Annotated in this window: 40 protein-coding genes, 1 tRNA gene and 1 pseudogene (2 of these 42 running past the window's edge); 15 read left to right on the top strand and 27 right to left on the bottom strand. The window is 70.7% G+C overall.

Features of this window, described 5'->3' with window-relative positions; translation table 11 throughout:
- Positions 1 to 32 carry the start of a LysR family transcriptional regulator gene (locus AB0A69_RS10300; RefSeq protein WP_361417930.1) on the bottom strand. 874 nt of this gene lie to the left of the window's left edge, so 32 of the gene's 906 nt are visible here — the first part of the coding sequence; it begins with the start codon at positions 30 to 32; its stop codon lies off the left edge, out of view.
- Between the two features lie 211 nt (positions 33 to 243).
- On the opposite strand from AB0A69_RS10300, the gene AB0A69_RS10295 reads away from it, so the two are divergent.
- Positions 244 to 1542: a M6 family metalloprotease domain-containing protein gene (locus AB0A69_RS10295; protein WP_361417927.1), complete on the top strand. Its 1299-nt coding sequence runs from the start codon at positions 244 to 246 to the stop codon at positions 1540 to 1542.
- Here the strand turns inward: AB0A69_RS10295 and AB0A69_RS10290 are convergent.
- Positions 1517 to 3190, bottom strand: a complete 1674-nt coding sequence (locus AB0A69_RS10290; RefSeq protein ID WP_361417924.1) for a class I adenylate-forming enzyme family protein — start codon at positions 3188 to 3190, stop codon at positions 1517 to 1519. The genes AB0A69_RS10295 and AB0A69_RS10290 overlap by 26 nt on opposite strands.
- A 311-nt stretch (positions 3191 to 3501) precedes the next feature.
- On the opposite strand from AB0A69_RS10290, the gene AB0A69_RS10285 reads away from it, so the two are divergent.
- Complete coding sequence (locus AB0A69_RS10285; protein ID WP_361417921.1) at positions 3502 to 4866, top strand: transposase; 1365 nt, start codon at positions 3502 to 3504, stop codon at positions 4864 to 4866.
- On the opposite strand, the gene AB0A69_RS10280 is transcribed toward AB0A69_RS10285, so the two are convergent.
- From AB0A69_RS10280 to AB0A69_RS10265, 4 genes are all read right to left on the bottom strand, one after another.
- On the bottom strand, positions 4842 to 6818 hold the full coding sequence (locus AB0A69_RS10280; protein WP_361417918.1) for a helix-turn-helix domain-containing protein: 1977 nt from the start codon (positions 6816 to 6818) through the stop codon (positions 4842 to 4844). The two genes, AB0A69_RS10285 and AB0A69_RS10280, sit on opposite strands and share 25 nt — an antisense overlap.
- A 69-nt stretch (positions 6819 to 6887) precedes the next feature.
- Positions 6888 to 7820, bottom strand: a complete 933-nt coding sequence (locus AB0A69_RS10275) for a transaldolase family protein (RefSeq protein ID WP_361417915.1) — start codon at positions 7818 to 7820, stop codon at positions 6888 to 6890.
- Positions 7821 to 7874: 54 nt separating this feature from the next.
- Positions 7875 to 8006 carry a hypothetical protein gene (locus tag AB0A69_RS10270; RefSeq protein ID WP_361417912.1) on the bottom strand — a complete coding sequence of 44 codons (132 nt, stop codon included), beginning with the start codon at positions 8004 to 8006 and terminating at the stop codon, positions 7875 to 7877.
- A gap of 55 nt (positions 8007 to 8061) precedes the next feature.
- Positions 8062 to 8538, bottom strand: a complete 477-nt coding sequence (locus AB0A69_RS10265; RefSeq protein WP_361417909.1) for a YbaK/EbsC family protein — start codon at positions 8536 to 8538, stop codon at positions 8062 to 8064.
- Positions 8539 to 8803: 265 nt separating this feature from the next.
- Here AB0A69_RS10265 and AB0A69_RS10260 point away from each other — a divergent pair, with 265 nt between their 5' ends.
- From AB0A69_RS10260 to AB0A69_RS10250, 3 genes are all read left to right on the top strand, one after another.
- A complete protein-coding gene (locus AB0A69_RS10260; RefSeq protein ID WP_361417906.1) occupies positions 8804 to 10291 on the top strand; it encodes an aminopeptidase P family protein in 1488 nt (495 codons plus the stop codon).
- A 201-nt stretch (positions 10292 to 10492) separates the two neighbouring features.
- Positions 10493 to 11050, top strand: a complete 558-nt coding sequence (locus AB0A69_RS10255; protein WP_361417903.1) for an XRE family transcriptional regulator — start codon at positions 10493 to 10495, stop codon at positions 11048 to 11050.
- A gap of 8 nt (positions 11051 to 11058) precedes the next feature.
- On the top strand, positions 11059 to 11595 hold the full coding sequence (locus tag AB0A69_RS10250; protein WP_361417900.1) for a helix-turn-helix domain-containing protein: 537 nt from the start codon (positions 11059 to 11061) through the stop codon (positions 11593 to 11595).
- 288 nt (positions 11596 to 11883) lie between these two features.
- Here AB0A69_RS10250 and AB0A69_RS10245 read toward each other — a convergent pair whose 3' ends face one another.
- The 6 genes from AB0A69_RS10245 to AB0A69_RS10220 form a co-directional block, all read right to left on the bottom strand.
- Positions 11884 to 12615 carry an MFS transporter gene (locus AB0A69_RS10245; protein ID WP_361417897.1) on the bottom strand — a complete coding sequence of 244 codons (732 nt, stop codon included), beginning with the start codon at positions 12613 to 12615 and terminating at the stop codon, positions 11884 to 11886.
- Positions 12591 to 13172 carry an MFS transporter gene (locus AB0A69_RS10240; protein WP_361417894.1) on the bottom strand — a complete coding sequence of 194 codons (582 nt, stop codon included), beginning with the start codon at positions 13170 to 13172 and terminating at the stop codon, positions 12591 to 12593. Before AB0A69_RS10240 ends, AB0A69_RS10245 begins: the two co-directional genes overlap by 25 nt.
- A gap of 19 nt (positions 13173 to 13191) precedes the next feature.
- Positions 13192 to 13611 carry a hypothetical protein gene (locus tag AB0A69_RS10235; RefSeq protein ID WP_361417891.1) on the bottom strand — a complete coding sequence of 140 codons (420 nt, stop codon included), beginning with the start codon at positions 13609 to 13611 and terminating at the stop codon, positions 13192 to 13194.
- Positions 13612 to 13788: 177 nt separating this feature from the next.
- Positions 13789 to 13974: a hypothetical protein gene (locus AB0A69_RS10230; RefSeq protein ID WP_361417889.1), complete on the bottom strand. Its 186-nt coding sequence runs from the start codon at positions 13972 to 13974 to the stop codon at positions 13789 to 13791.
- 19 nt (positions 13975 to 13993) lie between these two features.
- A complete protein-coding gene (locus tag AB0A69_RS10225) occupies positions 13994 to 15208 on the bottom strand; it encodes an EcsC family protein (RefSeq protein ID WP_361417886.1) in 1215 nt (404 codons plus the stop codon).
- A 34-nt stretch (positions 15209 to 15242) separates the two neighbouring features.
- The gene (locus tag AB0A69_RS10220) at positions 15243 to 18647 is read right to left on the bottom strand and encodes an ATP-dependent DNA helicase (protein ID WP_361417883.1); all 3405 of its coding nucleotides are present in this window, start codon (positions 18645 to 18647) and stop codon (positions 15243 to 15245) included.
- Between the two features lie 745 nt (positions 18648 to 19392).
- Between AB0A69_RS10220 and AB0A69_RS10215 the strand changes: the two genes are divergently transcribed.
- Positions 19393 to 19465: transfer RNA gene (locus AB0A69_RS10215), tRNA-Arg, on the top strand.
- 558 nt (positions 19466 to 20023) lie between these two features.
- On the opposite strand, the gene AB0A69_RS10210 is transcribed toward AB0A69_RS10215, so the two are convergent.
- Positions 20024 to 21313: a DNA cytosine methyltransferase gene (locus tag AB0A69_RS10210; RefSeq protein WP_361417880.1), complete on the bottom strand. Its 1290-nt coding sequence runs from the start codon at positions 21311 to 21313 to the stop codon at positions 20024 to 20026.
- 233 nt (positions 21314 to 21546) lie between these two features.
- Here AB0A69_RS10210 and AB0A69_RS10205 point away from each other — a divergent pair, with 233 nt between their 5' ends.
- On the top strand, positions 21547 to 22275 hold the full coding sequence (locus AB0A69_RS10205) for a very short patch repair endonuclease (RefSeq protein WP_361417877.1): 729 nt from the start codon (positions 21547 to 21549) through the stop codon (positions 22273 to 22275).
- A 250-nt stretch (positions 22276 to 22525) separates the two neighbouring features.
- On the opposite strand, the gene AB0A69_RS10200 is transcribed toward AB0A69_RS10205, so the two are convergent.
- Genes AB0A69_RS10200 through AB0A69_RS10185 form a run of 4 tightly spaced genes read right to left on the bottom strand, consistent with a single transcriptional unit; the run spans position 22526 to position 33720 of the window.
- Positions 22526 to 24328 (bottom strand): DUF1998 domain-containing protein, encoded by a 1803-nt coding sequence (locus AB0A69_RS10200; RefSeq protein WP_361417874.1) that lies wholly within the window; start codon positions 24326 to 24328, stop codon positions 22526 to 22528.
- A complete protein-coding gene (locus AB0A69_RS10195) occupies positions 24309 to 27485 on the bottom strand; it encodes a helicase-related protein (RefSeq protein ID WP_361417871.1) in 3177 nt (1058 codons plus the stop codon). Before AB0A69_RS10195 ends, AB0A69_RS10200 begins: the two co-directional genes overlap by 20 nt.
- Positions 27482 to 28999 (bottom strand): NERD domain-containing protein, encoded by a 1518-nt coding sequence (locus AB0A69_RS10190; protein WP_361417868.1) that lies wholly within the window; start codon positions 28997 to 28999, stop codon positions 27482 to 27484. The genes AB0A69_RS10195 and AB0A69_RS10190 overlap by 4 nt, the downstream gene beginning before the upstream one ends.
- The gene (locus AB0A69_RS10185) at positions 28996 to 33720 is read right to left on the bottom strand and encodes a DEAD/DEAH box helicase family protein (protein WP_361418435.1); all 4725 of its coding nucleotides are present in this window, start codon (positions 33718 to 33720) and stop codon (positions 28996 to 28998) included. The genes AB0A69_RS10190 and AB0A69_RS10185 overlap by 4 nt, the downstream gene beginning before the upstream one ends.
- 460 nt (positions 33721 to 34180) lie before the next feature.
- On the opposite strand from AB0A69_RS10185, the gene AB0A69_RS10180 reads away from it, so the two are divergent.
- A complete protein-coding gene (locus AB0A69_RS10180; protein WP_361417865.1) occupies positions 34181 to 34678 on the top strand; it encodes a hypothetical protein in 498 nt (165 codons plus the stop codon).
- 345 nt (positions 34679 to 35023) lie between these two features.
- Here AB0A69_RS10180 and AB0A69_RS10175 read toward each other — a convergent pair whose 3' ends face one another.
- The 3 genes from AB0A69_RS10175 to AB0A69_RS10165 form a co-directional block, all read right to left on the bottom strand.
- Positions 35024 to 35695, bottom strand: a complete 672-nt coding sequence (locus tag AB0A69_RS10175; protein ID WP_361417862.1) for an adhesin — start codon at positions 35693 to 35695, stop codon at positions 35024 to 35026.
- Positions 35696 to 35735: 40 nt separating this feature from the next.
- The gene (locus AB0A69_RS10170) at positions 35736 to 37580 is read right to left on the bottom strand and encodes an MFS transporter (RefSeq protein ID WP_361417859.1); all 1845 of its coding nucleotides are present in this window, start codon (positions 37578 to 37580) and stop codon (positions 35736 to 35738) included.
- A 122-nt stretch (positions 37581 to 37702) separates the two neighbouring features.
- Complete coding sequence (locus AB0A69_RS10165) at positions 37703 to 39955, bottom strand: D-alanyl-D-alanine carboxypeptidase (protein ID WP_361417856.1); 2253 nt, start codon at positions 39953 to 39955, stop codon at positions 37703 to 37705.
- A 178-nt stretch (positions 39956 to 40133) separates the two neighbouring features.
- On the opposite strand from AB0A69_RS10165, the gene AB0A69_RS10160 reads away from it, so the two are divergent.
- The 4 genes from AB0A69_RS10160 (at position 40134) to AB0A69_RS10145 (ending at position 44345) form a co-directional block, all read left to right on the top strand.
- Entirely contained in the window at positions 40134 to 40883 is a 750-nt protein-coding gene (locus AB0A69_RS10160; RefSeq protein ID WP_361417853.1) for a GPP34 family phosphoprotein, read from the top strand.
- 231 nt (positions 40884 to 41114) lie between these two features.
- Entirely contained in the window at positions 41115 to 41972 is an 858-nt protein-coding gene (locus AB0A69_RS10155; protein WP_361417849.1) for a helix-turn-helix transcriptional regulator, read from the top strand.
- Positions 41973 to 42158: 186 nt separating this feature from the next.
- A complete protein-coding gene (locus AB0A69_RS10150; RefSeq protein WP_361417846.1) occupies positions 42159 to 42359 on the top strand; it encodes a DUF397 domain-containing protein in 201 nt (66 codons plus the stop codon).
- Between the two features lie 465 nt (positions 42360 to 42824).
- The gene (locus AB0A69_RS10145; RefSeq protein WP_361417843.1) at positions 42825 to 44345 is read left to right on the top strand and encodes a sodium:solute symporter family protein; all 1521 of its coding nucleotides are present in this window, start codon (positions 42825 to 42827) and stop codon (positions 44343 to 44345) included.
- On the opposite strand, the gene AB0A69_RS10140 is transcribed toward AB0A69_RS10145, so the two are convergent.
- The 5 genes from AB0A69_RS10140 to AB0A69_RS10120 form a co-directional block, all read right to left on the bottom strand.
- On the bottom strand, positions 44330 to 45451 hold the full coding sequence (locus tag AB0A69_RS10140) for an ADP-ribosylglycohydrolase family protein (RefSeq protein WP_361417840.1): 1122 nt from the start codon (positions 45449 to 45451) through the stop codon (positions 44330 to 44332). The two genes, AB0A69_RS10145 and AB0A69_RS10140, sit on opposite strands and share 16 nt — an antisense overlap.
- A 95-nt stretch (positions 45452 to 45546) precedes the next feature.
- Positions 45547 to 47340 carry a tetratricopeptide repeat protein gene (locus AB0A69_RS10135; RefSeq protein WP_361417837.1) on the bottom strand — a complete coding sequence of 598 codons (1794 nt, stop codon included), beginning with the start codon at positions 47338 to 47340 and terminating at the stop codon, positions 45547 to 45549.
- A gap of 42 nt (positions 47341 to 47382) precedes the next feature.
- On the bottom strand, positions 47383 to 47955 hold the full coding sequence (locus AB0A69_RS10130) for an ATP-binding protein (protein ID WP_361417834.1): 573 nt from the start codon (positions 47953 to 47955) through the stop codon (positions 47383 to 47385).
- Between the two features lie 4 nt (positions 47956 to 47959).
- The gene (locus AB0A69_RS10125; protein ID WP_361417831.1) at positions 47960 to 50578 is read right to left on the bottom strand and encodes a bifunctional FO biosynthesis protein CofGH; all 2619 of its coding nucleotides are present in this window, start codon (positions 50576 to 50578) and stop codon (positions 47960 to 47962) included.
- Positions 50579 to 50660: 82 nt separating this feature from the next.
- Positions 50661 to 51488, bottom strand: a complete 828-nt coding sequence (locus tag AB0A69_RS10120) for an LLM class F420-dependent oxidoreductase (RefSeq protein ID WP_361417829.1) — start codon at positions 51486 to 51488, stop codon at positions 50661 to 50663.
- Between the two features lie 161 nt (positions 51489 to 51649).
- Between AB0A69_RS10120 and AB0A69_RS10115 the strand changes: the two are divergent.
- Positions 51650 to 51853 (top strand): annotated as a pseudogene (locus tag AB0A69_RS10115) (hypothetical protein); the annotation flags it as partial.
- A 4-nt stretch (positions 51854 to 51857) separates the two neighbouring features.
- On the opposite strand, the gene AB0A69_RS10110 reads toward AB0A69_RS10115, so the two are convergent.
- Both AB0A69_RS10110 and AB0A69_RS10105 read right to left on the bottom strand, forming a co-directional pair.
- Entirely contained in the window at positions 51858 to 52175 is a 318-nt protein-coding gene (locus AB0A69_RS10110; protein WP_361418432.1) for a cupin, read from the bottom strand.
- Between the two features lie 119 nt (positions 52176 to 52294).
- On the bottom strand, positions 52295 to 53848 hold the full coding sequence (locus AB0A69_RS10105) for an APC family permease (protein WP_361417826.1): 1554 nt from the start codon (positions 53846 to 53848) through the stop codon (positions 52295 to 52297).
- Positions 53849 to 54192: 344 nt separating this feature from the next.
- Here AB0A69_RS10105 and AB0A69_RS10100 point away from each other — a divergent pair, with 344 nt between their 5' ends.
- Complete coding sequence (locus AB0A69_RS10100; RefSeq protein ID WP_361417822.1) at positions 54193 to 54834, top strand: helix-turn-helix domain-containing protein; 642 nt, start codon at positions 54193 to 54195, stop codon at positions 54832 to 54834.
- Positions 54835 to 55008: 174 nt separating this feature from the next.
- Positions 55009 to 57671: the 5' portion of a BTAD domain-containing putative transcriptional regulator gene (locus AB0A69_RS10095; RefSeq protein ID WP_361417819.1), read on the top strand. The gene runs 295 nt beyond the window's last position; only the first 2663 of its 2958 coding nucleotides appear in the window; its start codon is at positions 55009 to 55011; the stop codon falls past the right edge of the window.

Here is a 57671-nt window from a genome sequence, read left to right as displayed (position 1 = left end):
TGGAAGGTCTTGATGTACCGGGAATCGAACACGGTCGAAAGCATAAGGAGAAATTGGGGGCGGGAAAGGACCGTTCCCGGCCGTTTCCGCAACCCGTACAGCCCCCCGCCCCTCACCCGTCCGCGGAAAAACCCACGATCGGGCCACCCGGCGCGCGCCCGCGCCCCGTCCGGCCCAGGCTGATCGGACAAGAGCGCAGCGCGGAACCGGCCGCCTGCCGCGGACCGAAGGCGATCAGCACCTATGGAGCGGACGCGCCGGCGGATACGCAGACCGGTCGCCCTCGGGGCGGCCACCACGCTCGCCCTCGCCACGCTGGCCACGGCGAGCTCGACCCTCCCGGACCCCTCCCGCGCCTCCGCGGGCCCCGTCGCCGCCGAGAACGCCACCGACGAGCTCGCCGCCCTCGGCCCGTGCCGCATCTCGGCCACCGTGGGCGTACAGATGTCGGAGGGCATCCCCACCCCGTCCGGTTACGCCCGCTCCACCGGCGAGGTACGCGCCCTCAACCTGATGATCGACTTCCCGGACGCGCCCGGCGAGGGCCCGGCGATGGAGCGGTACGCCGAGTTCTTCCCGCAGACCTCCGACTGGTTCCGCGTCAGCTCGTACGGGCGGCTCGTCTACCGGCCCGAGGCGCCCCTCCCCGACTGGCTGCGGATGCCGATGCCGTTCGCCGAGTACGGCATAGAGCGCGGTTCGCCGTACGAGCCGGGCTACCGCAAGCTCGTCGAGGACATCGTGGCGGCCGCCGATCCGAAGGTCGACTTCAGCGCGTACGACCTGGTCAACATCCTGGTCACGCCCAACGCCGGGCCCTCCGCGCTCGACACCGTCCTGTCCGTCACCTTCTCCGGCAACACCGAGGCCCCGCACGCGGACGGCACCCCGCTCGCCCACACGTCCTTCGTCTACAGCCGCCAGGACGACGGCTCCGGCACGTACCACGAGACGGGCTACCGCGTCCTGCCGCACGAGAACGGCCACGTCTTCGGCCTGCCCGACCTCTACACGGCCGAGGGCGGCGGCGCGGTCGGGCACTGGGACATCATGTCCGAGGACTGGGGTGCCAACAACGACCTGCTGGGCTGGCACAAGTGGAAGCTCGGCTGGCTCGACAACGACCAGGTGCGGTGCGCCGCCGCCCCCGGCAGCCGGGTCTACGACCTCGCCCCGCTCCCCCTCCGCGGCGACGGCACCAAGCTCGCGGTCATACCTCTGACGGAGGAGACGGGGTACGCGGTCGAGGTCCGCACCCGGGACGGCAACGACGAGGCGGTCTGCGAGCCGGGCGTCCTCATCTACCACGTACGGTCGGACGTGAACACCGGCGAGGGCCCGGTCACCGTCCTGGACAGCGACCGCGACAGCGGCGGCTGCACGCGCCGCCCCAACGTGCACGCGGAGCTCTCGGACGCGCCCTTCCGGCCGGGCGAGTCCTTCGTCGACCGGGAGAACGGCATACGCATCACGGTGCTGGCCGAGAACCGCCGCTCCGGCACCTACCGCATCCGCGTCACCCGCTCGGGAACCACGTCCTGAGCTCCCGCTTGAGCACCTTCCCCGTGGCGTTGCGGGGCAGCGGCCCGTCCTGCACGAGGACGTGGGCGGGCACCTTGAAGGCGGCCAGGCTCCGCGCCGCGTGCGCCCGCAGCTCCTCGGCGCCCGCCCCGGCCCCCGCCCGGAGCCGGACCACGGCGGCGACCTCCTCGCCGAGCACGGGGTGCGGGACGCCGAGCACCGCCGCCTCCAGCACGTCGGGGTGGGCGTGCAGCGCGGCCTCGACCTCGACGCAGTACACGTTCTCGCCGCCGCGGATGACCATGTCCTTGAGCCGGTCGACGACGCTGACCCGCCCGTCGTGGACCGTCGCCAGATCGCCGGTGCGCAGCCAGCCGTCGGCCGTGAACGCCCCGGCCGTCGCCTTGTCGTCGCCCCAGTAGCCGCGCACCAGGGTCTGGCCGCGCAGCCAGAGCTCGCCGACCTCGCCGTCGGGCAGCGGCCGCCCGTCCGGGCCCGCGACCCGCACCTCGGTCACGGGCGTCGGCCGGCCCGCGGCGCCGGGGAAGCGGCGGTACTCGTCCCCGTACGTGGCGAGCACGCCGCCGCTGGTCTCGGTGAGGCCGTAGCCGTTGCGGGGCTCGACGCCGGCGGGGCAGCGGGCGACCAGGCTGGGCGGGGCGGCGGAGCCACCGGTGTTGAGATGCGTGAGGGGGCCGAGGCCCCGCCCGCTCTCCTCCGCCGCGTCGAGGAGCTGCAGGGCGGTCGCCGGGACCCCGGCGTAGTGCGTGACCCCGTGCGCGTGGATCAGCTCCAGGGCCTTGGCCGCGTCCCACTTGCGCAGGAGCACCAGCGTGCCGCCGGTCGCCATGGCGGAGTAGAACGCCGTGAACGCCGCGACGTGGAAGAAGGGGAAGGTCATCAGCGTCACGGGCGCCGGCCCCAGCCCCGGCACCTCGCCGCGCCGCAGCGCGGCGTCCGCCGCCTGGTAGCGCGGGTTCATCGCGGCCCCGGCCTGCGCGAGGTGCGTGGCGACCGCCCCCCTGGGGCGGCCGGTGGTGCCGGAGGTGTAGATGATGGTGGCGTCGTCCTCCGGCCGGACCTCCACGTCCGGCGGGCCGAGCGCCGGATCGGGCGCGGGCAGGTCCTCGTACCGCTCGAACCCGTCCGCCGCGTCGCCGGGGCCGGAACCGCCGTGGAAGACCACCCCGGGCACGCCCGCGCCCCGCGCCCACTCGCGTACGCGCGCGACCCGCTCCCCGTCGACCAGCAGCACGCCCGGCCGGCAGTCGTCGAGGGCGTACGCGAACTCCTCCTCGGTCCACCAGGCGTTCAGCGGTACGGCGACGAGACCGGCCAGCTGCGCCGCCCAGAAGGCGATCTGCCACTCGGGGTGGTTGCGCATCGCGACGACGGCCCGGTCGCCGCGGCGCAGCCCGTACACCCCGGTCAGCCGCCGGGCGAGCGCGCAGGCGGCCGCGAAGAACTCCGCGTACGTGTAGCTCCGGCTCTCGGCGACGAGGAACGGCCGCTCCCCGTGGGCCCAGGTGACCTCGACGACCTCGCGCAGGGTGCGCGGCCCGGCGGCGTACACGAGCCGGCCGTCCTCGCCCGCCGTGACGGCGAAGGGCGCGCCGGGCGCGGTCAACGCGGCGGCCGGGTCGTCCGTGGACCGTTCGGGGTGTGACACCCTCGCCCTCCTAAGCGCTTGCTCAGCCTCTGTCGGCGACGCTATGCGTGACTGCACCACCCCGTCAAGCAAGTGCATGTAGATGCCACTCATTTTCGGCCGCTCCGTCGCGGACCCATGGTGGTGGTCCCACCACACCCCGGTCGCCGGCCCCGACCCGTACCGGCCGGCCGTGGGCCCCTCCCGTGGTGGTCCGGCCACCGCTGCGGGCGGCGATCGGGTCCCCGTGCCACCTCCTCGGCGCGGGCGCCCGGCGACCAGGCTGGCTCCCGGTTCGGTGACGCCACGGAGGCGGAACAGGGGGCGTGGTGATGAGAGCTGTCCACGGATACGGATACGAGGACGGACGCGGATACGGGCACGGGCACGGGCACGGGTACGGGTACGAGCCCGGGTACGGGCGGGCCGGGGCGGGGCCGGAGCGCGTGGTGGCGGAGCTGGCCGGCGCCCTGTTCCCCCCGGTCCTGCGCAGGAAGGACCAGCGCCGCAGGGCGGAGCAGTACGTGCGCGGGCTGCTCGCGGTCGACGGCCGCAAGTCCATGCGCAACATCGCCCGTGTCGTCGGCGGCTCCGCCGCCGAACAGGGCTTGCACCACTTCATCACGGACTCCACGTGGGACTGGGCGGCGATGCGCGCGGCCCTCGCCCGCCACCTGCAGCACGTCATGCCGCCGCAGGCGTGGGTCGTCCAGCCGATGTCCATCCCCAAGGTCGGCGAGCACTCGGTGGGCGTGGACCGCGGGTGCACGCCGCGGCCCGGCCAGTCGGCCGGCGGCCAGCGGGCCTTCGGGGTGTGGTTCGCCTCCGAGGAGATGAGCGCCCCGGTCAACTGGCGGCTGCACCTGCCGCCGCACTGGCTGCGCGAGACGGAGCGCCGCCGCCGGGCGGACATCCCCGAGGAGGCGGTGGAGGAGACGCTGGAGGAGGGCGCCGCCGCGGCGGTCCTGGACTCCATGCCGTCGTGGGGCCTGCCGCGCACGCCGGTGGTCCTCGGCAGCGCGGCCGCGGAGGACCGCGCGGCCACGGAGGTGCGGGCGGCCACGGAGGTGCGGGCGGCCGCGGAGGTGCGGGCGGCCGTGCTGCGGTTCGCAGCCGCCGACGTGCCGCTGCTGATGCGGATCCCCGCGACCACGGGCCTCACCGTGGCCGATCCGTCGATGCCCGGCTTCGGCGCGAGCCGGCTGACCGCCCACCAGATCCTCGACTCCGTCAAGGCGCTGCGCCGGCCGGTGCGGTGGGCGTCGCCCGAGGGGGGTGCGGCCACCGTGCGCGGTTCCCTGGTGGTGGCCGCGCGCGTGGCGCTGCCCGATGCCGCCGGACCGGTACGACCGCGGCCCGGTCGCCCCGGCGGGGCGGCGCGGTCCCGGGGGCTGCTGCTGCTCGGGGAGTGGCACGACCCGCGTCGCCCGCCGGCGGAGTTCTGGCTGACCGGCATGGACCGCACGCCCGTGCCCGCGCTGCTGCGGCTGACGAAGCTGTGCCGGCGGGTGGCGGCGGACGGTCTGGCGGTGGGCGGGCAGGTGGGCCTGCGGGACTTCGAGGGCCGTTCGTTCCACGGCTGGCACCGGCACATCACGCTCGCCTCGGTGGCGCACGCGGCACGGATCCTGGCCGACGGAAGCCGGTCGGCGTACCCGGGCGCCTTGGATGCCTACGCCACGGGGGTGCCCGCCTGATGCCGGCTCCGCCCACCGCCGGGGCCGTCCGGTCCGCCGGGGACCAGTGTGTGCCGGGCCCGCTGGAGCCGCAGCGCCAGCTGCACCTCCAGCGCCCGTGCGGGCTCCTGCCAGTCCGCGCCGAGCAGTTCGGTGATCCGCTCCAGCCGCCGGGAGACGGTGTTCGGGTGGACGTGCAGCAGCTCGGCCGCCCGGGTGGGGCTGCTGCCGGAGGTGAAGTAGCACTCCAGCGTGCGCAGGAGCTCGGTGGACTGCTGGCCGTCGTAGTGCAGTACGGGGCCGATGGCGGTGCGGACGAACCCGTCGACGTCGTGCTGGTCGGACAACAGGAGGCCCAGGAAGCCGAGTTCACGCGGTGACGCCGTACCGCCGGTGCCGCCGAGCGCCGTGAGCGCGTCGAGGCAGCGCTGCGCCTCCCGGTGGGTGCGCCGGACGGCCTCGGGTCCGGTGACCGGGCCCGCCGCGCCGGCCGTCACCGGGTGGCCCAGCACCGAGGACAACTCGCGGGACACCGCCTCGGCGGCGGCACCGGGGTCGCGCCCCGGCAGCAGCAGCGCGATGCGGCCGCCGTCCGCGTACTTCAGCCCCGCCATCCGGTGCGCGTACGACGACGCCCACACCACCGCCCGGCCCTGCGACCCGCCCTCGGGCCGGGCCACCACCACGACGTGCGGCTCGGCGAGGTCGACCGCGAGCCGCCGGGCCTGCGCGGCCAGGTGTCCCGGCGACAGCGGGGAGGCGTGGAGCAGGGCGTGGAACAGCTCGTCGCGGACCTGGCCCTCGGCCACCGCCGTACTGCGCTGCATCAGCAGCAGGACGGCGACGGTCTGGGCGACCAGCGCGAGCAACCGCACCTGCGTGTCGGGGGCTGCCGGGGCCGTGCGGTGCAGGACGAGCGTGCCGAGGTTCTCCGTGCCGCCGGTGACCGGGCACGCCCACAGGTCGTCCGCGCACCGCACGGGGCCCCGCTCGGCGTGCGCGTCGAAGCACGCCCGGTCGAGCCGCTCCTCGGCCGTCCCGGCCGGGAAGCCGGCGCTGCGGGCGAGGGGCTCGCCGACGGTGTCCCGCACCAGCAGGGCGCCGTCCAGTTCGGCCGCGGCCCGGTCCAGCAGGGCGGGCAGGCCGGCGCCGCCCAGCACCAGGTCGATGAGGCCGCTGTGGGTGCCGTGCAGCCTGGCCGCGTCGGCGGAGGAGTTCCGGGCCCGGGTCGTGTCCCGCTCCAGCTCGGTGACCTCCGTCCGGACCCGCTCCAGCAGCCGGGTCCGCTCGATGGCGACGGCCGCGAGGTCGGCCAGCGACGTCATCAGGGAGATCTCGTCGGGCGCGAAGTGCCGGACGGCGCGGTCCGCGACGTACAGCACGCCGAACGTGGCCCGTTCGTGCTGCAGGGGCACGGCGAGGATGGCGTGCAGCCCTTCGGTGCGCACCACCCCGTCGATCGTCTCGTTGTGCGTGAACCCGTCGTCGTTCAGGTAGTCGGGGGTCCAGAACGGCGCGGACCGCTGCTGCGCGTGCGCGCCGACGCCGCCTCCCGCCGGGACCGTGAACCCCACGGTGATCGCCGAGGCGTGGCCGTCCGCGGCCCGTACGTGCGACAGACCGTCCTCGGCGTCGTGGAGGCTCACCCAGGACATGTCGAGGCCGAGCAGGAGCCGGGCCCGCCGGGTGATGACCTTGAGCAGGGTGTCCACGCTGTACGGGAGGGTGAGGTCGCGCGCGGTGTCGACCAGTGCGGAGAGGCCCGCCTCGCGCTGCCGGCGCCGGCTGAACAGCCGCCGCACGGACAGCGCCCGGTCCTTCGCCGCGGCCACCCGGGCCAGTTCGTCATCGGTGGCACCGGCCGCGCGGGCCTGCCGTACGACGTCCTCGAGGCGCTCGGCGGGCGCTTCCGCGGCCAGCAGGTCGAGCATGGCGAACGCGTACCCGTCGAGCGGCCTGCCCCCCGGCAGCATGTCCCGGACCCTCCCCCGGGCCGGGAAGATCCCGGCCGATGGGCAACGTAGACCGCCCCCGGGGATTGGTCAACAAGCGTCCGGACAGCCGGACGCCGCCCGAACCCCCAGGTCCGCGAGGTCCCGCAGGACGCGCTCGGCGTCCCGGTGGCGGCCGAGGAGGGTGTCGCCGCCCAGGCCGCCCCGCTCGGCCGCCGCTTCCAGGGTGTCGAGGGTCAGGGCGTGCACGGTGTTCCAGCCGACCAGGGCGGGCACGTGCGCGGGCCCGGTCCCCGTCCAGACCAGCATCGGCGGCCGGGCCCCCGCCGCCCGCAGCGCCCGCCACCGCGCGCCGCAGAGCCGCTCCTCGCGCGTGCGGTGCAGCAGGCGGGCGGTGGCCTGGCCCGCGGTGTCCCGCAGCGCGCGCCCGGCGCCGCCCGGCAGCCGGTCGAGCCGGGCGTTGACCGCCGCGTCCAGCGGCCCCACGGGGCAGGAGGCCGCCGTCGCGACGCCGGCCACGTCCACCCCGCGGGCCAACGCCCGCTCCAGGCCCGCGAGGTGCGCGTCCAGGACCGCCGCGTAGTGCTCCGCCGAGTGGACCCCCGTGGACTGCACCCCGATGCCCTCCGCGAGGCACGCCGCCGCGGCCGCCCGGCCGGCCCGCGTGGCCGGCAGGCGCACCAGCAGGTTGGGCCGGTCGACCCCGGCGCACACCATGCGCGCGGCGGCGACCAGCGGCCCCGACTCCGGTCCCGGCCGTGGCCCCGACGCCGACGGCGGCTCCACCGCGACCGCGACCGCCACGAACCCCCACTGCGGGCCCGGCGCCCCGGGCACGTCGAGAAGCCCGTCGCACGCCGCCCGCACCGCGTCGAGCGGAACACCGCGCGGAAGGCTGAGCCCGCCGAACCGGCGCCGTACCGCAGCGATGTCCGGCGTCCGCGACGACGCCGGCACCAGCCATGGCTGGACCCCCTCGGCGGCCAGCTCCCTGAGGCACCGTTCGGCCCGCGCACTGATCACCGCACGACGGTAGGCGGGCGGCCGCGCCGCGCGGGCGGATGTCCGGGGACTCCGTCAGGTCGCGGGCGGCTCGATGTCCGCGTCCAGCCGCACCCACCCCCGTACCTGCGCGGCGGAGTAGTCCGAGCGGCGCCACAGGTAGCGCACGGACTCGGCGATCCAGCGGCGCACTTTGTGCCGGAGCATATAAAAGAGAGTGCCGCTCCGCTCGCGCAAGCGCATCGCGTACGCGACCGCCGCCTCACCCCTCGGAGACCACCACGGCCTCGCCGCCGGTGAGCTTCAGCAGCTCGGTGAACGTCGTACGGAAAACGGTGTGCGGCATGCCGGCACCGGCCCAAACATGGTGGTACGCGTCGAGAGCGACATCCACCAGCGTGCGCAGGCGCCGCGGATGGCCGACGGGCGCCACGCCGCCGACCTCCTGCCCCGTCGCGGCGAGGACGGCGTCGGGGTCGGCGCGCTTGATCCTGCTGCGGGCGACACCCAGGACGGGGGCGATCAGCCGGGTGTCGACGCGGTGGTCCCCGCCGGCCAGCACGAGCACCGGGGCGCCGTCGGCCAGGAAGACGAGGCTGTTGGCGATCGCGCCCACGGGGCAGCCGAGTTGGGCCGCGGCCGCCGCGGCGGTGGGGGCGGGGGCCGGAAGCTCGACGATCTCGGCGGAACCGCCGTTCTCGCGCAGGACCGCGCTGACGCGACGTACTCGTTCGTGCACAGCAGACTCCATCCGTACGGGCCAGGCCCACAACCGGCCGGTCAGAGCGGCCGGTTGACGTCGGGCCGCCCCGCGTCCGCCCCCTGTCCGCCCGGTGTCCTGACGGCCTGTGAACACCTTGACACGCTCGAAGCGACGTCGCTAGTTTCCTGGCCACCGATAAGAGTTATTTCTCTACAGGAAATGTGCGGGCCGCGCCCACGGCGGTGCCCGCCTGTTGAGTTGCGCGCAGCGTCAGACCCCGACAGCGGAAGAGGGACACACCATGGGCAACATCGGGCGGGAAGAGACGTCGGGAACGCACGACCGGGCCATCCCCGGGAAGTTTCTGGACCTGATGACGACCGGCTGGAGCGAGGACGAGGCCGACGTCGCCCCGGTCCCCCACGTCAAGCAGCTGACCCGGCGCCGGGCGCTGCTCTCCGCGGCCTTCCCGGGCGACACCCTGGTGATCCCCACGGGGAACATCCGCTCCCGCACCTTCGGCGCGCCGTACGAGTTCCGCGCGGGCAGCGACTTCCTCTGGCTGACCGGCGACCAGGAGCCCAACTCGGTGCTCGTGCTGCACCCGACGGCCACCGGGCACGACGCCGTGCTGTACGCGCAGCCGCGTTCGGACGCCTCGACCAGTGCCCAGTACCTCGACCGGATGGACGGTGAGATCTGGCACGGCCGGCGCTACTCGCCGCGCGAGAAGTCCGTCCTCTTCGAGATCGAGACGCGCCCGCTGGGCGAACTGCCTCGGGTCCTCGCCTCGGTGGCGTCCTCGGAGCGGCTGCGGGTGCTGCGCGGGTACGACACCGGCATCGACGGCGGCATGGAGCGCGGCGCGCTGCCCGTCACGCCCGACAACAAGGAGCGGGACGCGCTGCTCGCGAGCGTGCTGTCCGAACTGCGCCTGGAGAAGGACGAGTGGGAGATCGCGCAGATCCAGGACGCGGTCGACGCCACCGTGCTCGGCTTCGAGGACGTCGCCCGGCGGCTGCGGCCCGACGCCCCGACGTCCGAACGGTACATCGAGGGCGTCTTCTCCTGGCGTGCGCGGGTCGCCGGCAACGGCGTCGGCTACAGCTCCATCGTCGGCGGCGGCCCCCACTCCACGATCCTGCACTGGACGCGCAACGACGCGGCGGTGGAGCCGGGGCAGATCCTGCTCCTCGACATGGGCGTGGAGAACGTCCACTGCTACACGGCCGACGTGACGCGCGTCCTGCCGGTCTCCGGCACCTTCAGCCGGGCGCAGCGCGACGTGTACGACATCGTGTACGCGTCGCGGACCGCGGGCCTGGAGGCCATCGCGCCGGGCGTGGAGTTCGCCGAGGTCCAGACCGTCTGCAACCGGGTCCTCGCCGAGGGCCTGCGCGGGCTCGGCCTGCTCAAGGGGAGCCTGGAGGAGGTGCTGGACCCGGAGACGATGGCGTACCGCAGGTGGTCGCTGCACGGCTTCGGGCACATGCTGGGCCTCGACGTCCACGACTGCGGGCACGCCCGGCCCGAGCACTACGGCACCGGCAGGCTGCTCGAGAACCACGTGCTGACCATGGAGCCGGGCCTCTACCTCCAGCCCCACGACGAGCTGGTACCGGAGGAGCTGCGCGGCATCGGCGTACGCATCGAGGACGACGTCCTGGTCACCGCCGGCGGCTCCCGGCTGCTGACGGAGGCGCTGCCGACGGCGTCGCACGAGGTGGAGGCGTGGCTCGCCGCCCAGCGGGAGGCGGGCCCGCGGGAGCCGGGCGTCGACGGCGCCTGAGAGCGGGAAGGTCCGCACGGCCGACCGGAGCGCGCGGCGGGCGGGGTGAGGTGTGCCGGCGTCACGGGGGTGCGGCGGCACACCGCGCCCCGCCTTCCGCGCTTCCCGCACGGGCAGAGGCCGAGGCCCCGGTCCCCGGCGCCACGCCTATTCTTGGCAGCACGGCAGGGCGGGAGCGGAACGACGATTCGGGGACGGCGCATGGACGAGCTCGTGGAACAGGTGGGCGGCAGGCTCCGCCGGCTGCGCCGCGCCCGCGGCATGACGCTCGCCGACCTCGCCGACCGCGCCAACCTCACCGGCGGCTACCTCGCCAACGTGGAGAACGGGGTCACCACCCCGAGCCTCAGCGCGCTGTCGACCCTCGCGGCCGTCCTGGGCACCGACATGTCGGCGTTCTTCCCCCCGGTGGCCCGCGAGACCGTGCACGTCCACCGGGCCGCCGACACCAACCACATGCGGGTGGTGACCGGCCTGAAGCGGACCTACACCGTCCTGTCCGCGCGCTCGGTCGCCCCCGCCTTCACCGGCCTGCTCGACCGGATCGAACCACCGGACACCACCGCGCCCTACTCCTGTTTCGGCGAAAGGCTCCTGCTCGTGCTCGAGGGGGAGATCGAGACCCGCATCGGGGCCACGGTCCTCCGGCTGGGGCCCGGCGAGACGCTGCACTACTCCTCCCACCCCGAGCACACGCTCACGGTCACCTCCGACGACCCCGCGGTGATCCTGTGGGCCGTCACCCCGGCGATCCTGTGAAGAGAGACGTGGACGACCAGAACACCCTCGCCGCCCGCGTCGGCGGACAGCTGCGCCGCATGCGCAAGGAGCGCGGGCTCACGCTCGCGGCGCTCTCCCAGGTCTGCGGCGTCTCCGTGTCGTACCTCTCCGCGGTCGAGAAGGGTGTCAACCACCCGTCGCTGCACACCCTGGCCGCCATCACCGAGGCCCTGGGCGTGACCATCCCGGAGGTGCTCGCCCAGGAGGGCCAGGAGACCCTCCGCCGCGCCAAGATCCCCGACGGGCCGCGGGGCCTCGCCGAGATCTCGCACCCCCTGCTCTCGCTGCGCGGCTGCGTCGTCTCCGCGCTCCCCGGCGACCACGGCGCCTGCCCGGTCGCCCTCGACGACCGGGGCCTGTTCGTCTACGTCATCAGCGGCACCGTCGTCGTCCGCGTGGACTCCACCGACTACACCCTCGACGCGGGCGACGCCCTCGACGTGACGGAACCGGGCGAGGTGTCCTGGCAGGCCGTCGAGGCGTCGAGGGTGACGTGGGTGTCGTGCCCGAGCCAGCGCGACTGACCCTCCCGCGAACCTGACGGCCGGCTTCGGCGCTCCTCACCGGCGTGGCGCAGCGCACGCGCCCGTCGCCGTGGCACGGCCCTCCTCGGCCGCCGCCCGGGGGTCGGAGGCACGAACGCCGCGACGTCGGCGACGACCGGGGCCCGCAGGAAGGTGCAGTGGTCGCCGCGCACCGCCGCGTGCCGGAACCGGCCGCGCGTCACCGCCGCCGAACCACGCCGTGGCGTACACGGTGGCCTCGGCGGGCCCGTACAGGCTCGGTGAACCACGCGTGCAGCGTCTTGGTGCTCACGGGGACGAGGCCCCTTCCGCGGGCATGTCCCGCATCGTCCGCAGCGGTGAGAAAACGACGAAGAGCGCGGCGCTCCAGGTGCCCAGCACACAGATCCACAGCGCGGTGCGCAGGCCCAGCGCACTCCCGAGGGTTCCGCCGAACAGCGCCCCGATCGGGATGACGCCGAGGCAGATCCACATGAAGGCCGCGTTGACCCGCCCGAGCAGGTGGGAGGGGGTGATCTGCTGCTGGTACGAGGTCGCCGCGATGTTGTAGAGGCCCACGTTCGCGGAGAACGCGGCGAGGCCGAAGCCGTACAGCAGCAGCCCCCAGCCCGGCCGGGCCAGGGGCATGAGTGCGTACAGCGGGCCCGGTACCGCCATGGCGACCCAGATGATGCGGGCCGTGCCGATCCGGCGGGAGAGCCGGCCCGCCACGGCGCCCACGGCCAGCCCACCGACGGCGCTCACGCTGAAGACGAGGCCGACCGCCGTCGACGAGGCGTGGAGCTCGCGTACGAGGAACGTGACCTCGATGGAGCTCTTGGCGATGACGAAGAAGTTGGAGGTGGCGGTGCAGGCCAGGATGGCGAGCAGGATCGGGCGGCTGCGGATGAAGGCGAGGCCCTCCCTCATCTCGGCCCGCAGCCGCACCTTCTCCCCGCCGCCGCCGGCCGGCTCCGCGGCCGGCGGCTTGGGCGCCTCCCTGAGCAGGCAGAGCGTCAGGGCACTGACGAGGAAGGCCACCCGTTGGCGAGGAAGGTCCGCGCGGTGCCGACGAGACCGATCAGCAGACCGCTGAGGGTCGGCCCGGTGAGCTCGGCGAACTCCTGACTCATCACGATCTTCGCGTTGGCGTCGACCAACCGCCCCGGGCCCGCCAGCCTCGGCAGCATGCTCTTGTACGCCACGTTGAACAGCACGGTGAACACACCGCTGACGCCGACGACCAGGTACAGGTACCAGAGCCTCAGCTCCCAGACGAAGGCGGCCAGCGGCAGCGACAGCATCAGCGCCGTGCGCACCAGGTCGCACACGATCATCAGCTTCCGCTGGTCGACCCGGTCGGCGACGATCCCGGCGGGGAGCGAGAAGAGCAGGTACGGCAGCCAGCCGAGGAAGGACAGCAGGGATATCTGGAAGACGGAGGCGTTCAGCGTGGTGGCCGCCAGCAGCGGCACCGCGACGCCGGAGATCCGCGCGCCCAGCTCGCCGACGGTCTGGCCGCCCCAGAGCAGGAGGAAGTTCCTGCTGCGCCACAACGGGACGGCGGGCACGGCCGGGTCGGCGGCGGCAGCGGTCACGACGCCGTTCCTCGGGCGCTCATGCGGGGAGCAGCTGGACGCGCAGGTGCTTGAACCCGCTGATGACCGTGGACGCGAGCCGCGCCGGCGGCTCGATCATGGTGGCGGAGCCCACCCGCTCGCACAGTTCGTCGAGGAACAGGCGCAGCTCCATGGTGGCCAAGGACGCCCACATCCGCCTGCCGTGCAGGTCCACGTCGCGCTCGGCCCGTCGCAGCACGTGCCGGCTCGGCGACACGTACCGCAGGACCTCCCCGACCGTGGGGTTCAGCAGGACGCGGTCCTCACGGAGCCGCTGCCACTGCTCGGGGTTCCCGTGCAGCGGCGCGTGGTCGCGCAGCATCCGGAACACCCGGTGGTGCCCCGGGTCCGCGAGGAACTGCGGATCGGCGAGGTCGACCTGGTCGAGCACCGACTCGGCGGTGCGGGTCAGCGTCACAGGGGCCCCTTGTGAGGAAACGGGTGTACGGGTCGTGGCAGGGCCGCGTCAGCCGGCGTGGGCGCCAGCAGCCACCTGCAGCTGGGCTACTGCCTGCCAAGGAAGAGGAGGTCACGGCGGCCCGCGCCGAAACGACACCGGACGACACCCGCACCCCCGCACGACCCCGGGCACCCCTCACGCACCGACGGCCTCCTGGCTCAGGACGTAACCGATCACCGCGAGTGAGGACCGCGCCCGGACACGCGACCTCTCCAGCAGCTCCCGGCGTTCGCCCGCGCCCCGCGGGCTGTGCTGACTCCGCAGCAGGCAGAGCACGGACCGAAGGTCGCTGAGCTGGGCCTGTCCCCAGCGATTATCCACGTCGGTCCACAGCGTCGATTCAGCGGAGGTCGGGGCCGCCCGCCTCCGCGAGCTCGTCCAGGAGGCTGATCTCCTCGTCGGCTTCCTCGGCCTCGTCCGGGTTCTCCGGGTTCTCCGGGTTCTCCGGGACGACGTCGCGGAACGATCCGGACTCTTCCCCCTCACCGAGATGTGGGTACTTCTCAAGGAGGAACCGCCGCCGGTACGCCGTGTCGGCGGCGTCGACGATCGCCTCCAGAGTGGACCAGTTGAGGGTGCCTCCGACGACGATGCCGAACGCGGGCACGGCCTTGCCGAGTCCCTTCTTGGTGAGGCGGAAGCCGAATGCCTTCGCGAACCGCGTGGACACCTTGGCGACGACCGCCTCGTTCAGGACGTCCCACGTTCTGCCCCGGACGAGCGCTTGGGTGAGCCGTGAGATGTCGGCCATCGCAGCGCTCTTGGCGGTCGCCGATGTCGCCGACCCGGCGTTGACGACGGACATCACGAAGAGCTTCTCGGCGGGCTCTTCCGGGTCGTAGCCGTACAGCAGCGCGATCTGGCCGACGGAGCGAGACGCGAGTCCGAGGACGACCGCGGCGTCAGCGGTGAAAGCGCCGACGATCGCACCGCCCGAAGGTGCGGCCGCGACGCCGGCGGAGGCGGCGACGGCCAGTTGTCCTCCGGAGATCACCAGCCCCGCACCCGCTCCGGAGAGCGCTGCGGCGGCCGGGTAGTACCAACTCGCCGCTCGGCCACGGACAGCGTCGATCTGCTCGAGGTCGAGGCGGCGCAGATCGGACAGCGATGCGACGTCGTGGCCGCGCTTCTTGTGGAGCGCCACGACGCGTGTGGAGGAGAGTCCCGCTCGCGAGACCCTGCCCACCGTCTGCCGGACGGCCTGCAAGGCGGTGCCGCTCCACTCCGGGAGGGCATCGGCGGCTCCACGGGCCCCGGCACCGACCTTGCGAGCACCCTTGGCGGCGATCTCCTGCCCACGCGAAACCGCCGATCGGGCCCGTGGGTGGTTCTCCAGGTACTTCGTGGCGCGCTTGCCCAGTTCCGCGGCGCCGGTGGCCACGTGTTCGCCGGCGCTCCTCATCACCCGTGACAGGGGGCGTCCCTTGAACCGTTGAACGTCACGCCATGCCGCCAGCTCGTAGTCCGAGGGATCCGCCATACCGCGATCGTAGGGGCCGAGGCCTCCGCACAGTGCCGTAATCCCGTATACCGGTTCACGCACGGGCGCGGGCACGGGAGCGGACCGAACCGCGGTGAGGAGTGATCGCTCACCCCGGAGAACCGAAGGCCTCCTCCACGTTCTCGCCTCCCCAGCCAGTCGGGCTGCGCCAGATGACGTTGACACGGAAGACGTCGCGAATCGTGTCCACGGACCAGTCCTCGGCGGGCGGTTCGGCGAGAACGAGGTGGAGACGGTCGGCAGGCGCGGGCAGCGTGTGGTTGATCTCGAACAGGCGGGTCGCGCCCGATCGCAGGTCTGCATAGGTGGAGCAGCCTGCGCCCAAGGCCTCGTAGAGGAAGAGACCGTGCCGGGTGACGCAGCTGACGTCGACGACCGCCGAGTCGGTCGGATGGAGGTCCGCCCAGAGGAGTGATGCCTTCAGCGCATGGCGAACCGCTTCATGCCTCTTGCACGTGCGGTCGGACGCGGCGGCGGTCTCCAGCGCGCGCAGGAGGCCGTGCTTCGTGGTCGCGTCCGGTGTTGCGGCGGTGGTGTCCGCGGTGGTCATCCGCACTTCTTCCTTCTGATCGGGTCGCGTCGGGGCGACGGGGACCACATCGTCGGCGTTCGGCTTCGTCGCCGTGCCGAAGCGCTCCTGGAGATCTCGCCGCGCTGCGGCGAGGCGTTCGGCCCAGCCGGAAGCCGCCAGCCTCTCCGCGAGCGAGCCCGCGTCGAAACCGCCCTCCTTGAGCGCACGGTTGGTCGTCGCGGCGAGGTCGCGGAGAACTCCGAGTCGTTCTCTGTCCGGATCGCCGAACAGGTGAAGTACGTCGACCCAGTCGGCCTGGTCCCGTCGGAGGACGCGGTTGGCCATGCCCTGGAGCTCGGAGAGACGGCTGCGGGCGTCGGGAACATCGCCGTCGCTTCCGGCCAGTTCTCCGAGAACGTCCAGCGCCGCGAGGTAGCGCCCCGCCATCCGCTCCGAAACGCGCGACCGACCGCGCTGGTCGGCGGTGAGCACCGTTTGGGTCGTCTCGTTGACGAACACCCAACAGTCCAGCTTCTCGCCCCGCCGTGGGGGCACCGAACCGTGGCGGACGGTGAGGACGAGTGGCCGGTCGATCATCGGTGACAACGGCCTGACCTTGTAGCGACCGCCCGGAGCCCGATCCACGACCTCGACCCGAACGTCGGTCCCGATCCGGGGAAGCCTTTCGGCCCCGTCGCCTTCCGGCCGGTCAGCGGGCCTCGCCGGTGTCTGGGCGGCCCCGGAACCGGTGAGCGCCGCCGGCAGAGAAGCGGTGTGCAGGACGGTCAGGCTCTGGGTGCTGCGGGTGAGGGCCACGTACAACTGGCGTAGCCCGGCGGGACCTCGCTCGGCGATCGTGGCGGGCTCGATGACCAGGACGTGGTCGTACTCCATACCCTTGACCTGGGCTGCGGCCAGCACGGATACGGCCTCACGGCTCCGCTCGCCGATATCGCCGTCCCCGGCGATCCGGCGGCTGATGGCGTCCAACCAGTCCGAGTCGTCGGGAACGACGACGGCGACGGAGCGGGGGGTGCTGCCGTCACTGGTGTCCATGAGCCGGACCACGTGGGTGACGGTGTCGTCGAGCAACTTCCACGGCTCGGTCGCCACGGTCCGTACCGCGTCCGCTCCCGCCTCACGAACGGCCCGTGGGTACGGCAGGGACGGGGCGATCACTCGGGCGAGAGGGGCGACGAACTCCATGATCTCGGCGGGAACGCGGTAGCTGGTGTTGAGCTGGGCGACGCTCCAGTCGCCGTGGTCGGAGAGGAGCATGCCGAGCTGGTCCCAGCTCGCCGGGATGTGGGCGCCCGTCGCCTGCGCGAGGTCACCCAGGACGGTCATGGAGCCGCCGGCGGCACATCGCCGCCGCAGGGAGCGGGCCTGCATGGGCGTGAGGTCCTGGGCCTCGTCGACGACGATGTGGCCGTACCTCGGCGGGGTGTCGCCGCTGATCAGCACGCCGAGCTCTTCGAGGCAGACGTGGTCGTCGAGGGTCCACGGGTCGGCGTCGGCGCTGACGGCGCGAGGCCGCAGCAGGGCCGCCTGTTCGTCCTCGTCGAGGATGCCCTCGGCGCAGGCGCGCAGGAGTTCGGCCGAGTCGTAGAGGCTGCGCAAGGCCTCCCGGGGGCCGGGAGACGGCCATACACGCTCGACGAGGCGCTCGACCCGGCGGTTGCGTTCCAGGTCTCGGCGGATCGTACCGGCCTGCCCGCGGCGCGGCGCGATGTCGGCGAGCTCCTGGAGGAGCCGGTCGACGAAGAGCCCCCGGAAACGGTCGCGCCGCTCCCGGAAGGGACCCTCGCCGGCGTGAGCCTGGTCGAGGAGGGCCAGGACCTCGGATTTCGGCACGCGAAGGGTCGTACTGCCCGCGGTGACGACGACCGCGGGCTCATCGCCATCGAAGGAGGGGTCGACGGTGATGCCGTCGAGGGCCTCCGGCCGGTAGTCGCTCTCGACGCGGCGTCGCAGAACGGCCGCCATGCGCTCGTCCGATTTCACGAGGCGCGCCTTGGGCGAGTCGGTACCGAGGATCTCGCCCTCCCACAGGCGGTCCAGCTGGACGGCGTTGACGTCCCGGGTGCCGAGGGTGGGGAGGACCTGGCCGACGTAATCGAGGAACCGCTGGTGGGGGCCGATGACGAGGATGTCCTGGGCCTTGAAGTGTTCGTTGTTGACGAGCCAGGTCACCCGGTGGAGACCGACCGCCGACTTGCCGGTGCCGGGGCCGCCCTGCACGACGAGGATGTCCGAGGGGGAACCGGTGACCAGCTCCATCTGGTCGCGGCGGATGGTTTCGACGATGTCCCGCATTCGCCCGCCGCGCGACCGCTGGAGCTCCCGCAACAGGAAGTCGTCCGGCTGAAGCACTTTCCGCCGCTGCCGCCGTACGACGTCACCGGGCGTGGGAGCCGACGTACGCTCCGGGACCGGGAGCGCCTCCGTCTCCTCCGCCTCACTGTCGTCGGCAGCCTTACGGGGCTCCGGTACGGCGGCGAGCTCGGGCTCGGGCACGACCAAGGGCGCGGGAACGGAGGCCGTCCGGGAGATCTCGTCGAAGTAGCCCTCGACGACCCGCTGCACGCAGCGGAGCTGCCGACGCAGGACCACCTCCCCCGGGTTCTCGGGCCGGGCCTCGATCCACTTCTTCGCCAGGGGGCTGGTCCACAGCAGGACCACCGGCTCGTGCGAGGCGTCGTGCACGCCGCGGCGGCCGATGTACCACGGGCGAGGGTCTCCCCCCGGGTCCTCCGGAGCGTCGACGCGGGCGAAGACCAGGGCTTCGTCGCCGAGCCCCCCGTAGGCCTCTGCGCGAGCCTCGGCCTCGGCCCGGTTGGCGATGCCGTCCTTACCACTCGCCGAGGCGGTGGCGGCCGAAGCGCCGCTCAGTTCGGCCAGTTTCGCGGTGTAGCAGTCGTACGCGTGATCCACCGCCCGCTGCTCGCCGGCGAGGATCTCGTCCCGAGTGGTGGTGCTCATGTGCGTCCTCCCTGCGGTGCCGGGGAACACCGCCACGGGCATGTGCGCCCGTACCCCGCTGAAACAACTATCAGAGACGACGCGGTGACGAACAGTCAGTGCGCGGGTTCGCGGACGAGGCGGTCGGTTCCGGTCCGCCACGCCCGAGCTCGCACCGCACTCGAAGTACAAGGTCAGCGGTTTCGCCGACGCGAAATCCCCACGTGGCCGTCGTCACGGATCGCGGCGAGTGCGATCGTCTCTAGCGGCCATCCGGCGAAGCGACCACCGGATAGTCGCGGGCTTCATGTGGCCCCGCGACGGCAGTCGCGCAGGTCATGGCGGCCCGGAGCTGTCCGGTGCAGGAGGCTCGCCGACAGGACCCCGCCCACCGACGTGGCCACACGCATGTCGCCCCCTTCCTGTTCGCCCCATGGGTCCCTCACCGGCGCCCATGATCAAGCGTCCGGCGACGCCGCCAGGGGCGACTACGCAGCCATCGCAGGTGATCACTCTCCGCTCGCCACATGCGGCACGTTGACCTGGGCGCCTCCGATCGAGAGGCCCGTGCAGATTGGCTGATAGGGGCTGCTGCATGGCATGGAGATGTCCTTTGCCGGGTTCCGCGAGCTCCCGAGCCGACCCGTGCCCGGCCGTCGGCCGGGCAGCCGTCCCTCTGACCCGGCGGGGTGACCCCCTCACCCGCGGACCCCCACCCGCTACACTGACCGCGGCGCGTCAGTCCGCTGGCGCAGTGCTGAATCAGGCCTCCGTAGCTCAGGGGATAGAGCACCGCTCTCCTAAAGCGGGTGTCGCAGGTTCGAATCCTGCCGGGGGCACAACGCGTTACGTCGCTGACCTGGGGTTTATCGCCCAGGAGGTGTTCGATCGGCCTCGGACCTCCCGTCCGGGGCCGTTTGCGCGAGCGGACGGAGAGTTGATCTCTGAAATCCCCCGGGCATCTCCGCTTCGTCGGACTCGGCCTTCACCTCGGGAGTGACGCTCACGGAGGCAACGCGGGCGCGCGGCACGAGCCGCGCTGCAGCTTCGGCGATCTCCGCTGCCCACTCCCTGCGGTCCTTGTCCTGCTGAGCCCGGTGCCGCCGCAGGGCCCGGACCGTGTCGCAGTCCAGCGCGATGATGGGTGCCCCGGCGTCGGTCTTTGGGGTCGCCCTCGTACATCCCCCGGCTGTCCACGACGAGTTGCTTGGCGACGGTGATGTGACCGGCCCCCGTCTGGGACGTCACAGGGTTCACCGCTCCCTGGACCGTGGGGAGTGGCTGCATGGATCGTTCGACTCACGGGGCGAACACCCGGAACAGGTGGGAACCGGTTCACCACTTCTCAGGACGCAACTCTCGCAGGGCCGCTCCCTGCAGGCACCCTTCCCCTATGGTTAAGCGGCTGTGGAGAGCCTGCGTCCCGCCTTGCGTACACGGGATACCTTTGCGGTACGCCGTTCCTGTAGTTCCCTTTGAGCGAGCAGCAGCGGGGCCAAATGTTCGGCGATGGCTTGTCCCAGTCCGACGGGCACGGCGTTGCCGATCTGTCGAGCGATCTCGCTCCTACTCCCGCACCACCGGAAGGTCTTTGGGAAACCCTGCAGCCGGGCCGCCTCCAGATGAGTGATGGGACGATGCAGCCACGGGTGGAGATAGCGACCCTTCTCCGGCTTGAAGAATTCCGTACGGATGGTGACCGACGGCCTGTCGCGATGGAGACGACCCATGACATCCGCGGAGCCGGTCTTGTGATTCTTCCAGCAGTTGGAGAGGAGCTCAAAGGGAATATCGAATCTATTTCCCCCTTCGGGAATGGATCGGTAGCGCGCGATCGAAATCGGCTTTATTCCATTCCGACTAAGATGCAGCTCGTCCATATAGAAAGGCCCTGCAATTTTCTTTCCGTTCACATCCTCCCACCGCGAGGGCAGGTCTGGGGAAAGCTTTCGCAATACAAGGTCTGCGATCGTCTGCCATACGGTCCGATGAGGGACGCCCGAAGGAGCCGGAATGAGCCTGGCCTGCAGTTCGAGGTCCGTCAACTCCTCGATCCGATGAATCGATCCCGACTCCGACTCCACCAGCAGATCTTTTCGGACCCCGATCGCGATGGTACGGAGGCGTCGCTGAGGCACGCCGTAATCGGCGGCGTTGAGGAGGTCATCGAAAATGAGGTAATCAGAGAGAGTGCGCCCGTCGCGTGTTTCGTCAAGAAGTAGTCGGAATTCCGGGGATTTCCTGAAAGCGTCGACGTTCTCCATGACGAACACCATCGGTCGAACAGTCGAGACGACTTTCAGATAGTGGCGCCAGAGCTGGTTCCGCTCGTCATTCGGATCCTGGTTGCCGAGGCGTGAGAACCCCTGGCACGGTGGCCCCCCCAGGACGATGTCGGCTTCCGGGATCGCCCCGGGGCGAGCAACCCACTTGGCGATGTCCCCTTGGTGGATGTGCGCCCCGAATTTCTCGGCGAAATTAACGGAATAGGTCGCCGCTGCAGCTTGGTCCAGTTCGACCGCGGCGACAGGACGATAAACGGCTCGACCATCGTGCCTGGCGTCTACGAACCCCTGCGTCAGCCCTCCGCAGCCCGCGAAGAGATCGATCGTCCGTAGCGGCGGGAGGCAGGTGTCGCCGCCTACCTCTTCCCAGGAGACGCCGACTTCGGGGTGTACGTAGCTCATTGGCGCACTGTAGCCGGCCAGCCGGCTACAGGGCAATCTATTCACCCTACAGCTCGGCGGCATTCTACGCCGGCCCCTAATTGCGCCACCCCCACGGCCCCATCCGGGGACATGCCCACTAACCTCGAAGGGTGGCCCGCACACGCACGGTCGGCGCAAGCGCCGACGCCCCGGGGAAGGGACGTACCTCCCACGAGTACCCACCTGACCGCGCTTGGCGTCCCCGGGCTGGGATGACTCGAGTCGAGCGTATACGTGAGCAGGACAAGGCTGCAGGCGGAGCCTTCAAGCGGTTTGTCGCGGGCGACGGCGGAGAAAGGGTGCCCGCCACCGTCGTACTGGCTCCGTTCCGTAGAACGGGACGTGTCAGTGCCAGGCTCCAGTGGACGGTCGCCGGACGGAGACATCGACACCCCCTGGGCGAGGTGGTTCACTCCACTCGGGCTGCGAACCTTCGTGCGGCCTGGCGCCTGGCAGAGGAGGCCGGCCTACTGGCGGAGGACGACCTCGGGGACTCCTGGGCCTCGTCGCAGGGCACTCGGGCTTCGATGCGTTCCAATCGGGGACGCGATACCGGGCCCGAGCGCCGGCTTCGCTCCTTGTTGCACCGCGAAGGGCTGCGCTTCAGGGTGTCCACCAGACCGGTGTCGACGCTCCGCCGAACCGCGGACGTTCTCTTCACCAGGCATAAGGTGGCGGTGTTCGTGGACGGTTGTTACTGGCACGGGTGCCCTACCCACGGGTCGGTCCCGGTGACGAACCGAGACTTCTGGGTTGCGAAGATCGAGGGCAATAAGAGCCGTGACAAGGAGACGGACAGACTCCTGGTGGAGCACGGCTGGTTCGTGGTCCGCGTCTGGGAGCACACACCGGTCGAGCACGCGGTGACACTCGTGCGACTCGGACTGGAGGAGTCGAAGGCACACCGGGCGGCCCGTGTACTCAGAGCGGACGTCCGTTGAGCAGGTCGCCCAGGGCGTCCGCCTCCCCCGCGCCGCATGATTCGGCCGTCTCCGTGGCTGTAGGCGAGGAGTCGGTCGCCGGGGGCCAGGCCGGCCTTGACGTCCGTCGGCATCGCATGCCGCCGAGACGTACCTGTTCGTGGTGGTCGGTAGGACATGGGAGGGCGGCCACTTCGTACCGACGGCCGAAGACGGCCGTTCCTCGGCCCAGCCCACTCCTCCGGGTCGCGGAACGATCGACCGGGAGTCGTCATCCGGGGCGCCGGACCTCCGTCAGAACGTCGTCCAGGAATCCCTTCACGTCACTTCCACCGAGGACCAGCTGCCGATCCAGCAGGCGGTTTCCGGTTTCACAAGAGGTCTCGCTCACCAAGGAGCAACCGTGACAGGCCGAAAGGTTCAGATGCGAGGCTCCCTGCCTGTCACTCTCGATGCAGACCGGGTCGTTGGAACAGAAGTCGGCGTCGTCTAGAGCCGATACCAGGAGTGGGATCAACTTGTCGGGTGACCCGAGCCTGACGAGCCCTCCGAGGGTCCCCTGCGCGTCCCCAGCGGCGGTGTAGATCAGGATCCCCGCGGTCTTGTCCGTGCGGTCCGAATTCGCATAGATCCGCTCCTGCAATGCGGCCGAGGCATAGCCGCTTGCGAATGCCAGCCTGCGGATGAGCAGATGGGCCAGCGTGTGCAGGGCGACGTACCTGGGCTCGGGAACGTCAAGGCGGTCGGCCCAGGGAGACTCACCCTTTCGCTTTTTGAGGATGCCTGCGCGCGCCTGTACCTCCGGCTGCGCCTCCCACGCGGCGAGTCTCTGCTCGTCGAACCGCAGGAAGATCCCTTCACCGAACAGCTCGATCGCCGGATACGTGGGGCGACGCCACTGGTCCGGACCCAGGTCGGCGTTGATGAAAGCCGCTTCCGCATCATGGCGCCGGAATCCGCGGAGCGCACGGACCTCACGGACCCGGCGCACCTGCCCGATGCCACTGATCTTGTCGAGCAGACTCTCCGGTCCCGCGACGCCTTCAAGACTTCGTCCGTCGACGACGAAATCGCTTCCCGTACGGTCGCGCCCGCCATCGAGCTTCTTCAGGAACGCCGCCCACTCACCGTCCTTGAGGTCGAGCAGCATCTCGTCAGCGGTGGCCTCCTCTCCGGCCGCTACGGCGAGGACGGTCTCCGGCGTTACCCCGAGCTCATTCGCGATCCATCCCGCCACCATCTCGGCTTGCGGTCCACCGTTGTCCGTCACGACCTTCTCGAAGTACAGGTGACCACGGATCTCGTCCGCCGTTTCCACAGACCGCGGACGTTCTTCGGGTATGTCGAGAGCCGAGATCCTTTCGGCCATGTAGTTGCCCGTAGCACCACGCTGCACGGCGACCAGCGGGTGCGGGCAGGGCTTCTTGACCGAGCCTTCCGGTTCCCAGGGCTGCCGCCCTACGCAACGGATCCCGTCCCGCTGCAGAGCCCCCTTGGCCACCAGCTCCGCGAAGGTGCGCGAGTGCCCGCACCCATGGCACGTCACCATCAGTGACGCGAGGCCCTCACCGCGGCCGGCGAGCTTCTTGAACCTGAGCGACTTGTAATCACGACAGAAGCGGACCGCTTCGTTCAGACTCGCCTCACGCCCGCGATGCACCCACTGGAACCAGTTGATGTCCTGGGCGTGGCTGCCCTTTTCGCAGACGGCGATGTATCGCATCGGCACCAGTAGGCCACCGCATCCGCAGGTGTTGCTCCACTTGCCCTTCTTCTTCCCGGTCAGTTTCGAGAGCTTGTCACAGCGCTCGCAGAACCTCCATGCGGGGAAGCGCCAGTACGGCAGTGCAGGGGTGTCCCTCCCGGCACGGCTCGCGTGCGTCGGCGGTTGCCTCAGGACACCGGCCCCGAGGCGGGCCATCAAACGCTCACAACTGATCTCCGGCGCGATCTTCTTGTCCCACCAGGACGTATCGGGCGCCATGAGGGATTCACCTCGGACGTCGACGATCGCTCCCACACCGAACGGCGAAATCGTCTCGGAGAGGCGCAGGTCATGCCTGATCTTCTCCACGGTGCACCTCCTCCTGCGGCTCTTGGACCTCCACCGCGACGTTGGGTTCCACCGACCTCATCGAATCTCCGACGAGCCACCCTTCGCCGGACTGACCGAACTTCTTCAACAGAGCCGCCTGATCCTTCTTAGACCTCTGGTAGTAGAGGGGGGCGCCCGACTCGCGCGCTTGTGCCGCCCGACGATCCCAGTCTCTTAGCAGGCTCCAGACAGCGTCACTCGTCTCCTCGGCTTCGAGGCGGTCCGCACGCGTCACGTACCCGAGGAACTGCTCCACAAGGCGCTCGACCGCATCACTGAGCCTGTCGTCCCCCAGGTCGAACCGGTCCGCCGTGTCGTTCTCGGCGAGCGGGACGAACGATTGCCTCAGCAGCGCGACGAGTGCGCCTGCCAGGGATCGGTCACGTGAAGCCAAGGACCACGGCGTCACGCTCGTGGGCTCCACACTGCGATAGAGGGCCTCGTGGTAGCCGCGGAAGGTCTCGAAGTGCGACCGATCGCGGGCCCTGCTGGACCTGAAGAGCGTGACGACGACGCCCTTCGTGTGTCCACGCCCGACACGACTGGTGGCCTGGATGTACTCGGCCGTGGTCTTCGGCTGCCCCACCATGAGCATGAGGGCGAGCCTGGGGATGTCGATGCCGACGGAGAGCATGTTCGACGAGAGGACCACGTCGACGGCGTCCGGTGACTCGTCGGCACTGATTCGGAGCGCGCGTAGATCGTTCGGCAGCTCCTCGGCACCGCGGCGGCTCGTCAGTTCCAGGACCTTCTCCGCCGTGACCCGACGCAGTGGGAGGCCAAGCCGGTCGGCGCGAGGCTCCAGACGACCGTTGACGTCGTCGACCAGCAGCGGTCCGGTCCGGCCGAGCTCACGAAGGCTGTTGTGGTACATGACCAGCGTCCAGTACGCATCCCGCGATGCGGCGGACGTAGCGTGGGCGGTGAGCGTCTCCGGGATCTCCACCATCGGAGTGACCGCCGAGATGACGGCGGACGGCTGCGAGACCGACTGCGGCATCAGACCGACGTAGAGACGTCCCTCTCGGCTCTCCACCGGCCGGGAGAAAAAGGTGCGGTCGTCGTCGAGTCCCGATGGTGGGTAGAGGGCGACGTCCCGCCCGTAGAGTCCCTGTACCTGCTCCTCCGAAGCACGGATCGTCGCCGTCGATGCAACGATCTTGGGACTGGTGCCCGACCGGCTCAGCAAGAGCTGGATGACCGCGTCGAAGACGGCGACCGTGGTCCCGAGCGGCCCCGAGAGGAGATGCAGTTCATCCTGGATGACCATGGACGGTTGCTTGAACGTGGTACCGATACCAAGCAGCCTGCCGGCCTTCGGTCGGAACTGGAGGCGCGCGAACTTGTCGACCGTGGCGAGCAGGATCGTAGGCGGTTCCTCGTAGATGACGTCGTCTACGACGACGAGCGGAAGTTCGTCGTTGAACACGCACGACTCGTCGACGCAGTGAAGCACCACGTCGTTTCCCACCAGCCGCATGCCGTAGTCCTGCGGTTTGCCCTTGACCTTCGGCACCAACGATGTCAGGCACCACGGACAGCTCTCGACCTGGAACTGGTTCGCCTCCTCCGGCCGTGCGGCCTTCTGCAGGCGTTCGAGCGCCTCCCGCGCCTCTTTCCGCGTGGCGGGGGTGACTTCGTTGCCCACCCACAGACCGATCGAGAACGGCGCCATCCCCCTCGCACGCTTGTCCGTGGCCCGTAGCCTCTCCGTCGCGCAGATCAGCGCCGCAGCACGCTGGAACTGCTGAGAGGTCAGGAGCCTCAAGGTATAGCGGGTGATGACGGCGGTACCACCACCGGTCACACCATGAGCAAGCCGCCGGCGGAAGATCTCGATCGCGGCGAGGCCGAGGTACGCCTCGGTCTTCCCGCCACCCGTCGGAAACCAGATGAGGTCGACGAGATCCCTGTCCTTGTGCGTCGCATCAATGGTGGAGGCCAACGAGACGAGCAGGAAACCGAGCTGGAACGGGCGCCACTGCGGCTCCTGCACTTGGTCTTCCGACGTCCCGCGGTTGATCGATGCCTGCCTCATCTGGAGGCGCATGGCGGCCATGCCGAGCGAAAAGGCCGTTCGGAGATCCTGCCGGTCCGGCGCCCGGAGGAGGTCCACACCTTCCCGCATCCTGTCGACCGCCGTCTGAGAACGTTCGGTGATGCGGATCGCCACGGCCCTGTCGACGTCGAACTCCTCGGCTCGTCGCATCTGCTCGGAAACCCAGCCGGCGAACGCGTCGACAAAGGCGTCCAGCGACCGGAGTACCGCCTCGGGATCGGTGTCGATCCGCTCGAGGTGCATCAGTTCCAAGGACTTCGCCTCGGTCGTCCCCGCGTCGAACCCCGTGGTCTCGATCGCAGGCACGACGAAAGCCGGTACGGGTTCGAGGAAGACCTTGGTGCAACGGCCGTCGGAGAGTTTCCAGTCCGCAGCCATGCCGTGACCGACCGCGTAGACCTTCCGGTTGCGGTATCGCAGACGCAGTTCCGCGGCTTCGAGGTCGGTGTCGAAAGAGCGTGTCGTGTCGTATTCCAGGAACCGATCACTTACGGGAGGGGTGACGGCCAACCGGACCTGGAACAGTGTGCGTGCGATGTCCAGCTTGTCGTCCCCGGTGGATTCGGTGAGGATCCGGACGTACACCGTGACCAGGGAATCGCCCCTGAAGTCGCGCCAGCGCGCTCCGACTTCGACGGAGACCTCTCCCACGGTCAGAACGACGGGCCCTCCTCCCTGGCGGAGAACGAGATCGTCGGTGGAGAACGGGGTGCGGCGCCACCTCGGCGGCCCATCCCCGCCCACAAAGGAGTACGTGCCGCATGAAAAGTCGACGTAGACGCTATCCCCGTCGGTCACGAAGGAGATGGCGACCGACGATGGCCGCCAGTCCTCGGCCAGGGGGATCCCGGCGCCGTCCTCCTCGACATCCCCGTGGGGGACGTCGGCGGAGACCTCTTCATCCGCCTTCTCTCCACCGGCGGTCTCACGAGTTCCGACCTCTGCCGGGAAGAGCATGCCGACGGCGTACTGTCGGTGCGGGAGGTTCGTTGTGACCTCCTCGTCTCCGTCCTCAGGCCCGACGTAGGACGTGCGGAGGTGTTGAAGCGCCTTCTCCTGAGCCGCCGTGAGGTTCACTTGCCAACCTGCTTCCGAAGAAGGTCCTGGAGCCGCTTCTTGTCCTCCCTGGACGCGACCACGTGGAGCGTCACACGTGCCCTGGTGACGGCCACGTAGAATGCGGCGAGTCCCCGATCATCGTATTCGTGCGGTAGTTCGCAGACGATGACGTGCTCCGCTTCCAGCCCCTTCGCGAACCGCGGGTTGATCACCAGGAACCCGGCCTTGCTCCTTCGCGGCTCGGCATCCGCTGAGACACTGATGATCCAGATGTCGTCGCGACGTGCCCCGTTCGCAACGAGGTCACGCGCGACCGCTTCGGCCGCTGCGATATCGGCTCTACCCTCGGACCACCGCCACTGCACTCGGTCGCCGTGGACGATGCCCGGATCCCCGATGTCGGCGCCAAGGTACTCCTGCACAACGTGGACGATCGCCCGGGTGTTGCGAACATTCCGGTCGAGGTCGTACTGGAGCGCCTCCTGCTGCACCAACTCACACACGTCCGGGTCGAACTCGCCGTCTACGTGCGCCTGGTTGTTGGGGTCGAGGAACATCCTCCAACGACCGCCTGCGCGACCTCCGCGGATCACGGCGTCCAGCGTGTCCATGCCCTCGGCGTTCATGAGGTCCTGCGCCTCGTCGACGAAGACGACGTCGTACTGATCGCCATCGGACAGCTCCGAGAACGGAAGGAGATCGATGCCTGTTCCCACGATCCGCGGGCTGAAGAACTGGGCCAAAGCAGGCGAGTGAAAGGTGATGAGGACCGACTTTCCCTCGCTTGCCTCCTGCTTCGCGCCTTCCGCCAGCACCAAGGACTTCCCGGTACCCGCCCCACCGAAGACGAGCATCCTCGGATTGCGTGAGAGTGCGGCCAGAACCCGGGCCTGACCCTCGGTCGCCCGGTTCTGCTCCTCGATGACGGCCCCGCGCTGAGCATCGATGACGGGCATACGCGTGAACTCACCGAACAGACGGGCCCGCAGATTCTCAGGCCTCGCGATCCTGACCCCGGAGGGAGCGGTCCTGGCCTCGCCGGCAACCTGCTCCAGGGCCTTCGTCATCGCGGCGATGCTCATCTGGTCCTTGGCCCACCAGTGGCTGCCCCTCCACTCGACGGCGGCAGGAGGGGCCGCGATGTCGGGCGTGACGGCGACGGCCTCGGTGGCGAACCAGCCGACGCCCTCAGTGTGCAGGATGTCCCTCAACGCATACATCGCCGACTGCGCCTGCTCCATCGGGGACTCCCGCAACTTCTTCCAGTCACCGTGGCGGTCGATGGAGTACCAGACACCGTCGTACTTCCTGACGCCCCCGCCTTTGACCTCTATGACGATCACGACGCCGTCCCAAAGAACGACGAAGTCGGCCTCCCCCTGTTGTTTGACCGCGTGACTCCGCAGCTTGACGGAATGGAAGGCCACCGCATCACCCGGGCCTTCGACAGACTGCAGCAACCGCGCGACCCGGCGTTCGGCGTTGCTTGTGGTCGTCGCCTCTATTTCGGCCAGGTCCGGAATAACGATCACGATCCCTGCTCCAGCCAAAAGTCCTCGTACGCGCGATATCCGAGGAAGTCGTTGACCGCCCCGAAATTGTCGGCGACGTCCACGATGAGGCACTCCGCACTGCCGCCGTTCTCCGGGCCACGCAGCCCGCGCCCCGCCATCTGGATGTAAGCGCTGGGGCTGAACGTCGGCCTGGCGATGTACAGGGCGCGGACACCGGGTGCGTCGAAGCCTTGAATCAGCAGGTCACAGTTGGCCAGGACCCGGATTCGACCCGCCTTGAACCTCTCGATGACGTCGCGGCGCTGCTGCCGTCCGGTCTGACCGCTGACCGCTTCGGCCTCGACCTGTCGACAACGAAGCGTCGCGGCGAGAACCTGGGCGGACAGGATGTTCGGCGTGAACACGAGGATGGGCCACTCGGGATCCTGGCTCAGGATGTGGTCCACGAGAGCCTTCATTCGCGCCTGGTCGCTGCCGATGCGGTCGAGTACCTGGGGTTCCAGCTTGCGCTTGGATTGGATCTGTGTGAGTTCACCCGGCTTGAGTTCCACGTCGATGCCCGGCAGGATCTCGTGCTTGACGCGGGCGAGAACGCCGATCCTGGCCAGTTCCTCATAGGCGCTTGTGCCTTCGAAGGCCCTGATGATGCGTTTTCCGAAACGCGCTGCCAGGTCTCTGTTCCGCTCGTCGTCATCGGCCCTTCCCTTGAACGGCGTAGCCGAGAGACCCACCAGTGGCCGTTCCCAGTTTCGGCCGTCGACACCGAGCCACCTCAGGATCCGCGTGTAGCGCGTCGACCCGCCGGCACGGTGAGCCTCGTCGATGAAGACGGCGGAGGCGCCGCGGAGCCACTCGTACGCGGGCACGTCGATCACACTGTCGTCGAGCTTGGCATCGGTGGCCACGACCACACTGCACTCGGTGTCGGGTTCGTGAACGGTGTTGTTGTCCCAGAGTCGGCCGATCGTCAAGGGACGTTCGTCACCGAGCCCACGCCAGACGGTGCTGAACGTCTGCACAGCCTGCTCGCAGAGTTCAGCCGACTGAGCGATCCAGAGCACCGTCCCGCTCATGCGGCCCTCGATGAAGAGCCGCAGCATGGTCTCGGTGGCGACGCGGGTCTTCCCGGCCCCCGTCGGAAGTTCGACCATGCCTTTGAGTGCTCGACCGTCCGCTTCCTGCAGGGTCAGGACATCCCGGAGCTGCCGACTGATCTGCTTTTGGAAGTTGTGCAGAGGGTTGAGCTTCACGGCACCCGGTACGACGAACTCGTCGTCCTGTCGCTGGTCCCGCTGCCCGGCGTACTTGGCGCCGAATCCCATCTTTCGGAGCCAGGCGATCGTAGGCGCTCCACCCGCCCACTGCGTCGGAACGTCCGGATACCCCTCCTGCTGGAACTGGTCTTTGAGGAGCTTGATCGCGTCGCTGCCGTGGACGGTCAAAAAGAGTTCCGCGACGGATGTCGATCCGTCCACCAGACCCTGCTCTTCGAGCGCCGGCCAGAGGCCCTTCGGGAGCTTCTCCTTCAGCGTGTCGTCACCGAAGAACACTTCGAGACGCTCTGCGTCACTGGGTGCCGAGCGAGCGGCCTGGCGTTGTTCCTCCAGACGCTGATCGACACCGGCCTGAAGGACCTCACTCAGCTCGGCGTTCGTCAGTCCCAGTCGGAAAGCGTCGTTGACGATCTCGAGAACACGTCGCTCGCCGAGGTCGGCACGGACCACGAGTGTAAGCCCGTCCACATGCGAGTCGAGCGACTCGTCGTCGACACCGTCATCGGTGGTCACGCGCTTTGCGATGTGGACGGCCCTCGCCACGATCGCGTTCATGACCTTGTCCGCGACGAACATCGTACGGAGCCCGGTGTACAGGTCGATGACCCGCTCCCCCTCCTGCCGGCCCTCGACCAACATGGAGAAGGAGAAGCTGTCCTCGAACCGACGGCATCCGACCTCTTCGACGAGCGGGACCACCTGACCCTGATCCGCCCGCAGGTACGGCTTGTGTTTGGACCGGAGGACCTTGAGCTCTTCATCGGTGGTCGCCAAGTACACCGTGTCAGGTCGCTGAGCCTCGATGCCGCGCCCCACCCGGGCCGGGATGCGCGCCGGATGCCCGCCTGGGGACGCGTTCCTGGCGGCAGCGAGGACGAACGCCGTCAGCGTGCTGTCCCTGACCTGCGAGGGGATCAGATCTGCAGCCGCGAGTGCCTCGCTCAGCACGGCGGCGGGAACCTTGTCCAGCTCCTTCGGTAGCGCCAAGGCGTCTTCGGCAGGACGCGGTCCGCGGAAGAGAGGCAGCAGGGCCTCGAACTCGACGAGTGAGGCGGACACGACCCGCCCCGGAGCGCGGTAGCCGCGGGTCGAGTTCAGCAACCCGGCTTGCTCCGTCGCCCACCGAACAGGGGAAGGGACCCGGTGGGCCTGCCCCGTATCGATATCCTCGCAGGTCCAGTACTCGCCCTGGTCCAAGCGGAGTAGCTCGAGAGTCCATTTTTCCCGGACTCGGTCAGGGGCCTGCGCCTCTTTCAGCATGAAGAGGACCGAGAACGGACCGGGTCCTTCGTTCCTGTCGAACTCGAGCCGCTCGACGGGGCGCTCGCCCGGCCCGAGGCTTCTGTTGAGCAGATCCGTCACATATCGCCTGTAATCCTCGAAGTAGACCTCGTCCTCGACCGAATACGCGGGCTCCGGACCGTGGACGACTCCCGCTTCATGGGCGACCGCAGGAACGCATCGCGGACGATCCAACATTCGGTGGGGAATGGCGTCACCGAGCCCGTCGATGTCGAGCACCTGCCGGGGAGTGGACCAGCCGCCGTCTCGCGTCGGCACCTTGATTCGGCCGGCCGTATCGCGGGACACGACCTTCTGAGCCTGCGCAACGGAGACGTCAAGCGCAGCGTCCCAGAACCTCGTGAGTTCCTCGTCCCCCGACGTCGCGGACAGCTTGGCCATCCTGGCTTGCAGGATCGCGAGCGGATCCAAGTCCCGGAACCCCTGCTCGCGGAGCTTCTTCTCGATGCCGGGGATCGTCAGGAAGTCGGGACGGACGAAGTCCGCCCCTTCGATGTCGACATCGTCCACACGCTTGAGGAAGACCTCATTATGGTCCGCGACGGCCCGCATTCCGCTCGTCGTCGGTATGACCTTCGCGGACTTGATGCCGTTGATTCTGGGATTCAGCACGACGAAGTCGAACGCCTTCGCGGCAGAGGGCATGCTGGCACCCTCCGCCCACTCGCGCAGCCACGTCAGGATCCCCCGATTGGGGATGCCCTCCAACGCCTTCGCCTCGTCCCTGGGTCGTGGGTCCGCGAAAGTGGAGGACACGCTGTGGACGAAGAGGTGCCGCAGACGAGTCGCCCGCTGACCGTTGGCGTAGCAACGCCAGTGCGGTACGTCGTCACCGGTGTTGGGCGACTTGATCCACTCTTCGTGGTTGCGCTCGGACACGCCGCTGACCGTGAAGTCGAGAGGACGAAGCTCGTGCGGCGTCCGCAGGGCGCCCGTCGCGTCCGGGATCAGCGCCTTCTTCGACGCGATCTGCGGGACGTGGGCGCAGAGGATCTCGTCGCCGAACGAATGGGCCTCACGACCACGCGCCGGCATGTACTCCAGGTGAACAGCCGGGTCGTCGGCGGATGGGACTTTCGGCAGCATGCCGACGAACATGTTGGAGAGGGTTACGAGGATCTCTCGGTTATAGGTGTTCTCGAGCAGCGTGGTGCGGTCGTCGTTCACGCTCCAGGGAGCGTTGAAGAGTGCGGACGCCGACGTTCTGTCCTGGAGCGGAAAGTACGACCAGAACCCTCCGAGCCTCAACTGGGCGAGGCGCGCCGGCACGGCGACCGTGACCTTCATCCGGTCACGCGACACCGCTTCACCGACCTCGGCCCGTGCCTCGGGGGTGGGGGCGTGCATCCCGTTCTCGATGTACCACTCGTCATGGTCGCCGTCGGGGCGCTCGATCCGAAACCTGCCGTCACCGAGGTCACGCGACACATGGCTCGTTACGAAGTCCACGTCTTTGCCGATCACCCGGAGCCGGACCTCGCGCACCGCGTTGACGAAGAGGAGGAACTCGGAACGGAACTCTTCGATCTCCCTCCTGAGCTTCTCCAACTTCGACGCGCGTGGCAGCTTGACGACCGTCACCGCCCATTCCGCCAGCTCGGCCAGGATGGGGTCCTTGTCGAACTCGACCTCGGCGTCGACCCGCGTCAGGGTCCTCAGAATCGGAAGTCTCCTGGCCGCCGGGGCGATCGACGCGATCGTTTCCTTCGCCTTGGGGGAGTTGAACTCGAAGGAGACCGATCTGCTGAAGACCTGCGGGGCGTCGGTGATCGCAAGCACCGACTTGAACCCGAGCCCGAACCGTCCGATCTCGTCGCCCCGCTTACCACTGAGATGTGCGTGAGCGAGCGTGGTGAGCCCGCTTCGCGAGAAGGGTCTGCCCGCGTTCGCGCAGTACAGCGTGTGGTGGTCGAGGTCGAGGACGATCTCGACCCGGCCGGCTCCGTCCTCGTGTTCGGCGGTCCCCGACATCGCGTCGGCTGCGTTCTGTACCAGCTCCAGGAGCGTGCGGTTCGAGTAACCGCCGACTCGGATGGACTCCTCCTGATTGGCATGCTCAGCGATCAGGTTCGAATTCGCACGATATGAGTTGATCGCCCGCTCGAAGATCGCGTCGACCTCACGAACCAACGCCGCGTCAGGGACCCACTCGGCACGATTCATCGTCACGACTGCACCGCCTTGGCCACCGACACGGCAACGTCCCCCTGCCAAACCCGCACCTACATGCCCCCTGAGCATCGTTCGCCCACGTGCCTCGCAGTGCGTCACACCGCACACCGTGGACCTGCCACGGACTTTAGACCGAGGAACCGACAGACCAACTACATATCACCAGATCGGTCCTTCGAGGCAGGATGCGGAAACCCACAACGAAGGCCGGCATTCCGTTGGACACAAGCGGATCACGAAGGTGGCATCGAACGTCACTCGGTCGGCGAGGACCGCCCGTACCTACAGCCGGGCGGGTCGAGACGACACGACACAGTCCGCCGTACGGCCAGGGAAGGAAGGCACCCGCGTCGGCGATGCCGGGGCTCGCGGAGCCACCTCAGCGGCAGGCCGACGGTTAGGGAACAGCCCTTACGGTGTGGTTCAAGTTCGGTGAGCGGACGGGGGACTCATGGCGGCGCTGGCTTTCAGTTGGACGCTTCAGGGCGCCGGATGGGCGCTTGTTTCAGCCGCGGATGATCATGCCGACGTTGACGTCATCGCCTCATATTCGGCTGGCACGGACGCGGCTGCCCACTTTCTGTACACGCTTGCGCGCCTGACCCTCACGGACACTCAGGCCGAAGTCGCGTTCGATGCCGAGCGGAAGGTCTACAGGTGGTTCTTCCGCCGCGATGGCTCCGCGGTCGACATCTGGGTCGTGGCCGCTGATGACCATCAGGCGCCGGCCGAGTCGGGGGGCGTCCTGTGGTCCAGTCGTCAGTCGCTCGACACGCTGTCTCGCACAGTCATCCGCGCATTCGACCGAGTCGCGTACGACTGGGGTGAAGACGGCTATCAGCTGGAATGGCGCCGCCCCTTTCCGCGCAACGAACTCGAAGGGCTGCGGACCGCATGGCGTGGGCTGCGAGCAGGCATGCAAGGTGTCAAGGACCGCGGCCCTCACTGACTGTCTGGCCAGAGTGGAGAGACTGTACGCGAGCCGCCGACCACCACGGTTTCGACCTATATCGCCCAGGTCTCGAAAATCCCCGACCGCCTCCCGGCGAAGAGCACCACCCAAGCGGGGACCAGCAAGGCGATGCCGATGCCGCCCAGCACATACGGGGCCGCTGGTGTCCCTTTCGGGGGAAGGCCATCGGCTCGACGCTTGCGCGCAGTAGTGGACCGCCGGATAAAGAAAGCCGCACTCAGCATGAGCAGAAACACGCCGGCAACCTGCAACGTCATCAAGCCGCATTGGACAAGGAAAAGCAGCAGGTACGACCCGTGCAGGCGTCGCACGCCCGCGGCGTCACCCCTCGCAGCGCAGCTTCATCTGCCCCGCCCCATGGTGCGCCCCCACCAGGGAGGCGTCGCCCCAGTCGCGGCCCCGGTCCGTCAGCAGCACCGTGAAGGTCGAGGAGCGGACCTCGTACGTGCCGACCTCGACCAGCGTGCCCCGGTGGCGCGGTTGGTGGATGCCGAAGGCGGCGTACGCGGAGGACGGGTCGTCGTCCGGGTTCGTGAGGATGCGGTAGATCGTCGGGTTGCCCGCGACATCGATGTCACGTGGGCCGTCGGGGATGAACACCGCCAGGGCGCAGCGCTCGTAGGAGGTGCCGACCGGCCAGGTCCAGGTGACGGTGGAGGGGCCGTCGCGGTCGGGGTCGCCCGACATGGGGAGGGCGGTGAAGCGGCCGTCGCAGGAGTCGTCGCGGTGGCCGCCGGACGGGACCGTGTACCAGGCGGCGTCGCCGTTCTCGAAGCGGCCGTGTTCGCGGTAGTCGGTGTCGGTCGTGCAGCCGGGGCCCGCCCACGCCGTGTACGTCGGCACGCCGGTGGGGGCTATGCGGGACGGGAGGCTGCGTTCGGGCGGGGTGAACCCGTCGTTCCGCGGGGCCTCGGCGGCCGGGTCGCAGGCTGCGAGGCAGCAGGCCGCCGCCGCGACAACAACCGCCGCCCGTATGGTGCGTTCGCTTGCCATAGCCGATCACTATGAAGCGTCACCCACGGTAACGGGAGAGTCAGCGCAGTTCTTCCGGGCACGGAGTGCCGCGCGGGAAGAGCTTGTACGGGGCCGCCAGGCGGTAGACGCCCGGCTTCGGCGCGAGGAGCTCCGTCCACTCGTCGCCCTCGGCGTCCTCCTCCGCCTTCAGCAGGCAGCCGGCGGTGTTCTCGTACGACTTCACGCCGTCGTCCCGCAGTTTCGACGCCTCCGTCTCCTGCGGCGGCTCGACCTTCTTCCCCTCCTCGTCCAGGAGCGCGAGCCAGGGCGAGTACGGCACCCGGATCAGCACCCGCCCCTCCGACGTCACCCGGATCGTCACCTCTCCGGCGCCCGCCCGCTCCACCCTCGCCGGTGGATCGGCCAGCGGCGTGGGGTCCTCGACCGCGAACAGCCGCCAGTTGTCGTCCGCCCACACCTGCTTCAGGTACGGCTGCCCGTCCCGCACCAGTTTCGCCTCCTGCTCGGCGCCGGTGTCCGGCTCGCCCTTGGGCAGCACCACGTAGTGCACGGCCCAGCGGTGCAGCCAGTCCCGGTAGGTGACGGAGTTGAGCGTGTCGTCGTAGAAGACCGGGTTGCGCTCCATGTCCGCCTGCCGGTTCCAGCCGCGCGCGAGGTTGATGTACGGCGTGAGGGCGGACGCCTCCCGGTGGCTGCGCGCCGGTACGACCTCGACGCGCGCCTTCTCCGCGCCCCGCACCTGCAACTGGTTGATCAGCGGCGCCGCCTCCCGCGCCCACGCCGCGTCCGGAGCCGTACGGACCACGTCGTCCACGCTCTTGAAGCCGATCCAGCCGTTGAGGCCGATGAACGCCAGGACGACCGCGTACCACCGGACCGTGCGCGGCGCCGTGTACGGCAGGGCCGCCAGCAGCACCACGCCCGCGAACAGCATGGGCAGCCGCGAGACGTTCGACCCGATCTGCGAGTCGATGAGCCAGGTGAGGAGCGTGCCCAGCGCGTACACCGCCGCGCCCGTGCGGACCGTGCGCCAGTCGCGCGGTACGAGGACGCAGACCAGCACCCCGAAGAGGAACGGCAGCGTCGTCGACGCGAACGACATCGGCTGCGTACCGGAGAAGGGGAACAGCCAGGAGGAGAGCGCGACGACCGCGACCGGCGCGAGGCCGAGCGCGTACGCTCCCGGGCGCCGTTTGTTGAGGAACAGCGCCGCGGCCGCCACCCCGAGGAAGAGCCCGGCCACCGGGCTGGCGGCGGTCGCGAGTCCGGCGAGCGGCGCGGCGACCGCCGCCTTCGCCCAGCGCTTGTAGCGCCAGCGGTACGGCCAGCAGAAGACCGCCGCCACCGCGCCGAGCGCGAACATCATGCCGAGGCCGAAGGTCACCCGGCCCGACAGCGCGTTGCACAACAGCGCGAACACGGCGGCGAGCGCGCACGCCAGTGGATTGCGCACCGCCCGCACCCGCACCAGGATCAGCGCCGTGAGCGCGGCCGACGCGGTGCCGGCCGCCATCATCGTCGTCCGTACGCCGAGCACCGACATCAGGTACGGCGAGACCACGCTGTACGAGACCGGGTGCATGCCGCCGTACCAGGCGAGGTTGTACGCCGAGTCGGGGTGGCGCCCGACGAACTCGGCCCACGCGTCCTGGGCCGCCAGATCGCCGCCGCTGTTCGCGAAGAGCAGGAACCAGACGATGTGGGTGAGCGCGGCGAGGGCCGTCGCGAGGGCGACGGGGTGGCGGCGGAGGCGGTGCGCGAGGCGGTGCGCGAGACGTGCGCCGCCGGTGCCGTCGCCCGCAGGCACCCTGTCACGCGGTCCGGTGGGGCCGTCTCGGCGGGGGGCGTCCCGGCCGGTCGGGGCGTCGCCCGCCTCCGCGCGCGTCGGCTCAGTGGTGGTCACCGCGGCTCTCTCCGTCTGCACCCCGGGCCCCGGCCCGGGCATCGCCCACACGATACCGAGGCACATGTCCTCGGACGGCCCCCTGCCCCGTACGCGTGCGCGTACGGGGCAGGGTGCGCACCTCAGCCGAGCCGGACCAGCTTGTCGTCGAAGCCCGGCTCCACCAGGTCCCGCTCGAGCGCCACCGGGACGGCGACCTTGCCCGTGCCCTCGCCGACGGAGAGCTCACCGACCACGGTGCCCTCCTTCGCCGAGTGCGGGAGCGGGGCGTCGCCACGCACCAGCTTCAGGTCCACCTTCAGGCCCGGCCAGCCGACCGGCTTCAGGTCCTTGGTGGCGACGACCGGCGTACGGCCACCGAGGCCGTCGTCGACGTGACCGACCACGTCGCCCTTCTTGACGATGGTGGCCGAGGTGATGCCGTCCTGAGCGGTCTGGATCAGCTTGAGGCTGAGCTTGATCGACTCCTGGAGCTTCTGGTCCGGGGTGGAGCCCTTCTGCACGCCCATCACGGCGCCCACGATCCGGCGCAGCTCGCCGTCGACCTCCGCGTTGGCCGCCCAGAGGAGGTTGCCGCCCGCCGGGGTGGAGGAGCCGGTCTTGATGCCGCTCACGCCCGGCTCCAGCAGGATGTTGTTGTTGTTCTCCATCCGGCCGACTGTGCCGGGGACGGTGGCGTTGGGCGAGTTCACGATCTCCCGGAACACGTCGTTCTCCATCGCCGCCTTGCCCAGCTTGATCTGGTCGACGGCCGTGGAGACGGTGGTGCGGTCCAGGCCGCTGGGGTCCGTGTAGTGGGTGTTCGTCATGCCGAGTTCCTTGGCGGCGGCGTTCATCTTCTTGACGAACTCCTCCTGCGAGGAATCCCAGCGCGCGAGCTGGCGGGCGATGTTGTTCGCGGACGGGATCATGAGCATCTGAAGCATCTGCTTCTGCGTGTACTCGTCACCCTCCTTGACGTGCACCCGCGACTCGTCCTCGTTGCTGCTCTCCCGCGCCGCGATCGCGTCCACCTTGATCTTCGGGCCGGTCTGCTTGCCCGTGATCGGGTGCTCCTTGAGGATCACGTACGCCGTCATCGTCTTCGCGACGCTGGCGATGGGCCCGGGCTTGTTCGCGCCGTAGGTGCCGATCATGCCGACACCGTCGACCTCGACGGCACCCTGGCCCTCGCCGGGCCACGGCATCGTGAGCTGTCCGCCCTCGAAGGTGTACGTGGCCGGGGCGGCGAGCGTGAGGGTGGGCGCGGGCAGCGGGCGTACGGCCTGCACGATCGCAAAGACGATCAGCAGGAGCGCGACCAGCGGCGTCCAGATCTTCACGCGCCGGATGAGCGTGCGCACCGGGGTCGGCGGCGGGGGCGGCGTGTTCGTCAGCTCCGCGAGCAGGTCCAGCGGCGGGCGGGGCGGGAGGGGCTGCTGCTTGGTCCGCTCGGCCTCGGTGAGGGCGGCGGGAGCGGCGGCCGACGCCGACACCGGCGCCGCAACCTTCGGCTTGTCCTGCTTGTCCTGCTTGTCCTGCTGCTTCGGTGCGGGCTTCGGCGCGGACGTGGCCGGCGCGCCCGGCTCCTTCATGTCGGGTCGCAACGGTACGAACTTGCTGGTCCGCTCGGCCGCCGCCTCGGGAGCGGCGGGCGCGGGCGCGGGCGCGGAGCCGGACTTGGGCGCGACCGCCTTCAGCGCGGTGGTCGGCTGATCCACGGCCTTGCGCGGGACCGCCTTGAAGACGGCGGTGGGCTGGTCGACGGGAGCGGGCGCGGAGTCGTCAACCGCCTCGTCCCCCTCGTCCTTCTTGTCCTTCTCGGCGGGGGCGGGGGCGGGAACGCTCTTCTTCGCAACTGCAGCGTCGGCGGCGGCAGCGGAAGCGGCAACAGCAGCAGCAGCGGTTTCCGCACCCTTGTCGCCCTCGTCGCCCGTGTCGGAGTCGTCGGACTCGTCGGGCTCGTCGGCGTCGGCTTCGTCGGCGGCGTCCTCCGCCTCGGCCTCTTCCTGCTCCCCGTCCGAGGTGGAACCTTCCGCCCCGTCGCCCTCGGCGTCCGCGTCCGCATCGGCGTCACGCGACACCCACGCCTCCACCGCGGCCTTCAGCCGGGCGTCACCGGAAGCCTCGGACTCCTTGGCCTCGTCGGACTCCTTGGCCCCCTCGGCCTCCACGGGCTCCTTCGAGGCGTCGTCCGAGCCGTCGTCCGAGCCGTCATCCGCAGCATCGTCCGGGCGCGGAACCGTCGCCGCGCGCGGGAGCGTCTTGAAGACCGCTGTCGGCTGGTCGACGACCGTCCCGTCGCCGCGCATCTGCACCCTCGGGTCGCGTGCGCCCGACGCCGTCTCCCCCGACGGCTTCCGCTGCTCCGACTTGTCGGGGGACTCGCCCGCCACCGTGCCTCCTTCAAAAACGCCGTGTCCGAACCATGTACCAGTGTCCTGTGTGAGCGCTTGGCCCCCGTGCAAGACGAGAACGACATACCTACTGGTTCCCGTACGAAGCACCCAGGCGCTCTCGACAGACCAATGTGAGAGGGGTCACCCTGTCATTCATCCACGCGGGGAGGCATGGATGGGCAGGAGCCGCAGAACACTTCCGGAGGAGCTTCTGCTGCTCGCTCTGGACCCGGCCACGGGTACCACAGCGCAGCCGCAGTCGCTCGACCTCGGTCTCGCCGGAGCTCAGCTAGTGGAGCTGGCTCTGGCGGGACGGATAGCCCCTGACGGGGATCGTATCGCCGTGGTGATGCCACGGCCGACCGGAGATCCGACCCTGGACTCCGCGCTCGAGTTGCTGCGCAGGCGCGGCAGCCCGGTGCGCGCCGTCCACTGGATCGGCGGGCCCCGACTGGGGCTCCGCCAGACGTATCTCTCGCATCTGGAACGGTGCGGCATGGTGCATGCCGTCGAGGGCCAGATGTGCGGGGTGCTGCCGACGACGCGCTATCAGGCGACGGAGACGGCGATCAGCCGGGAGATCAGGGCCCGGCTGGACAGCGCGATCCGCACCGGTGTGCCGCCGGACCCGCGGACCGCGGCGCTTGCCGCGCTGGCCCATGCGGTCGGGCTCGGCAAGCACCTGTACCCGGGCAACGAAGGACGCTCGTCCCGTTCCCGGCTGCGGGATCTGATCAGGCACGACCCCATGGGCGGACTCGTGGCGCACGCCGTGATGGACGTCCAGAACGGCGCGGGCGCGCAGCCCCGCCGTAACGGCACCCCCGCGGCGGGGGGCCCCACCCGGCAGACGCCGGGCGGTGGTGTCCCGTTGCAGCCGCGGTCGCGCGCCACCGGGTCCATGGCCCGCGTCGTGAGCGCGTAGCAGCACGCACCCGCAGCACGCAGCACGCAGCACGCAGCACGAACTCGAAGAGCCCGTTCGGGAGCCGCACAAAAGCGCGCGGGACAGTCCTCGGTGACCGTCCCGCGCGCTCGCGCTCGCCGTACGTCTGGCCATTTTCCAGCGAGACCGGCGCTTTGGTGGCAGTCTGCTGAGACGTAGATACGCAGAGCTACGCCAAGTCACAGCTAGGCAGCCGGAGGTGCAGTTTCCGTGGCGTCCAACGTCAACCCCACCGTCAGGCGACGCAGATTGGGCCAGGAGCTGCGGCGACTGCGTGAGCTCAAGGGCATGACGGCGGAGGAGGTGGCGGAACGGCTGCTGGTCTCGCAGTCGAAGATCAGCCGCCTCGAGAACGGCCGCCGTTCCATCAGCCAGCGCGACGTCCGCGACCTGTGCGGGGTGTACGAGGTCGAGGACCACCGCATCGTGGACTCGCTGATGCAAATGGCCAAGGACTCGCGCCAGCAGGGCTGGTGGCACGCCTTCGGCGACATCCCGTACAGCGTGTACATCGGCCTGGAGACCGACGCCGCCTCCCTGCGCGTGTACGAACCGCAGGTCGTACCGGGCCTGCTGCAGACGCGGCGGTACGCGGAGGCGCTGATCACCGGCGCGCTGCCGGAAAGTTCGCCGGCCGACATCGAGAAGCGCGTCAACGTCCGCGCCCGCCGCCAGGACCGCATCAAGGACGCCGACCAGCCGCTGCGCCTGTGGGCGGTGATCGACGAGGCGGCGCTGCGCCGCGTGGTCGGCGACAAGCAGCTGATGATCGAGCAGCTGGAGCACCTCGTCGAGCAGTCGCAGCAGCCCCACGTCACCGTGCAGGTGCTGCCGTTCGACATGGGCGCGCACCCGGGCATCAGCGGGCACTACGCGATCCTGGAGTTCCCGGACGCCTCGGACTCGTCCGTCGTCTACATCGAGGGCGTCACCAGTGACCTCTACCTGGAGAAGCCGAACGACGTGCAGCGGTACAGCGTGATGTACGAGCACCTGCGCGCCCAGGCCCTGAACGCCGACCAGACGCGGCAGTTCATCACCGACGTGATGAAGGACTACGCACGCTGATGTACAGGGGCCCCTACAAGAAGGCCGGCAAGGTACACCCCTGTCGGCCTTCAAGGGAAGCCTCCATGGAATATGCCATCCAGTCGAGTGAATGACGGGCCCGCGCTCCGGGGCCGACGAGTAGCGTCGATCACGCCAGCACGACCGACTCGCGACCCATCGCGGTCAGAAACCGGAGCGAAGAAGATGGCAATTATTCAGGGCGCCACGGACACCTGGACGAAGTCCTCGTACTCGGGTGGCAACGGCGCGTGCGTCGAGGTGAAGTCCCCGGTGGTCCAGGAGATCGCGGTCCGGGACTCGAAGGTCCCGTCCGGCCCGTCGATCACCTTCGTACCGGAGTCGTGGAACGCGTTCGTGAGGGAAGTGGGCACGGGCACGCTCTGAGCGGCCCCCTCGCCGTACCGCACCACCGCGTCACGGCACCACCGCGTCACCGCGTCACCGTATTCAGGCGTCACCGCATCACCGCATCACCGCATCACCGCATCACCGCATGAGCCCTCTCGACTGGCCCGCCGTCCCGGCCGAGGGGGCTCGGTCATGTCCGCACCCGGCACTCCCCCTCCCGCCGAAGTGACCGCGGAGGACCCGCATCCCCCGCCGATGAAGCGCCCCCACATCGTGGGACCACTCTCGCGATCACAACAACGGCCCACCGGGTCAAGAGCGAGTAAAATCGTCCGCCTTGCTGACTGGTGTTCACACTCATGACCCGGAACCTCTTGACCCTCCAGGCGAACAAACGGTTCAATCCCCCAAGTCCCCGCTCCCGCACGGGGTTTCCCGCTGATCGGCGACCGACCGGCGAAGCGCCTCGACGTTCACGATGCGGACCCCTGGAGGGGACACATGAACAGTCTGGACTGGGCCGTACTCATCGGCTACTTCGGCGTGATGGTCGCGATCGGCCTGTGGTCCCACAAACGCGTGGACGACGTCGGCGACTTCTTCACCGCCGGCGGCAAGATGCCGTGGTGGCTGTCGGGCATCTCGCACCACATGTCCGGCTACAGCGCGGTGATGTTCACCGGGTACGCGGGCATCGCGTACACCTACGGCGTCACCTCGTACGTCACCTGGTCCTTCCCCATCGCGATCGGCATCGCCGTCGGCGCCCACCTCTTCGCGCCCCGCCTCAACCGCCTGCGCTCCCGGCTCGGGGTCGCGTCGCCCCTCGAGTACCTCAAGAACCGCTACGACCTGCCCACGCAGCAGGCCCTCGCCTGGTCAGGGGTGCTGCTGAAGATCGTGGACGTGGGCGCGAAGTGGGCGGCGATCGCGACGCTGCTCTCCGTCTTCACCGGGATCTCCCTCAACCAGGGCATCCTCATCACCGGCGTCATCACCGGCGTCTACTGCACGGTCGGCGGGCTGTGGGCCGACGCCCTCACCGAACTGGGCCAGTTCATCATCCAGTTCTTCGCCGGCATCGCCATGCTCGTCGCCGTCATGGCGGAGCTCGGCGGCTTCAGCGCGCTGTGGACCGTGTGGGACCGGCCCGAGCTCCAGGGGCACACGGCCCCGACCGCCGGGCCGTACACGCTGACGTTCCTCCTCGCGTACCTCTTCATCAAGACCTTCGAGTACAGCGGTGGCATGTGGAACCAGGCCCAGCGCTACATGGCCACGCCCACCGCCCGCGAGGCCACCCGCTCGGGGCGGCTGTCGGCCGTGCTGTGGCTGGTCTGGCCGCTGGTCCTCTTCTTCCCGATGTGGGTCGCGCCGCTGCTGGTCACGCCCCAGAAGCCGGACGCGTCGGACGCGTACGCGCTGATGACCGCGCAGCTGCTGCCGCACGGGCTGCTCGGGCTGGTGATCGTCGGCTTCTTCTCGCACACGATGGCCATGTGCTCCTCGGACGCCAACGCCATCGCCGCCGTCTTCACCCGCGACATCGCGCCCGCCCTGTCGAAGACGGCGCGCGGCTGGACGCACCGGGCCGGGCTGCTCGCGGCGCGCTGGTCGACGATCGCGTTCCTCGCGCTGTCGATGGCGGTGGCCACGCAGGTCAACTCCCCCACGTTCCAGGACATCATCACGGTCGTCATCAAGTGGGTGGCCGGTCTGATGGGGCCGATCGCGATCCCGTTCATGCTGGGCCTGCTGCGCGCCTTCCGCCGGTCCGGGCCGACGGCGGCGCTGGTGTCGTGGGCGGCGGGCCTGTTCGCCTTCTGGCTGACGAACTACGGGCTCGACTCCATCGAGCTCCAGATCCAGATCGTCTCGCCGCTCGCGACCTCACTCGTGCTGTACGTCCTCATCGGCTTCCTCAAGCCGGAGGACACCCCGGAGCGGGACCGGGTGCTCGACCGACTCCACTCCGACGACGGCAGCCCCGCCCCGACCGCGGCGCGTCAGCCCCTCGGGTAGCGGGCCAGCCAGCCCGGCGACGACACCCCCGGACCGTGCAGGGCCGGGCCCTGGGTCATCTCCATGGCGAAGTCGTCCGCCATCTCCAGGAGCGTCGGCCGCCCTTCCAGCTCGGCCAGCCAGGTCGGCGGCAGGGCGGTCTCGCCGTGCAGGGCGCCCAGCAGCGCGCCGGTCAGCGACCCGGTGGCCTCGGACGGGCCGTCGTGGTTCACGGCGAGCCGCAGCCCGTGCCGTACGTCCTCGCTGACCAGGGCGCAGTACACGGCGATGGCCAGGGCGTCCTCGGCGTGCTCGCCGTCGGTGTCGCCGAGCGACGCGATCCTCGCCGGGCCGGGGATGCCCTGCCGTACGGCGCCGAGGGCGTGCTTCAGCGCCTCGGTGACCGGCTCGTGGCCGGGGCGGGGCGCGAGCTGGACCATCGCCCGCTGCACGGACCCGTCGAGGGTCTCGCCGCGCGCGAGGCCGTGCACGATGACGGCGAACGCCCCGGCGGCCAGGTACGCGGCGGGATGCCCGTGCGTCTGCGCCGCGCACTCGACGGCCAGCTGGCACACCAGCTGCGGCTCCCAGCCGACCAGCAGCCCGAACGGCGCCGAGCGCACGACGGCCCCCGCGTCCCGGGCGCCGGGGTTCTTCGGCCGGTCGAGCGTGCCGAGGACCTCGTCGGCGAGCCCGGTGAGCGTCGCCCGCGCCGGGTCCCGGCGCGCGTACAGCCACTCCTCGCAGGCGAGCCAGCCGTTGTCCTTGCGCCGCTCGTCCGGGCCCCAGTCGCGCTGCGTCGCCGCCCATCGCAGATAGGCGCGGTGCACGTCGGACGGCGGGTGCCAGGCGCCGGTGTCGCGGCGCACCTGGGCCCGTATGAGCCCGTCGACGGTGAACAGCGTGAGCTGCGTGACCGATGTGACGGCACCGCGCCGCCCGTAGGCGGGTGCCAGATCGGTGAGCCCGTCCGCCCCGTGGGCCGCGCGGATCGCCTCCACGGACAGCGTGGAGACCCCGGCCCCGAGGGCGTCACCGATGGCCGCCCCCAGCAGGCACCCCCGCACCCGGGCCCGGAAGTCCTGCTGCTCGGCCCGGCCCCAGACAGCCGTGGCTGCTGCACACACCTCGCGCCCCTTCCGTCCCTGTCGCCTGCGTCGTCACCTGCGTCCGGCGCGCAGCACTGTAATCGAACGGATGCCGGACGGCCGAGGTGCGCGCGTCACGTGGCCGTTTCACCCCCGGAACCCCCGGACAGGATGCGCTCCCGCTGCTCCCCCGCCCACGTGTAGCCGGGCTCCAGGACCAGCGCGTCGTCGAGGTCGCGCAGGGCGTCGGCGCGGCGGCCGATCGCCTCGTACGCCAGGGCCCGGCTGCCGAGCGCCCACGCGTACGCGGGATCGAGCCGCAGAGCGCGCGTGTACGCGGTGACCGCCTCCTCGTGGCGGCCCTGCGCGCGCAGGACCTCCCCGCGCTCGCCCAGCACCCACGGGTCGGCCGGCGAGACGCGCTCCGCCCGGTCGAGGTCGGCCAGGGCGCCGGTGAGGTCACCCGACTCCCGCAGGGTCTGGGCGCGCCGCACCAACGCCCAGGGGTAGTCGGGCTTGATGGCCAGCGCGAGGTTCAAGTCCTCCAGCGCCTCGGCCGTCCGCCCCAGCGCCCGGTTGGCCTGCGCCCGGCTCGCTCTTGCCCAGACGTACCCCGGGTCCAGCGCGAGGACCCGGTCGAAGTCCGCGATCGCCTCGGCGTACCGGCCGGCCTGCCGGTACGTCTCCCCCCGGTGGGCCAGGGTGCGGGCACCATGCGGGGCCAGCTCGACCGCGCGGTCGTGCTCCCGCAGGGCATCCTCGTACCGGCCCAGCTTCCGGTGGACGAGCGCCCGGCCGGAAACCGGCCGGGGAGAGGACGGGTCCAGGACCGAGGCCCGGTCGAAGTCCGCCATGGCCTCGTCGTAGCGCTGTCGCGCGCGAAGGGCGTGTCCCCGGACGACCAGTGCGCGGGCCCGGTCGGTGTCGTCCACCTCCGGCCGAGCGAGCAGGAGGGTCAGCACCGGAACCAGGCCGAGGTGTGGGTCGGCCAGTGCCGCCAGGCATGCATCCGCCCAGCGGCGCAGGGCCTCGTCGCCCCCGTCCTCACCTGCCTCGGTCAGTGTCCGGGCCCAGCGGCGGGCGACCAGCGGCCCCGCGTCACACGCGGCGATCCCGTCGCGCAGGGCCCTGGACACCGCGGCGCCGCCCGCCCCCGCGCACAGCCGGTGGTACAACTCCTCCAGCCGCAGGGACCGCCAGTCCTCGTGCTCCCAGAACTCCCGGGCGTCGAGTGCCTCGACCGCCACGGCCGCCCGCTCGGCGAAGGCATCCGCCAGGCGCGTGTGGGCCTCGCGCCAGCGGCGCGGCGAGGTCGTCCGCTGGAGCCGCAGCATAGGGGCGCGTATGACGTCGTGGTAGCGGGCGCTGCCGTCGTGTTCGGAGACGAACGGCAAGGTACGCAACCAGCCGTACAGGGCCGGATCGCCGTCCGCCGCCGCGACGAACACGTCCTCGTCGAGCCGGCGCGGCAGCGCGCAGGCCAGCGCGACGGCCCGGCGCTCGGGGTCGTGCTCCCACTTGAGGAAGCGGTCCACGGCCGTCGCACCCGCCGCGTCCGGTTCGCCGGGGTTCTCGGCCAGGGTGGACACCAGGACCGGAAGACCGCCCGACAGGCGCAGGACGTCCTGGACGACCGGTTCGTCGACGATGCCCCTGCCCGACAGCAGCCGCCGCGTCTCGGACTCGGTGAACGGCGCCAGCGGCATGTCCTCGACGAGAGCGGTCCAGTCCGCCCAGCACGCCGGGTCGAGGCGCGGCTGCCCGGCCAGCGTGACGACCAGGTTCGCGGGCGGGTCCCCGTACCGGCCGCGCAGGGCGAGGTCGCGTAACCACCTGTCGAGGAAGGGTCCAGTGCTTTCGTACGCATCGAAGAACAGGGCCAGCCAGGGCACCTCGGCGGCCACCCGGTCCAGTTCGCCCACCAGCACCGGGGTGAGGACCTTGAGCGGGTCGAGGACCAGCTGGACGTCCTACGGGTCGTGGAAGCGGGCGGCGAGCACGGCCCTGATCCGGTCGGCGCGGCGGGCGACGGCCGCGGGGTCGACGGCCCCGGTGAAGGCGCCGACCACCGGCAGCATGCCCGCGGCGATCAGCCCGGCCTGCGCCACGGCGGTGCTGCCCGCTGACGGCACGCCGGGGTCCGGCTGCGCCTCCATCGCGGACAGCTCCGCCTCGTGTCGGCGCTGCCGGTACGTCGCCAACTGCCGGTCCAGCGCCTTCAGGGCGTGCCCCTGCCGGGCGAAGGCCGCGCTGATCGCCGCCATCACGTCGGGCACGCTGTCGGCGTCCTCGTCGACGTACGCCGTTACGGCCCCCAACTCCCCGGCGATGACGAGCAGTTCCCGTACGAGGGTGGTCTTGCCGACGCCCGCGTCGCCCCGGACGTGGAAGAGGAACCGGTGCCGTTCCTCGTCCGGCGCGGTGGCGAAGTTCTCGCGGAACAACGCCTTTTCGCGCTCTCTGCCGACGAATCCCGCCCGCCTGCGCCGCTCGATCAGCTCGCGCATCGACGGCCGCGGCGCGCCCCCCGCTCCCGACCTCATGCCGTCAGTCTGTCAGCACCGGCAGCAGCTCCGGCAGGTGTCCGTCCGACGCGGCCGCCGCGCGCCGCCGTTCCTCGGGGACCTCGCCGTACAGGGTCGTACGGGGGCGGGCCGGGCGGCCGGCCGCCTCGGCGATGGCGGTGAGGTCCTTGACGGAGCGGTACGAACCGTAGGAGGAGCCGGCCATGCGGGAGATGGTCTCCTCCATGAGGGTGCCGCCGAGGTCGTTGGCGCCGGAGCGGAGCATCTCGGCGGCGCCGTCCGTGCCGAGCTTCACCCAGCTGGTCTGGATGTTCGGGATGTGGGGGTGGAGCAGGAGGCGTGCCATGGCGGTGACGGCGCGGTTGTCGCGGGCCGTCGGGCCGGGGCGGGCGATGCCGGCGAGGTACACGGGCGCGTTGGTGTGGATGAACGGGAGCGTCACGAACTCCGTGAAGCCGCCGGTCTCCCGCTGGATGCGGGCGAGGGTGCGCAGGTGCCCCAGCCAGTGGCGGGGCTGGTCGACGTGGCCGTACATCATCGTCGACGACGACCGGATGCCCAGCTCGTGCGCGGTGGTGATGACCTCGATCCAGGTGGCGGTCGGCAGCTTGCCCTTCGTCAGCACCCAGCGGACCTCGTCGTCGAGGATCTCGGCGGCGGTGCCGGGGATCGAGTCGAGACCGGCCTCCTTGGCGGCGGTCAGCCACTCGCGGATCGAAAGCCCCGTGCGGGTCGCGCCGTTGACGACCTCCATCGGCGAGAAGGCGTGGACGTGCATGCCGGGGACGCGGGCCTTCACGGCGCGGGCGATGTCGAAGTACGCCGTGCCGGGCAGGTCCGGGTGGATGCCGCCCTGCATGCAGACCTCGACCGCGCCGACGTCCCACGCCTGCTGGGCGCGGTCGGCGACCTGGTCCAGGGAGAGGGTGTACGCGTCGGCGTCGGTGCGGCGCTGGGCGAAGGCGCAGAAGCGGCAGCCGGTGTAGCAGACGTTGGTGAAGTTGATGTTGCGGGTGACGATGTAGGTGACGTCGTCGCCGACGGCCGCCTTGCGGACGTCGTCCGCGATCCGGCAGAGCGCGTCGAGCGCCGGCCCGTCCGCGTGCAGCAGCGCGAGCGCCTGGTCGTCGGTGAGGCGCGTCGGGTCGTCGGCGGCCACCGCGAGGGCCTCGCGCACGTCGGTGTCGATGCGCTGCGGCACCATGCCGGGCGCGGCGGCCTCGCGCAGGGCCTCCCAGTCGCCGTACACCTCGTCGAAGTCGTCCCGGCGGTCGGCGGTACGCCCCTCGGTGTCGATGGTGCGGTGCAGGTCGGTGCGGCCGGAGCCCGCGCCCGACGCGGTGAAGCCCTCGTCGGGTTCCTGCCACGGCAGCCCGCGCACCGGTGCGTCCGGATTCGCGAGGCCCGTCTCCGGGTCGGCCAGCGCCCGCACGTGCGGCAGCACACGGGGGTCGAGCCACGGCTCGCCACGCCGTACGAACTCGGGGTAGACGCAGAGGCGTTCGCGCAGCTCGAAGCCGGCGGCCGCGGAGTGCTCGGCGAGCGCGTCGATCTGCGGCCACGGCCGCTCGGGGTTGACGTGGTCGATGGTGACCGGGGAGACGCCGCCCCAGTCGTCGATCCCGGCGCCGATGAGGCGCGCGTACTCGCCGTCGACCAGGTTCGGCGGGGCCTGGAGGCAGGCGGAGGGGCCCATGATGTGCCGGGCGACGGCGACGGTGGCGACCAGGTCGTCGAGCTCGGCGTCCGGCATGCCGCGCATCGCCGTGTCCGGCTTGGCGCGGAAGTTCTGGATGATCAGCTCCTGGATGCCGTGGTACGCACGGGCGACGCGGCGCAGCGCGAACAGCGACTCCGCCCGCTCCTCGTACGTCTCGCCGATCCCGATGAGCAGCCCGCTGGTGAACGGCACCGACGACCGCCCCGCGTCCTCCAGCACCCGCAGCCGCACCGCCGGCTCCTTGTCGGGCGAGCCGTGGTGCGGGCCGCCCGGTTCCGACCAGAGCCGGGTCGCCGTCGTCTCCAGCATCATGCCCATGGAAGGCGCCACCGGCTTGAGCCGCTGGAAGTCGGTCCACGACAGGACACCGGGGTTGAGGTGCGGCAGCAGCCCGGTCTCCTCCAGGATGCGGATCGCCATGGCCCGTACGTAGGCGAGGGTGTCGTCGTAGCCGTGCGCGTCCAGCCACTCGCGCGCCTCGGGCCAGCGGTCCTCGGGCTTGTCGCCCAGCGTGATCAGGGCTTCCTTGCAGCCGAGTTCGGCGCCGCGCCGGGCGATGTCCAGCACCTCGTCCGGCGACATGAACATCCCGTGTCCCGCACGCCGCAACTTGCCCGGCACGGTCGCGAAGGTGCAGTAGTGGCACTTGTCGCGGCACAGCCGGGTGAGCGGGATGAACACGCTCTTCGAGTACGTGATGACCCCGGGCCGCCCGGCCGCCGCGAGCCCCGCGTCCCGCACCCGCGCCGCGGACGCGGCCAGCTCCTCCAGGTCCGCGCCGCGCGCCTGGAGGAGCACGGCGGCCTCCCCGGCGTCCAGCGCGACCCCGTCCCTGGCTCGTCGCAACGCCCGTCGCATGGCGTTTTCCGTGGGGCGGCTGGTGGGGTGGTCGGCGGGGCGTCCGGGCTGGTCATCAGTCATGGGCCCGAGCATACGAGCCGCCCCCGCGGCGCAGTCCCGGCTCCCGCGGGCAGCACGGCCACGGGTACGGCGACGGGGACCGCTACAGGTACTGCGCGTACTCGTCGAGCGCCCGCAGCACCTCCGCCTCGGGGGCGGAGGGGAGTTGGAGCACCACCTCGGTGATGCCGAGGTCCGCGAAGTGCGCGAGCTTGCCCGGGGTGGGGCGGATGCCGCACGGGACCACGCGCAGGGTCTCGGGGTCGCGGCCCGCCTTCTCCCAGACGCCGCGCAGCACGGGGAGCGTCTCGGTGAGGCCGCGGCCACCGATCGGGATCCAGCCGTCGGCGTAGTCGGCCATGTGCGCGAAGAGCTTGGGGCCCGCCGCGCCGCCCAGGAGGATGCGCGGGGCGCCGCCCGCCGGCTTCGGATACGCGGAGGAGGCGCGCACCGAGGCGAACTCGCCCTCGTAGGCGGTCGGTTCCTCGGCCCACAGGGCGCGCATCAGGCCGATGAAGTCGCGGACGCGCTCGCGCCGGGTGCGCCAGACGACGCCGTGGTCCTCGGCCTCCTCGCGGTTCCAGCCGTGGCCGACACCCAGGGTGAAGCGGCCGCCGGAGAGGTGGTCGAGGGTGGCGACCTGCTTGGCCAGGTCGATGGGGTCGTGCTGGGCGACCAGGGTGATGCCGGTGCCGAGGGTGAGCCGTTCGGTGACGGCGGCGGCCTGGCCGAGCGCCACGAAGGCGTCGAGGGTCCGTCCGTACTCGGGCGGCAGGACGCCGCCGAAGGGGTACGGGGTGGTCCGCTCGACGGGGATGTGGCTGTGCTCCGGCAGGTACAGGCCGGCGAATCCGCGCTGTTCCAGCTCGCGCGCGAGGCGGACGGGGGTGATCGACTGATCGGTCAGGAAGATCGTGGTCGCGATGCGCATACGGCCAACGTATGGCGTGCGGCGGCGATTTCCGAGACCGTCGGCGTACGTTGCCGACGCGTTCACCGCGTCCGGGGGAGGGTGGTCGCATGCTGGACAGGCGCGGGTCGTGGCGGGTGCCGTGGGTCTCCTCACCGTGCCGGGGGTGAGCTTCGCGGGCGGATCAGGGCCTGCTGCACACGGCTCCGCCGCCCGCGTCGGGGGCGGGCGCGGTGGAGTGGACCACGACGGCCGCGTACGCCGCCTACGTACGGGCGGAGGTGCGCCACCCGGGGGCGGGGGCGGGAACGGGTGCGCCGGGCGGGCTGCCGGGGGCGCTGGCGGCGTTCACGAACCCGGTGTTCCTCGGGGAGGCACGCTCATGACGGGTCAGTCGTTCACGGCCGTGAGCAGCACCGCCGTGTCCGTCACGGCCCGCAGCCCGTGCCGCTCGTGCGGCAGCAGGTAGAGGGACCCCATGGTGAGCTCCGTGTCCCCGGACGCGGCGGTCACCGCCACCACGCCCCGCAGCACCTGGAGCGAGGAGGCGGGCGGCGGGTTGTGCTCGTCGAGCGTGGTGCCCGCGGTGAGCGCGATGACGGTCTGGCGCAGGGGCGGGTCGCGCAGGATGAGGTTGGAGCTGCGGCCGTGCTCGTCGGCGTGGGCCGCCTTCAGGTGTTCCTCGGCGATGTCGTTGAGGTCGTACATATGGTCCACCTTGCCCCGCTGCCGGTTCGTACGCATATGAAGCGCATACGGAAGGGCGGCCACCGTGCCGTCCCACGGTGGCCGCCCTTCCGGCTCAGCTGGTGCGTGTCAGTCCCGGGTCAGTCCGCGACCACCAGCGCGGGCGTCTCCTGGGTGAGGACCTCGCCCCGGAAGAAGGCGGGGCTGCGGCGCTGCATCACCAGCATGATCACCACGCCGAGCAGCAGCAGGCCGACGCCGATCACGAAGACGGAGCCGATTCCGAAGACCGACGAACCGCTGCCGTAGGCCGGGTCCCAGATGTCGTACAGCGTCTGGCCGAAGACGGCGGTGAGCATCAGGCCTCCGAGGCCGGGGAAGATGCCCTTGACAGCCAGGTCGCGCACCGAGCGGCCCAGCTCGCGGCGGAAGAACCAGACGCAGGCGAAAGCGGTGATCGCGTAGTAGAAGCAGATCATGAGGCCGAGCGCGTAGATGGTGTCGATCAGGACGTTCTCGCTGACCAGCGACATCACGGCGTAGAAGGCACCGGTGGCGACACCCGCGATGACCGTGGCGCGGCCGGGGGTCTTGAAGCGCGGGTGAACCTTGGCGAAGGAGGCCGGCATCGCCTGGTAGGTGCTCATGGCCAGGGCGGTGCGCGCCACCGGGATGAAGGTCGTCTGGAGGCTCGCGGCCGCGGAGGCGACGACGGCGAGGAAGAGCAGGACACCGAGGCCGGATCCCATGACCGGCTCCGCGAGGACGGCGAAGACGTTGTCCGCGGTGTCGGGGTTGCCGAGGCCGGTGCCTTCCTCGCCGATGCCGGCGTACATCTGGGAGGCGATGGCGATCATCAGGTACGAGGAGACGATCACGACCATGGCCAGCATGGCGGCGCGGCCCGGCGTGCGGGCGCTGCCGGTGCTCTCCTCGTTGACGGACAGGCAGGCGTCCCAGCCCCAGTAGATGAAGATCGACAGGGACAGGCCGGCCGTGAAGGCGGCGAAGGACTCGACGCCGAAGGGGTTCATCCAGGACCAGGAGAAGTCGAGCGACCCGGCGACCTGGTCGGCCTTGGTGATCGCCATGAAAGCGAAGATCACCAGCACGGTGAGCTGGAGTCCGACCAGGGCGTACTGGACCCACTTGGTGGCGGTGATGCCGCGGTAGCTGATCGCCGTGGCGATGGCGATGAAGGCGAGCGTCGTGGCGATGTGCGCGGCCTTGTTGCCGTCGAGGGCCGCGACCGATTCGCTGCCGGTGAGCTCACCGAGGAGCAGGTAGAAGTACGAGGTGGCGACGCCGGCGAGGTTGGACAGCACCACGATCGTGGCCACCAGCAGGCCCCAGCCGCACATCCAGCCGACGCGCGGCCCGAATGCCTTCACCGACCAGGTGAAGGAGGTGCCGCAGTCGGGCACCGCCCGGTTCAGCTCACGGTAGGCGAACGCCACCAGGAGCATCGGCAGGAAGCCGGCGAGGAAGATCGCGGGCATCTGGAGGCCGACTTCGCTCACCGTCGGGCCGAGGGTGGCCGTGAGGCAGTAAACGGGGGCGACGGTGGATACGCCGATGACGGCGCCGCCCATGAGGCCGACCGAGTTGTCGCCGAGCCCCTTGCTGCGGACGCCCCCTTGGGAGGCGCCCCTTACCGTGTCTCCGGCCTGGGGCCGTGCATCCAGCTGAGTCATGTCTTGCACGTTAGGCGCTGCGGTTTCCACATCCGGAAGATCGGAATCCGTGATCTTCTCCTTGCTTTGCGAGGCCTCGAAGGGTGAACGGTCAAGGATTCAAAGACCCCCAACCCCTTCAACCGGCCGATCGGCAGGCCGCCAGCGGACCGTTCGACATACGGGAACCGCAGCGGTGTCCGTTTTGTTCCTTTCTAAAATTTCCCAAGACTTTTTTCGGCCGTTGAGGAACCTTCTTTCGGCCAGGTGCGTCCACTGCCGCGAACCGCCGTCCGCCCACGCCCGGTGTTGCCGAACCGGCAAAGATCGTTGCCGTACGAGGGAAGATGCGATGAGGTGAGCCCATGGCACAACAGCCCTCCGAGCGTCAGCCCTCCGCCGACCGGCCGTCCGGCATCGCCGACGTCCTCGCCGACGTCGGGCCGCGCCTCAGGCGCCTGCGCACCCGGCGCGGCGTCACCCTCACCGCGCTCGCCGAGGCCACCGGCATCTCCAAGAGCACCCTGTCCCGTCTGGAGAGCGGACAGCGCCGCCCCAGCCTGGAGCTGCTGCTGCCCATCGCCCAGGCCCACCAGGTCCCGCTCGACGAACTCGTCGGCGCCCCCGAGGTCGGCGACCCGCGCGTCCGCCTCGCGCCGCGCCACGCGCACGACGGCAAGGTGGTGGTCCCGCTGACCCGGCAGCCGGGGCCGCTCCAGGCGCTGAAGGTCGTGATCCCGCCCGACAAGAGCGAGCCCGAACCGCGCGTGCACGAGGGATACGAGTGGCTGTACGTCCTCTCCGGGCGGCTCCGGCTGGTGCTGGCCGAGCACGACCTGATCCTGGGCGCGGGTGAGGCGGCGGAGTTCGACACGCGGATGCCGCACTGGTTCGGCTCCGCCGGCGACGGGCCCGTGGAGATCCTCAGCCTGCTCGGGCGCCAGGGGGAGCGCATGCACTTCCGCGCCAAGCCGCGCGGCGCGCGGGCGCGGGACGCGTCCGACTGACTCGCCCGGCTCCGGCCGACTCCGGCCGACTCGGCTGGCTCCGGCCGGCTCCGGCCGACTCCGGCTGGAGGACTTGTCACGACCTTGTGCAGAGCGTCATCCCCTGCTGACGCATTCGCCATCGACAAGGCAGACTGTCGAGGGCGAATCCAGCGGTACGGGGCAGGGGGAGCTATGGACCGTGAAGACGGGCCGCGAGTGCCGGAGCAGCGACGCGCTCCGCGTCCGGGTCCCGCCGACACACGCGGCGACCTGCGCTTCGCCGTGCTCGGACCCGTCCGCGCCTGGTACGACGGAGAACCCCTGCCCTCCGGGTCGCCACAGCAGCGGGCCCTGCTCGCCGCGCTGCTGCTGCGCGACGGGCGCACCGCCACGGCCGCCGAGCTGATCGACGCCATCTGGGGCGACGAACCGCCCTTGCAGGCGCTCGCGGCGGTGCGGACGTACGCCTCGCGCCTGCGCAAGGTGCTGCCGGACGGCGTGCTGGCCAGCGAGTCCGGCGGGTACGCCATCCGCGGCCGCTCCGACGCCCTCGACCTCAACGTCGCACAGGAGCTCGCCGCCGAGGCGGAGAAGGCCCGGGCGGCCGGCGAGCGGGGCCAGGCGCGGGTCCTCATCAACAAGTCGCTGGGCCTGTGGGACGGCGAGCCCCTCGCCTCCGTACCCGGCCCGTACGCCGAGACGCAGCGCGCCCGCCTGGAGGAGTGGCGGCTGACGCTCCTGGAGACCCGGCTGGACCTGGACCTGGAGTGCGGGCACCACGCGGAGGCGGTCTCCGAGCTGACCGCCCTGACCGCCGCGCACCCGCTGCGCGAGCGGCTGCGGGAGCTGCTGATGCTGGCGCTGTACCGCAGCGGGCGGCAGGCGGAGGCGCTCGCCGTGTACGCCGACACGCGCCGGCTCCTCGCCGACGAGCTGGGCGTCGACCCGCGCCCCGAGCTGTCGCGGCTCCAGCAGCGCATCCTGTGCGCGGACGAGGAGCTCGCCTGCCCCGTCGAGCAGCCGCCCACCGTGCCCACCCCGTCCCGCCCGGCGCAGCTGCCCGCCACGGTGCCGGACTTCACCGGCCGGGCCGCGTTCGTACGGGAGCTGGGCGACCGGCTGGCGACCGCCGAGGGCTCGGTCATGGCCGTGTCGGCCCTCGCGGGCATCGGCGGCGTCGGCAAGACGACCCTCGCCGTGCACGTCGCGCACGAGGCGCGGCCGCACTTCCCGGACGGCCAGCTGTACGTCGACCTCCAGGGCGCGGGCGCGCGGGCGGCCGAGCCCGAGACCGTGCTCGGTGCCTTCCTGCGCGCCCTCGGCACGCCGGACTCCGCCATCCCGGACACGCCGGAGGAGCGCGCCGCCCTCTACCGCTCCACGCTCGCCGGGCGGCGGGTGCTGGTCCTCCTCGACAACGCGCGCGACGCCGCCCAGGTGCGGCCGCTGCTGCCCGGTACCGCCGGCTGCGCGGCCCTCGTCACCAGCCGCGTCCGCATGGTCGACCTCGCGGGCGCGCACCTCGTGGACCTCGACGTGATGTCGCCGGAGGAGGCGCTCCAGCTCTTCACGAAGATCGTCGGGGTGGAGCGGGTGCACGCGGAGCGCGAGGCGGCGCTCGACGTCGTGGCCGCGTGCGGTTTCCTGCCCCTCGCCATCCGCATCGCCGCCTCCCGCCTGGCGGCACGCCGCACGTGGACGGTCTCGGTCCTCGCGGCCAAGCTCGCCGACGAGCGCCGCCGGCTGGACGAGCTCCAGGCGGGCGACCTCGCCGTGAAGGCCACCTTCGAGCTGGGCTACGGCCAGCTGGAGCCCGCCCAGGCCCGCGCCTTCCGCCTCCTGGGCCTCGCCGACGGCCCCGACATCTCCCTCGCGGCCGCGGCGGCGGTACTGGACCTCCCCCTCCACGACGCCGAGGACATCCTCGAGTGCCTGGTCGACACCTCCCTCCTGGAGTCCGCCGCCCCGGGCCGCTACCGCTTCCACGACCTCGTACGCCTCTACGCGCGTGCGTGCGCGGAACGCGACGAGCAGCCGCCGTCGGAGCGGGAGAGCGCGATGTCACGGCTGCTGGACTTCTACCTGGCGACGGCGGCGCGGGTGTACGCCGTGCAGCGGCCGGGCGACCGCATGGTCGACCACCTGAGGCCCGCCGCCTACCCGGGCCTGGAGTTCACCGACCGCCACCAGGCGCTGGACTGGCTGTACACCGAGGCCAACTGCCTGCTGGCGTGCGCTCGCCAGTCGACGGCCGGGCCCCGGCTCTCCACCGCGGTGGACCTCCTCTGGGCCGCCCAGGACCTCGCGGAGTCCGGCGCCAACTCCAAGGTGTACGAAACCGCCGCCCGCGCCGCGCTGGAGGCCGCCGTCGCCGTCGGGGACCCCCGCGTCGAGGCGCGGGCCCGGACCTCGATGACCAACGTCCACCTGGTGGCGGGGCGGTACGAGGAGGCGGACCGGGAGGCGGAGAAGGCCTCGCTCCTCGGGCTCGCGGCGCAGGACCCGGCGCCGGTGTACTGGGCCGACAACGACCGGGGCATCATCGCCGCCATACAGGGGCGCCACGAGGACGCCGAGGGGCACCTGGTCAAGGCGATGGAGAGGTGTCGCCTCGACGGCAATCAGCCCGGCGAGGCCAGCGCCCTGTGCAACCTCTCCCGCATCCGGCTCTCCAACGGGCGGGTCGAGCAGGCGATCTCCCTCGCCCGGCAGGGCGCGGACCTCTACGAACAGATAGGGCACACCCTGCGCCTGGCCAACGCCCGGTACGCCCTGGGCATGGCGCTGACCCGGGCGCGCCGCCATGCGGAGGCCCTGGCGGAGCTGGACAAGGCGCTGCACGGCTTCGAGACGAA

Origin of the sequence: Streptomyces sp. NPDC045431 (assembly GCF_040646655.1) — a bacterium.
Lineage (GTDB): Bacteria > Actinomycetota > Actinomycetes > Streptomycetales > Streptomycetaceae > Streptomyces.
Note: the sequence above shows the minus strand (reverse complement) of the source record. Positions and strands in the feature narration are given on the sequence as shown.

Excerpts from the sequence above, each read along its gene's own strand:
- AB0A69_RS10150 (WP_361417846.1), top strand. The coding sequence starts at position 42,159 with ATGGCAATTATTCAGGGCGCCACGGACACCTGGACGAAGTCCTCGTAC.
- AB0A69_RS10120 (WP_361417829.1), bottom strand. The coding sequence starts at position 51,488 with ATGCGCATCGCGACCACGATCTTCCTGACCGATCAGTCGATCACCCCC.
- AB0A69_RS10220 (WP_361417883.1), bottom strand. The coding sequence starts at position 18,647 with ATGAGCACCACCACTCGGGACGAGATCCTCGCCGGCGAGCAGCGGGCG.
- AB0A69_RS10125 (WP_361417831.1), bottom strand. The coding sequence starts at position 50,578 with ATGACTGATGACCAGCCCGGACGCCCCGCCGACCACCCCACCAGCCGC.
- AB0A69_RS10175 (WP_361417862.1), bottom strand. The coding sequence starts at position 35,695 with ATGGCAAGCGAACGCACCATACGGGCGGCGGTTGTTGTCGCGGCGGCG.
- AB0A69_RS10285 (WP_361417921.1), top strand. The coding sequence starts at position 3,502 with ATGAGAGCTGTCCACGGATACGGATACGAGGACGGACGCGGATACGGG.
- AB0A69_RS10255 (WP_361417903.1), top strand. The coding sequence starts at position 10,493 with ATGGACGAGCTCGTGGAACAGGTGGGCGGCAGGCTCCGCCGGCTGCGC.
- AB0A69_RS10270 (WP_361417912.1), bottom strand. The coding sequence starts at position 8,006 with ATGCTCCGGCACAAAGTGCGCCGCTGGATCGCCGAGTCCGTGCGCTAC.
- AB0A69_RS10145 (WP_361417843.1), top strand. The coding sequence starts at position 42,825 with ATGAACAGTCTGGACTGGGCCGTACTCATCGGCTACTTCGGCGTGATG.
- AB0A69_RS10295 (WP_361417927.1), top strand. The coding sequence starts at position 244 with ATGGAGCGGACGCGCCGGCGGATACGCAGACCGGTCGCCCTCGGGGCG.
- AB0A69_RS10205 (WP_361417877.1), top strand. The coding sequence starts at position 21,547 with ATGACTCGAGTCGAGCGTATACGTGAGCAGGACAAGGCTGCAGGCGGA.
- AB0A69_RS10185 (WP_361418435.1), bottom strand. The coding sequence starts at position 33,720 with ATGAATCGTGCCGAGTGGGTCCCTGACGCGGCGTTGGTTCGTGAGGTC.
- AB0A69_RS10160 (WP_361417853.1), top strand. The coding sequence starts at position 40,134 with ATGGGCAGGAGCCGCAGAACACTTCCGGAGGAGCTTCTGCTGCTCGCT.
- AB0A69_RS10110 (WP_361418432.1), bottom strand. The coding sequence starts at position 52,175 with ATGTACGACCTCAACGACATCGCCGAGGAACACCTGAAGGCGGCCCAC.
- AB0A69_RS10130 (WP_361417834.1), bottom strand. The coding sequence starts at position 47,955 with ATGAGGTCGGGAGCGGGGGGCGCGCCGCGGCCGTCGATGCGCGAGCTG.
- AB0A69_RS10105 (WP_361417826.1), bottom strand. The coding sequence starts at position 53,848 with ATGACTCAGCTGGATGCACGGCCCCAGGCCGGAGACACGGTAAGGGGC.
- AB0A69_RS10260 (WP_361417906.1), top strand. The coding sequence starts at position 8,804 with ATGGGCAACATCGGGCGGGAAGAGACGTCGGGAACGCACGACCGGGCC.
- AB0A69_RS10280 (WP_361417918.1), bottom strand. The coding sequence starts at position 6,818 with ATGCTGCCGGGGGGCAGGCCGCTCGACGGGTACGCGTTCGCCATGCTC.
- AB0A69_RS10180 (WP_361417865.1), top strand. The coding sequence starts at position 34,181 with ATGGCGGCGCTGGCTTTCAGTTGGACGCTTCAGGGCGCCGGATGGGCG.
- AB0A69_RS10100 (WP_361417822.1), top strand. The coding sequence starts at position 54,193 with ATGGCACAACAGCCCTCCGAGCGTCAGCCCTCCGCCGACCGGCCGTCC.
- AB0A69_RS10210 (WP_361417880.1), bottom strand. The coding sequence starts at position 21,313 with ATGAGCTACGTACACCCCGAAGTCGGCGTCTCCTGGGAAGAGGTAGGC.